The sequence below is a fragment of the Streptomyces marianii genome (assembly GCF_005795905.1).
GTDB classification, from domain to species: domain Bacteria; phylum Actinomycetota; class Actinomycetes; order Streptomycetales; family Streptomycetaceae; genus Streptomyces; species Streptomyces marianii.
Genome location: NZ_VAWE01000001.1, coordinates 971669 through 1029339 on the forward strand (window position 1 = coordinate 971669; position 57671 = coordinate 1029339).

Here is a 57671-nt window from a genome sequence, read left to right on the forward strand (position 1 = left end):
CCTCGTTGAGCCGGATGACCGACTCGACCCCGCCCTGGTAGTCGTCCTGAACGCGGGTGTGGCCGCCAACGACCGTTGCGACCGCTTCGACCTCGTACGTCGTCACCGGTACTGGTTCCTCTCCTCAGGCGATGCTGGTCTGCGGGCTACCGTGGGGCATCGAGCGTCCGCGTCGCGATCAGCCTATGGCCCGGAGCAGGCCGCGTGCCCGGCTGTCCAGCTCGGTGACATGGCGGCCTCCGCGTTGCCGGACGGGCGAGAGGTCGCTCTGGATGCGGACGATGACGTCACGAGTCCGGCCGGACTGGACGCCCGTCATGGCGTCGAGTGCTTCGTTCCAGGTTGCGCACGCCTCGTCGAGATTTCCCCTCAGCACCTGGACGGCGCCAAGATAGCCGAGCGTCACGCTGTGGGTGCGGGCGAACTGCTGACGCCGACGCGTGGCCACACTCCGCTTGAAGTGGATCTCCGCGTCGAGGGGCTGACCTATGTCGCGCAGAGCGCAGGCCGTCTCGTGGGCGAGGGAGGCTTCCTGGAAGAAGCCGACGCGGGCAGGCGCTTCGTTGGCGTCGGCGCGGGCGAGATCCCGCTCCGCACGGCTGATGGCCGCCAGCGTGCCAGCGCGGTCGTTGTCGGCCGCGAGTGCACGGGCGTGGACGATCGCCAGCAGCGCCTTCTCGCGATGGCTGGCCTTGCCGTAGCGGTCTCGGGACATCGAGGCGTCGGCCAGGGCGAGCGCCCTGCGTGGGTGCCCGAGGTCGACGGCCTGGTGGGCGAGGGCGCGCAGGACGTGGCCGCCGAGCGGTCCGTCTCCGGCTTCCGCCGCGATCCGTGCGGCGATGGTGAGGTAGCGCTGGGCGGTTCGGTGTTCGCCGGCATCGAAGGCCATCCAGCCGGCGAGGTACGTCATCTCCGCGACCGCGGAGTACGTGTCGCCGCGGAGCTGATCTGTACGGAATCGGCCGCCGAGCAGCGGCACCGCCTCGTCGAGCAGGTGGCTGGCGAGGGCCTTGCGGCCGGATGCACCACCTCGCTGCTGGTCGCGCGCGGAGTAGTAGACCGTGAGGTCGCGGACGTCGTCGACGTCGGCCTGGGTCACCGAGCGCGAGGAGGCCGGTCGGCGGCTCGCCGCTGCGGCGGGGGCAGCTGCCCACCACGACGTGGTAGGCAGGGCGAGGCCGGCGGCGGAGTACGCGGCGGTGGCCAGCAGCTTGCGTCGGTGCATGTCGAGATCGTCGCTTCCCAGCTCGGCCAGTGCAGTCAGAGGGTCGACGCTCCAGTCGGATCCGGTGTCGGTCGTGCCTGTCGGCTCTTCTTCCAGCCCCAGGTCGGCCAGGGTGAGGCGGCGGCCGAGCTTGCGGGACAGCGTCTCTCGCAGGATATGCGGCGCTCTGCCGCTTGGCTTCGTGCCGAGCACCCACATGGAGATGTGCGAGCGGGAGATCGCCTCCAGCTCCCGCACTCCGCACTCCGCGGCCACGCGGGCAACAGCGGCGGCGGCTTGCGGCTGGGACCAGCCTGCTTCGCGCAGGAGTGCGGCGAGGGCGACGTTGCGTTCACGGGCCATGGACTGCCCCCTCGGTTCCGAAATGATCTTTGGCGCCTTTGGCGGCCTTCCCGTCCGCGCAGGCATACCCCTCGGACGGGATTCACGGTTCGCTCAACGTAGCTGCCAGATCACTCACTTCGCACGCCAGCCGTCGGCTCCGACCGGCGATCTCGGCTCACTTTGGCTTGATACGAACAGGAGTTGTGTCATGCGCCTTTCGCTGGACCCTCGCCGAGGCGCCAGCCAGCTCGTGGGCGGGCGCGGGCGGGGAGCGCCCGTCACCGCGGCACCGACGCCGGAGCGCGATCACGTGGTGGCCGCGTCGGAGACGGTGACGCTCGTGCTGGGCGAGGATTCGCTGCTGCCCGAGAATGCGGCCGATGTGGAAGACCTAGTTCGCCTTCTGCGCGGCCACATCGCCCAGTTGGGCGCACGGACCGCTCCGGGGATTCCCGCCCTGCTGCGCGCGCAGCGGCTCTGCTCCGACAGCATCCCCGAGGACAACGTGCCGAGCCGGGTGTACCTGGTCAGGCTCGCCGAGGCCACCCAGGAGCTGATGGCCTACGTGGAACGCGTCGGGCCCGGGCCGATCAGTGTGAAGGGCGGGCGGCGTTGGCCGAGGCCGACGGTCAACATGGGGCGCGGAGCCGTCTTCGCCCTCGCCCTGGCCTGCTTGGTCTTCGCCACTTCGATGCCGCGGACATGACCGTGACCGGTGCCGTCGTGATTGCTCTGGTCTTCGGGCCGACAGCCTGGCTGGTGCTTCGCGGCGAGCGCACCGCCGGCCCGGCTCGAGCCGGGGAGGACCTGCCGCCGCCCGGTAACGCTCCCGCTCACCCCAGTGACCACCGACCTGCCTTCTGCCCACCGTTCCCTGCCGCTGCAGCGGCCCCGATTCCACCCCGGACCCGCGGGGTTCACGGAGATCCACACGATGAAACGGCTTCCACGCATTGAGCAGTACGGCCTGATCAGCGACATGCAGACCAGCGCCCACGTCTGCGATGACGGTTCGATCGACTGGCTGTGCCTGCCCCGCTTCGACTCGCCGGCCCCGTTCGCGGCCCTGGTCGGTTCGGAGAGGCACAGGGCATGGCGCATAGCCCCCGCCGCCTACCAGGAGGGCGCCGCGGCGAGCGCCGAGTGGCGCCATGTCGGCGAGTCCCTCGTGCTGGAGACGGTGTGGACGACCTCCTCCGGCAGCGTGACGGTCACCGACTTCATGCCGCCGCGCAACGGAGCGCCGCAGTACAGCCACATCGGGGTCATCGGATCCGCGCTCCTGCTGCAGCGGCTCGGCGCGGGTGCGCTTGCGGCCGAGGCGGACGTCCTCGTGGCGGCGAGTGCCTGATGAGCACGCTCGCCATCACGACCCTCGTCCTGCTCGCCCTCGCAGCCGTCGTCGCCGGAGCGGCAGCCTGGCTCACCCGTCGCCGCTGGCTCGCGGCACGACAGCAGGCACATCTCCTGGCCCGAGAACAGCGGGCCGCAGAGCAGGCCCTGGACCGGCTGGTCCACGAGGTGCTGCCGCAGATTCACAGGGCCGGCGGCCGGGTTGCTCCGCCGGTTCTGGCGCTGGAGCTGGCCGGCACCGCGGTCGGCGGGCGGCTTGAGCTCGTGGTCAAGGCCACCGTCGGACTCGCCCAGGCCATGGTGCGCGACATCCAGTACGCCGCGCACCAGGAGATCGAACAGGCCAAGAGGCGCGGAGCGGAGGAGCTGCGCCGTGTGCACACCGACGCGCAAGCGGAGATCGCCCGGGTGCAGGCGAACGCCGTACGGTCGACCGAGGCCGCGGTGCGCAGTGTGTCGTCGGCGCTGGTGGGCATGGCCGCTAGGACCAGCCGCAGGGTCAGCGAGGGGGTCCGGGAGCACCAGGACGACGCCGCCTTCGAGACGCTGGCTGGGATCGACCGCACCGTCCAGCAGACGCTGCTGGTCGCGCAGGGCTGGACGGTCCTGGCCGGCGGCAAGCTGACCCGGCACTGGACCACCACGACTCTGACCGATGTGGTGCGGGCCGCGATGGGGTACGTCGAGGACTACCAGCGGGTGGCACCGCAGGAGCTGCCCCTCGCCGTGAAGACCCGTGTCGTTGGGCCCGTGGTGCACACCCTCACTCTCCTGCTGGACAACGCGCTGCGGTTCTCCCCGCCGCAGTCCCGGGTCCACGTCTCCTTCGAGCAGGGCCACCACGGGGTCACCGTCATCGTGGACGACAGCGGCCTGCAGATGACGCCGGAGCAGCTCGACGAGGCACGGGACGTCCTCACCGGCCAGCGCACCGACGACATCACACAGCTCGGCGCCCTGCCCAAGACCGGCTTCCGGGTCGCCGCCGTCCTCGCTCGCGCCTACGGCTTCCGGGTCGATGTCCAGGCCCCCAACGCCCTGCTGGGCACCCGCGCGCTCCTCACCCTGCCCCAGGACCTCCTCACCACCGCGGCCGAGGCCGCACCCCCGCCCGCGCCGGCGCAGGCGCAGGCGCAGGCGGCTCACAGCGTCCCGCAGGGCGCGCTCGCCCCCGTCCCAGAGAGCCGTCTCGCACTGGCCCCGCCCGCGCCAGGACCGGAGCCCTTCCCGGCGCACCCGCCGGCAGAGGAGCGCCTCGCTGCGTTGGGCGCTACCGGGACGACGGCCAGCGGGCTGACACGGCGCCACCGGCGCGGCACCCCGGCGCCTGCTCCCGCCCGCCGCCCGGTCAACGCGGAGCCGGGACGCGCGAGCGTGATCGCCGCCTGGGCCCGCGGCACCCACGCGGCGCGCGCCGAACGTGACGCCGCCCCCTCCCCTACCCCTGACGAGCAAGGACACGAGGCATGAGCGAGAAGAACATCGGCTGGCTTCTGGAGCGCCTGGAGGAGACCGACGGCGTGGAGTACGCCGTACTCGTGGCGGCCGACGGCATGAGCCCGGACTACACGCCCCGACTCCCGCAGGAGCAGGCGGAGAAGATCGCCGCGATCACCTCGACGCTGTGGGCGGCGTCGCGGGCCTTCGACCGTGAGACCGGCGGCGGGGGCGTGCGCCAGTTCGTCATGGAGTCGGTCGGCCACATCTCCCTGCTCATCCCGGCCGGGGAGAACACGATGCTCGCCGTCCGCACGAGCAGCCCCAACGCCGACATCGGCGTGATCAGCGAGGCCGCCCTGCGGCTGGCGGGCAGCTTCGGCGACCAGCTGGGCGTCAAGACCCGGGTGACCAGCAGCGTGGAAGCACCGCCGGCATGAGCAGGCCGCGGCAGGATCCCGACCTGGTCAGGCCCTACGTCCGCACGGGCGGACGTACCCGCCCCAGCACGGACGTGCGCCTGGAGAGCGTGGTCTTCGCCGCGACCGGCACCCACCCCGGACTTAACGCCGACGGACGCCGCCTGCTGGCCCTGTTCGCCGGCGCCCGCGGCGGCGGTCTGGCCGTCGCCGAGATCGCCTCCGAACTCGCCCTGCCGCCCTCGACCACCCGCATCCTCGTCGCCGACCTCATCGGACTCGGACTGATGACCCTCGCCCAGGCCCAGGACGCCGACCGCCCGCCCGTCTCACTGATCGAAAGGGTCCTTCATGGCCTCCGCGCTCACGCCTGACCGGTTCGTCGCGCCGACGGTGACGGCGACCGCGAAGATCGTGGTCGCCGGAGCCTTCGGCGTGGGCAAGACCACCTTCGTCGGCAGCGTCTCCGAAGTGCCGCCCGTGCACATGGAAGAGACCATCACCCGGGCCAGCGCGCTGGTCGACGACCTGGCCCGCACGCCGCAGAAGTCCACCACCACCGTCGGCGTCGACTTCGGGCGCAAGCACCTCGGCGACGACCTGGTGCTGTACCTGTTCGGCACCCCGGGCCAGGCCCGGTTCCGGTTCTTGTGGGAGGAGCTGCTCGTCGGCGCCCTCGGCGCCCTGGTCCTGGTCGACCCCCGCGACCTGGACGCCTCCCACGAGATCCTCGCCCTCCTCGAAGAGGCCGAAGTGGCGTACGCGGTCGCGGTCAACCAGTTCGACGGCGCACCCCGCTACCCGCTCGCCGAGATCCACGAGGCGCTGGCACTGGAGGGACACACACCGCTGAGCGTGTGCGACGCCCGCGAGCGGGCGTCGTGCATGCAGGCCCTGATCCAGCTCACCGAATACCTCGCACGTTTGGAGCCCCGACCGTGAGCACCACGACCCCGCGCATCTGCCTGTACGAGCCGGACTTCGCCCAGGACCCGCACGCCTTCTACCAGCGTATGCGCGAGCAGTTCGGGCCCTTGGTGCCGGTGGACCTGGCGCCCGGCGTGCCCGCCACGCTGGTCGTCGGCTACGAGGCGGCCCGCCGTATCCTCGGCGACCCGCAGCGCTTTCCCGCCGACCCGCGCCGGTGGCAGACCACCGTCCCGGACACCTGCCCCATCCGGCCGATGATGGAGTACCGGCGCAACGCCCTGCGCTCCGCCGGCGCCGAGCACACCCGCTACCGCGCCGCCAACTCCGCCGCGCTGCAGGCCGTCGACCAGCACGCGCTGCGTGACCACGTCGAGCAGGTCGCCGCCCAGACCATCAGCTCATTCGCTGCCGAGCGGAAGGCCGACCTGCTGGCCCAGTACGCCTGGCCGCTCGCCTTCCAAACGCTCAGCCACCTGCTCGGCTGCCCCGACGAGATCGGGCGGCGGATCGCGGACGGCATGTCCAAGATCTTCGACGGGGTCAACGCCTCCATCGGCAACCAGATCCTCGCCCAGGCCGTCACCGACCTCGTCGCCCTGCGCCGCGCGCATCCCTGCGACGACGTGACCAGCAGGCTCCTCGTCCACGTCGCGCGGCTGAACGACATCGAGATGGGCCAGCAGCTCATCACCCTCTACGGCGCGGGCATCGAACCGCTGACCAACCTGATCACCAACACGCTCCTGGAGATGCTCACCAACCCCGACTTCTCCGGGGACCTGCACGCCGGCGACGCCTCCGTCCGCGAAGCCCTGGACACCGTCCTCTACCGCGACCCGCCGCTCGCGAACTTCTCCATGAGCTACCCGCCCCGGCCCGCCGACGTCGGCGGCTACTTGCTCCCGGCCGACGAGCCGGTGGTCATCAGCTACGCCGCCTGCAACAACGACCCCGACCTCGGCGGGCGCGCCGCTGGGCAACCGCGCCCACCTCGCCTGGGGCGCCGGCCCGCACAGCTGCCCGGCCAGCTCGCACGCCTACCTCATCGCCGAGACCGCGATCCTCCACATCCTCGACGCCCTGCCCGAGATGGACCTCGCCGCCCGCCGCGAGGACCTCACCTGGCGCCCCGGCCCCTTCCACCGCTCCCTGGTCACCCTGCCCGTCACCTTCCCCACCAGCTGAAAGAGACCCCGACGTGCCCGAACAGCAGATACTCGTCCTCGACCCCACCGGCAGCGACCCGGACGCCGAACACCTGGCCCTGCGCGAACGCGGCCCCGCCACCCTCGTGGACATCCTCGGCGTGCGCGCCTGGTCCGTCTCCGACCCGACGCTCCTCAAGCGGCTGCTCACCAGCAAGGACGTCTCCAAGGACGGCCGCGCCCACTGGCCGGCCTTCGCCGAGACCGTTCCCACCTGGCCGCTGGCCCTGTGGGTCGCGGTGGAGAACATGTTCACCGCCTACGGCGCCAACCACAGCCGCCTGCGTCGCATGGTCGCCCCCGCCCTCACCGCCCGCCGCACCGCCGCCCTCCAGACGGACGTCGAGACCCTGGTCACCGGCCTGCTCGACGACCTCGACGGCCTCCCGGCCGGGGAGAGCGCCGACCTGCGCGAGCACCTCGCCTACCCGCTGCCGATCGCCGTCATCGGGCAGCTCATGGGCGTCCCCGCCGGCCAGCGCGCCGAGTTCCGCTCCGTGGTCGACAACGTGTTCGCCACCCACCTCACCGCCGAGGAACAGGCGGCCAACGCCGCCGCCCTCTACGGCCTGCTGGACGCCCTCATCGCCACCAAGCGCACCGTCCCCGGCGAGGACATGACCTCGCTGCTGATCGCCACCCGCGACGAGGAAGGCGACGGTTCCACGCTCAGCGACGCCGAGCTGCGCGACACGCTCCTGCTGATGATCAGCGCCGGGTACGAGACCACCGTCAACGTCATCGACCAGGCCCTCACCACCCTGCTGTCCGACCCGACCCAGCTCACTCACGTGCGGGACGGACGGTGCACCTGGCAGGACATCGTCGAGGAGACCCTGCGGCACGAGCCCGCGGTCAAGCACCTGCCCCTGCGCTACGCCCTCAGCGACATCCCGCTCCCCGACGGGCAGACCATCCGCTCCGGCGACGCCGTCTTGGCCTCGTACGCCGCCGCCAACCGGCACCCCGCCCTGCACCAGTACGCCGACCTGTTCGACGCCACCCGGATCAGCAAGGAGCACCTCGCCTTCGGGCACGGCGTCCACTTCTGCCTCGGCGCCCCGCTGGCCCGCCTCGAAGTCGCCACCGCGCTGCGCCTGTTCTTCGAGCGCTTCCCCCACGCCCGGCTCGCCACCCAGCGCGAGGACCTGCAGCGCCTGCCGAGCCTCATCAGCAACGGGCACACCAGCGTCCCCGTCCTGCTGCGCCCCACGACGACCGACTGACCGGCCCTCAACGAGGAACCCTTGCCATGACCACGCTCGCCACAACACAGCCTCTCACCCCGTCCGAACGGCGCATCGCCCAGCACGTGATCAAGGGCCTGGACGCCCGCGAGATCGCAGCCGTCACCCAGCTCAAGCCGAACACCGTCCGCTCCACGCTGCGCACCGTGCGCTGGAAGCTGGCCTGTCCCGAACGCTGCTCCCTCGCCGTCGTCGCCCACCGCCTCCTCGGCTCCGGCCAGATCCTTGCCCCAACACCGCCGCGGCCTGCTCAGGATCTCAGCCCCGAGCAGCTCAGCCTGCTCACGGCCGCCGCCGAACACAGCCTGCCCCGGGACATCGCCCTCGCCGCCGGCCTCGCCCCAGCCGACCTGCGCGCCGCACTTGAACAGCTCCTCGCCGACACGGGATCACAGGACGCCACCGAACTGGTGGTGCTCGCGCACAGCTGGCACCTGCTGCCCGCCGAGGGAGCCGCTCACACGACGCGAAGCGGGCGACCCAGTGACCCGGCCCGCGACCCCCACGGCGATCGAGGACCGCTCCGCCCCGGTCCCGTTCACCCAGACGCCGCCGGCCGCCGTTTACGAGATGCGCATGTTACGTACCGCGGCCGAGCGCGAGGAAGCCGCTGCCCTCGTCCAGGACCGCCAGAACTGGCTCACCCTGCACGGCCTGCCCGTACCCGCCCGAGCCGACATCCCCGCGCAGTTCCGCGACCCGCAGACCATGTCCGCCGGTCTGTTCGAGGACGGGAGGCTCCTGGCCTGCATGATCCCCGAGCACGACCCCGACCTCGGATGGGGCCAGGGGCCCTGCCTCTTCCTCCACAGCATCCACACCCTGCCCGGCCAGTCCGACGACATCACCCGCCTGATCACCCTGTGGGCGTCCGACTTCGCCGCCCGAATCGACCTCCCCGTCGTACGGGCCGAGGCCCTGGCCCGCCACGCCCTCGAAGCCGAACCCCTCGCTGCCCTCCTGCGTCGTTTCGCCGACTCCAGCTGGGACGTGTGCGGATCGGGCCCGGGACGCGACGGCGATCGAGTCGCCCGCCTCGAACTCCCCGCCGAGCACCGCCCCGGGCTCCGCGCGCTGATCAACTGTCAGGTCCACACGCCTCAGCCGGCCCCGGATGATCGGAGCAGCGCGTGACCGTCGACGAACCGCAGCGGCCCGACCTCGCCCGTGAGCTGATCGCCCGCGCCACGAAATCGGCCGCACACCGGGCCAAGCGCGTGCGCGACCAGCTCGACGCCGTCGAACTCGGCCAGGGCCGGCACACCGACCACGCCAACACCAAGGTGCTGCGCCGCATCCTGGCCGAGCACGACTGGCCCGGCCACCGCCTCGTCGGCCCCGACGCGGCCCGCGCCGCGTGGAGCATCGCCCTGCACAGCGACGACGAACCCGACTTCCAACGCGCCGCCACCACCCTGCTGGGACGTGCGGTCCAGGCCGGCGACGCACTGGTCCAGCACTGGGCGCACCTGCACGACCGCGCCCTCGTCACCAGCGGGCGCGACCAGGAGTACGGCACCCAGCTCCTGCTGCGCGCCGACGGCATCGAGCTGTGCCCGCTGCGCGCGCCGGAGTCCGTCGACACACGCAGGGCCACCGTCGGTCTGCCACCGATCGCCGTCGCGCTGAAGGCGGTGCGCCGCCGGTACACGCCTGACGGCTCTGCCGATGAAGCCCCGACCGTCGTCCTCGCGGGGGCCGCGTGAAGAAGCGGAACCCCGGATTCTCGACCAGTCCAGTCGGCCTCACGGCTGCAACTCCGCTCTTTGAAAGGGCCGTTGACAGATGAAGCTCACCACCGCCATCCTCGCCGCCGGTGCTGCCCTCTCCCTCACCACCGCCGTGATCGGAGCCGCCCGGCTCAGGCAGGACGCCCGGCACCAGGCCGAGCGAAACGAGGCGGTCGTCGCCCGCAACCAGCTCGACTGGCTTGCGCAGATGTCCACCAACCCCGACCTCGCCAAGCTCTGGACGCCCGAGGACATGGGCGTCGAGGAGTACATGGAGCTACTCAGGGCCAATCAGCTCATCTGCACCCTCAGCCTCCGCGACCGCCTCGGCTTCGTCCGCGACGGGCACCTGCCGTTCTTCGCCTCGGTGGTCATGAGCAGCGACGTCTGCCGGCGCTACTGGCACCACTTCGGCGACCTCCGCGCCCGAGAGGCCGAGGGCGACGAGCGGGCCGAGCACTTCACCCGGGTGCTGGACCTGGCCGCGAAGAGCCACCCTCGGGCTCAGCCCGCAGCCGTCTGATGAACCTCACCCCGCCAAGGCAACCTCGTCCTCAACTCGTGAAGGAATCCGATGGACTTCCGTACCATTCCACTTCCGGCCGGTGATTTCACCATCGGGAAGACGTTCAGCTTCGAGGCTGGCCACCGGCTGCCCGCGCTGCCGGAAGGCCACAAGTGCTCTCGCCAGCACGGGCACAGCTACGAGGTCGAAGTCATCCTCACCACCCCCTCGCTGGAAGAGCCTGGCTTCGTCACGGACTTCGGGGCACTCACACCGTTCAAAGAGTTCCTGAACACCGAACTCGACCATCACAACCTGCACGAGATTCTTCCCTTCGAGCCGACCTCGGAGCGCCTGGCTCAATTCCTGGCCTGGTGGTTCATCCAGAATCTTCAGCCCACCATCCCCGGCCGCTTGGTCGCCGTCCTGGTCCGCGAGACCCAGAGCAGCTGGGCCCGCTTCGATGTGGAGGGACGGTGACCGCATCCGAGCCGATCACTGACGAGCCGACGGCTGACGAAGGAGAATCCCGCCTGATCGTCGCGGAGTGTTTCGGTGCTGAGGTGCCGACCTTCCAGGGTGAGGGACCGAGCTGCGGGCACCCTGCTCTGTTCATCCGCCTGTCCCGGTGCAACCTGACCTGCACGAAGTGCGACACGAAGTACACCTGGGACTGGTCCCAGTTCGATCCGCGCAAGGAGTCTACGAAGCGGTCCGTGGCGGACCTGGTGGCCTGGGCCGCGTCCTCGCCGGTCGAACTGGTCGTTATCACCGGCGGCGAGCCGTTGATCCAGCAGGCACGGCTGGTGTCTCTCGTCCGGGGACTGATAGCAGCCGGCAAGCGGATCGAGTTCGAGACGAACGGCACCATCGCGCCCGCTCCCGAGCTGGTGGCCGACGGGGTCCGGTTCAACGTCTCGCCCAAGCTCGCCAGCTTCGGCGTCAAGGAGACCAAGAGCATCGTGCCAGCCGCGCTGGAGGCGTTCGTGGCCTCCGGGCGGGCGGCGTTCAAGTTCGTCGCTTCCACGGCGGACGACCTCGACCGTATCGCCGAGCTGGCCGACGCCCACAGGCTCGCGCCGGTGTGGGTGATGCCGGAGGGCACCACCCACGAGGTGATCACCGCGACCACCCGGGTCCTCGCGGACGCGGTCGCAGCCCGGCACTGGCACTTCACCACCCGCCTTCACGTGTTGGCCTTCGCGGACGCCCGAGGCCGCTGACCGCGCGCCACCACGCCCCATCCGTTCGTTCCCCCAGTCCCCGGAAACGAGAGACGCCCATGACGACCTCTATCGCCAGCCCGGCAGCGGCGCCGACCGCCGCCGTCCCCGGGCCCGCTGCGGTTATCGACACCGGCCGGGTCGCCGGCCTGATCCACCAGCTCTTGGCCGAGCTGGGCGAGGACCCCGCCCGCGAGGGGCTGACCGGCACGCCGGACCGCGTCGCGGCCTGGTGGAACGCCTTCCTGTCCCCGGACGGCGCCGCAACGGCCACCTGCTTCACCGAGTCCCAGCTGGGCGGTCAGCTGGTCATCGTGGGCGGTATGAGCGTGTGGTCGCTCTGCGAGCACCACATGCTGCCCATGAACTTGCAGGTCACGGCCGGATACGTGCCGGACGGCGAGGTGGTGGGCCTGTCGAAGTTCGGGCGGATCGCCCAGCACTTTGCCGGCCGACTGCAGGTCCAGGAACGCTTCACCCGCCAGGTCGCCGAATACCTCAACGGCGTGATCGGACACGAGGACGTCGCCGTCGCCGTGCGCGGCGTGCACCTGTGCATGAGCATGCGGGGCGTACGGATGGAGAAGGCCCGCACCACCACGGTGCACTCGGGCGGGCGCTTCGGTACCGACCCCGTTCTTTCCCAGCAGTTCCTCACCCTCACCACCGGGCTGTGGGGGGGCGCCGTGATCGGCACCACGGGCATCGACTTCTCCGTCATCGCTCCGCCTGCCTACCTGGAGCACTTCGTCGCCCAGGAGCCGGCCCGCGTCCACCACGTGGCCGCCCAACACGTGCTGTCCGACGAGACCTACCGGGGCTTCTTCGCTCGCGAGGCCGAGCGCGGCGCCGAGATCATCGTCGACAACGGGCTCTTCGACCTCGGCCACGCCCTGCCGGCGGAAAGCCTCGTCGAAGCCGCGCTGGCGGTGTCCGCGAGGGAGATCATCCTGCCGGACGTCATGCGGGACGGGGCCGCGACCTTGAAGGCGAGCGAGAAGGCCGCGCGAGAGATCCGGGAGCTGTCCGGCGATGCATTCCGGCTGTGCGCGGTGTTGCACGCCGCGGACGATGACGAGTGGCTGCGCACCTACGACGCCTTCGTGGCCAGCGACTGGGCCGGGTCCATCGCCCTGCCGGCTTCGCGTCGTCCGGATCCCGACGAGCAGCTGTGCCGCACCCGCTGGGTGGCGACCGCCTACCTGCAGGACCACGGCCTGGTCGACGATCTGCTCGTCTACCGGCTGCTCGGTCTGGGCCGGACCGGGCACCTGGAGCTGATCGAGCAGCGCGAGCACGAGTGGATCTCCTCCGTGGACGGCGCGGCCCCGGTCATCCTCGGCGCGATGGGCGTCGCCCTGCTGCCCGAAGGGCCGTACGAGAAGCCCTCCACGCCCCGGATCGAGAAGCTCGGCCCGATCCCCGAGGACCGGTTCGACCTCATCCGGAAGAACATCTCCGTCGTCCGCTCGGCGGCCGGCAGCACCGTGACGATCGCCGAGGAGCACCGATGACCCCCTTACTGGCCGACCCCGCCCCCGGGCTCCTGCGCGCCGCCCCGATCGAGCCGGCCGGGCACACCATGACCCACGCGAGGCTGCTGCGCTACCTGGAGATCAAGGTCCACCACCTCATCCAGGACCAGAACTGGGACAGCATCCGCGTCATCGGCGGCTACGACCGCACGGCGGTGGCCTCCCGGTACGAGAAGACCGGGAAGTTGTTCAACATCGAGCGGCCCACCGCAGAGGTCCACGGCCGTGACCTCGTCGTCAAGGCGTTCCCCGGAGCCGACTATGTCCAGCACTACGCCCTGATCATCGCCACGTACCTGGCCATGACCGGCCGCCCGGCCGACACCGTCACCTATCAGCCGCCCGAGCAGGAGGAGTGCCGAACGGCGCTCAACTCGCTTGGCCTGGAGCTGGACGGCGACCTGGTGATCGTCGGCTGGGGCCTTCAGTACCTCGCTCCCGAGAACGGAGTGTGGACCCGCGGGCCCGGCTACGCCTGGCAGCGCACCGAGGTCGCGGGCCGTCGCGTGGTTTACCTCGGGTTCCTCCACAGCATCTGGGGAGACGTGGCCGGACGGGTCGTCGCGCGCCTTGCCGAACTCGGCGCAGGCGATGTCGTCTACGTCGGCAAGGTCGGCTCACTGACCCCGGGCGTCGAACCGAACGCCTGGCTGGCGACCGGCAACACCAGCCTGGTGCGCGGGGCGATGGTGAGCTGGGACGACTTCTTCGGCGGCTACGCCGCCGCCCACGACGGGGTGCGCAGCGGCCTGCACGTCTCCTCCCCGTCGATCCTGCTGGAGAACCGCGACTGGCTTCTCCAGCACACCGCCTCGTACGCCTTCGTCGACCCGGAGATCGGCCCCATGGGGGCGGCGGCGCGCCAGGCGGGGATCAGATTCGGTTACCTCCACGTCATTTCCAACAACCTCGCCACCCACTATCCCGCCGACCTGTCCAATGAGCGTCACAGCGACGTCCTGCGCCAGCGCGCCGTCCTGGTGGACCGCATCCGCACCATCATCACCGGCCGCCTGACCGCCAGCCCGACCCACACCCTGGGAGAATCCAGATGACGGCGAACGCGCCGACCACCACCGCAGCCGGGAAGTTGATCACCTTCGTCGGCGGTGACGGGGCCGGCAAGTCCACCCTCGCCGCCCGCCTGCACCAGGCCCTCAACGACGCCGGCCACACGGCAGTCCTCATCGGCAAGCACAGCACCGACGTCCCCCAGGACCCGGAGCTGTCCGCCTACCTCGACCGCCTCAACGAGCTGGTCTACCGGCGCGACGCCCGCGTCGCCCAGGCATGCGGCGACCACTACTGGCTGCTGGCCCTGGCCTCCTGGTACACCCTGCAGGACCGGCTCGTCATCCAGCCGGCCCTCGCCGCGGGCACCCACGTGATCCTCGACAACGCGCACCACAAGATCCTCGCCCGGTACGCGGTCAACCCCGAGGTCTCCCCCCGCCTGTGCGAGCAGGTCTTCGCGCATCTGACGAAGCCGGACCTGGTGTTTTTCCTGAACATCGGTGCCCGCGAGGCTCTCGTCCGCAAGGGCTCGTTCACTTCCCTGGAGGCCGGCCACGCCGGCGGCGGTGACGAGGACTTCATCCGCTACCAGGACGCCGTCCTGGACCAGATGCGCGAACAGGCGGAGCGCGGCACCTGGCTGACGATGGACGTCGCCCAGTTGGACCGCGACCAAGTCTTCAAGGCCGCCGCCGCTGCCCTGGCCGACCGTCTGCACCTGACCGTCTGACCCGGCCCTCCCTCCCCGATCGACAAGGAACGCACCATGGACCAGGCCCTGCCCGCCAGCGGGACATACGTCTGCCACGGCATCACCTGGGCGAGCGGAGACCCCCGTCTTCTGCTCGCCCCCGTGACCGGCGGACCGCTTGTCTACGCCCCGGTCACGGGCAGGCGCCTGGGTTACCAGGTGAGCGGTACTGGCCGGTGGTGCACCGGCCGGTACCGGTTCGCCGACCGCGTCCGCGTCGAGGCAGTCGCCTGCCCTGACCGGGCCCCGGCCGAGTCCGGCGGCCAGTGCGCGGGCTGCGTTGGCCAGGACGACTTCCGCTTCGCCCACCGGTTCCACTCCGGCGGGCACGTTCCCGACGCCCTGGCGGCGTACATGGCCCAGCCGCACTGGCTGTACCTGGCGACGTTCGCCGACGGCACCACCAAGATCGGCACCGCGGCCGAACCCCGTAAGCGCTCCCGCCTCGAAGAACAGGGGGCCCTGATCGCCACCTACCTCGCCCGGAGTCCTGACGGCCGCGCCGTGCGGTTTCTGGAGGATGCCCTCACTCGCCGCCTCGGCCTGACGCAGACCGTGCGAGCCGCGGCCAAGCTGACGGCCCTGGCCGAGCTGCGCGACCTTGCCCCGGCCCGCGCCGCCCACCAGCAGCACCTCGACCGCGCCACCGAGGCCCTGAGCGGCCTGAACGTCCCGGCTACGCCGGAGCCGTGGACGCCGCCCGGCGAAGGCGACCTGCTGCGGACGCCGGAGACCGGGCGCGCCTTGTACCCGCACGACCCACGCGCGGGTGAACACGGACTGACAGTGCTCTCCTGCCTCGGCTCACAGGTCCTCGCCACCCTCGACGGCGACGGTGAACAACTGCCCTACCTGCTCGACCTCGGCACTCTCAAGGGCCGACGCATCGTCCTCGGCGCACAGTTCTCCTCACCGCCTGCCGCCGTACAGTCCGCGCTCTTCTGACCCTGCCCGAACGTCCAGCCTGCACTGCCGGGCCGCCCTGAGAAGCGAGGCCACACAAACATGGCACCCCACGACGCCATCCTCGGCTGGGACGAGGACAGCAACGCCGAGGCGTACGGCGCTTTCACCCGCGCCCACCCCATGTACAACGCGACCAGCCGCGACCTCGCCCGCCGAGGCCATCTGGCCAACGCCAGCCTGGTAGTCGACCTGTGCGGCGGCGCCGGCGCGACCGCCCGCGCGATCCTCGACCTGATCCCGGCCCGCGCCCGGATCGTCTCCGTCGACAACGCCGCCGCGATGCAGCGAGTCGGCCGCCGTACCCTGGCCGACGCCCGTCTGACCTGGATCACCTCCCCGGCCGAACGGCTCGCAGACCACCTCCACGCCAGCAGCGCCGATGCCGTGGTGTGCAACTCCGCGATATGGAAGACCGATACCGCCGCAGTGTTCGCGGCCGTCGCCCACATCCTGCGCCCAGGCGGGCACTTCGTGTTCAACATCGGCGGTGGCTTCGCCGGCGTCCGGCACCCCGACGAGCTGTCCGCCCGCACCGGGCCTTCCCTGAACGCCCTCATCCGCCAAGTCGCCGCTAAGGCCCACGGCTACACCCCACCGCCTCGTGATGCGGACAGGCCGCCGAAGCTGCCGCTGGAGACAGTCACCGAGCACCTGACCGCGGCGGGACTGACGGTCGTCGGCACAGAGGTCACCGCCCAGCACAGCACCATGGCCGAGAAGAAGGCGTGGCTGTCCATCCCGGTCTTCGCGCGGCCCGAGGGCGACTTCACCCACGCCCAGCGGATGCAGATCCTCGACACCGCCTACGCCATGACGACCCCCGATGCCCCGGCCGTAACGAGCTGGCTCGTCGTCGTCGCCCAACGGCCGGAGGCCGCTGCCTAATGCTGTTGTCAAGCCACGAGACGGAGAGGTGGCCGGGCCTCGTAGGGGCGTCGGTCGCGCAGGATGGCGTAGAGAACGTTGATCTTGCGCCGGGCCAGGGCGATCAGGGCCTGATGGTGTCGTTTGCCTTCGGATCGTTTGCGGTCGTAGAAGGCACGCGAGGTGGGGTCGCGCTGGATGGAGCAGAACGCGGCCTGGTAGAAGACCCGTTTGAGGGCCTTGTCGCCTCCGGTCGCGCTGCGCGAGTAGCGGATTTTGCCGGACTGGGAGAGGACCGGGGACAGTCCGGAGGCGGCGGCCAGCGCGTCGCCGCTGGTGAAGCGGCGGATGTCGCCGACGGCCGCGAGGAATTCCGCGGTGAGGCCGGCCCCCATCCCCGGCAGGCTGCGGATGAGGGCCCCGTCAGGGTGGCTGGTCACCAGTTTTTCGATCTCGGCTTCCAGGGCCTTGACGCGGTGTTTGCCGGCCAGCAGCTCGTCGGCGAGTTCGCGGATGAGCTGGGCGGTGCGGCGTTCGCCGGGCAGGGCGGCATGCTGGGCGAGCGCGGCGGTGTGCGCCGCGTCGGCCAGTGGCTGTGCGGTGGTGGTCTTGACCCCGTGCCGGTGCAGGTAGCCGGCGATCCGTGCGGTGCCCGCGCGGCGGATCTCGGCCGGTGTGACGTAGTGGCCCAGCAGGATGAGCCCGGACTGGTTGGTCGGGTCGACGGCCCGTTCCAGGCCGGGGTGGATACCGGTGAGCAGGTCGCGCAGCCGTGCGGTGCGGGCGGTGGCCTCCTTGACCAGCGTGGTGCGGTGGCCGACCAGCAGCCGCAGTTCCACGGCGCTGTCGTCGGGCAGCTCGACGGTGCGCAGGTCGTCGCGGAGCATGACCTGTTCGGCGATGACTTTGGCGTCACGGGGGTCGGACTTGTTCTCGCCGCCCCTCGTCGCGCGGCGGGCGCGGTTGACGGCCAGGCCGGGGACGTGGACGACGTGGAAGCCCGCGGCCAGGAGCATGGCGGTCAGCAGGGCGGCGATGCCGCCGAGGATGTCCAGGCCGACGGTGACGGGGCCGTGTTCGGCCTCGATGGTGTGCAGTTCGCCGATGGACTTGTCGATGGCGTCGGGTGTGTTGTCGACCCGGTGGCTGAGGAGTTGGTGTCCGCGGTCGTCGGTGACCGCGAGCCAGTGGAATTCCTTGGCGATGTCGAAGCCTGCGTTGGCGGTCATGGTCCCCTCCCGGTGCAGCGTGCGGCGCGACTCCTTCCGCCTGTCCTCGCCCTACTCAGCGATCGTTCGCAGTGCCTAATCAGCAGTCCGGAAGAAGTGGCGGGGCAGGGGGACCAGCGGCCTGAGCCATCGAGGGCGGCCAGCATGAAAGCCATCCCTGCCCCACCCGCGCAGTCCCAGAGTCGCGAACTCTCGGGACGCACTCAAGAAGGTAGGGCCGCATGACCCCGGCAGTCCCGGCTCCCGGCGGCAGGGTCCGCCTCTGTGACCACGCAAGCGTCGGGGTACTGATCTCCTCCCCGAGCGGCCTCCTGATGTTCGAGCGGGCGACCCCTCCGGCCGGAATCGCCCCGGTCGCCGGCCACATCGATGAGCATGGCGGCCCCGAACAGACCGCCCGCAACGAGGTCACCGAAGAGGTCGGTCTCACCATCACCCACCTGCACCTGCTGCTGGACCAGTGGCGGCCCAACCGCTGCCGCCGCACGCCCAGCGGTCCGGTCGGCCACCACTGGTGGATCTTCCAGGCCGAGGTCTCCGGGCCGCTGTGCCCCTCCCCCCGGGAGGTCCGCGCCCCTCGGTGGATCCACCCCGACCAGCTGCAGCAGCACGCGCTGCGGACCGCCGCGTACGCCAATGGGTGCCTGGACCGTAAGGAGTTCGAGCGCGAACCCGGCCTGGAGCCGGTGTGGTGCCGCTTCTTGCACGACCTTGAGCTCGTCACCCTGCCCGCGGCCGACCTCGATCGGATCGAGGCCGTCCTGTGAACGGCGACCAAGGGTCTACCTCAGCGGGAGCCGACCGCCCGGTCGGCCGCGAGGCGGCGAGCGTGCGCACGGATCCGCTCACGGTCCTCGGGGAAGACGCTGTCCCAGTCGGCGTCCAGACGGAACCATGCCGCCGGCTGGTTCTGCTCCCCGGCGAGCGGTACGTCACGTCCGACGACCGCGGCATAGGACAGGCCCAACGTCGGAGACCAGTCGGCCCGGTAGGAACGCACCGCCACGGCTGCGGGCTCGGGCAGCAGGTCGCTGCGCAGGCCGGTCTCCTCCAGCAGCTCTCGTACCGCCGCCGCACGCGGCGCCTCGCCCGGCTCCACCTTGCCGCCGGGCGGCACCCATCCGCGCACGCGGTGCTTGACCAGCAGGACGTGCTCGAAAGCAGGGTCGGTGACCCACACCTCGGCCGCCAGCGGCTCCATCGGATGCCGACGGGCTTCCTCCAGCCAGGCCCGTGCACCGTCGAACTCCCATGCGGCGAGGCGGGCATCCGCAACAGCCTCGTCCAAGATCACCTGACCGACTTCACCATGACTCACTCGTCCCACCCTAGGCCGACGAACCGGCCGGACGTCGCAGCGACGAGCAGGCAGCCATCCGGGGGTGTCCGGCCGACCCGGTGGCCCCTTCGGGCTGCAGAGCGATCACCCGTGGCGCCCGCTTCACACGAAGGAGTCCAGCGTGCACGATGAGCAGCCCTCGGAACGGGGAGCCTGGGTCGTCCTCGGCGGCGTCCACCTCCTCAACCGCACCGCGCCACGACGACCAGACGAGCCGATCGTGCTCGTACGGGTGCCGCCGCAGGAGGTGTGCCGGCCGGCCACCACCGTGATCGTCCGCTGGAACGCGCTGGGGCCCTGTCCGGCCGAAGCGCTGCACCTCGGCGGCACCCGGCTCGGGGCGGTCAGGATCGACGGCGGCGAACTGTTCCCCGACGCCATCGCCGGCCCCGCCCTGCGCGGCCTGGTCGGCACCGAGGCCGCCCCTGGCCTGGTGCCGCTGTGCTACCTGGCTGAACACCCCGGCGGCGGCTACCACGCGTACGCGCAGATTCGCTTCCACCCCGAGGACGCCTGTTTCGTCCGCACCACCCGAGAACCAGTCGGCCATGGCCCGGTCGAGGAACTGCGCTGGCTCGGGCCCGTGCTGGCGGCGCACGCCGAGTCGAGCACGGCGCTCAACAACCACCTGCGGTACTTCCGCAAGCACTTTTCCGGGACCGAGCTGGAGTTCAAGTACACCCTCGACCCGGCACCGGACATCTGGTCCGCGTCCATGGAACTGCTCAAGGCACTGCGCGACGGCAAGCTGGAAGACTGCCGTCCGGAGTACCGGGAAGAGTTCCAGATCCACCACACCGAGAACTATCTGTTCGACGTCACCGGCCCTGAGCCTGAGATCGGCTACGCCTCCTTCATCCCCACCGTCACCGCCGGGCACGTGCTCAAGCGCAAGTGGTTCACCGAGGACGCCTTCGCCCGCCGCGAGGAACTCACCCTTGGCCTCGACATCACCCCCGACTGCTTCGAGACGTTCCTGCGTGAAGACCTGAGCCTCCAGGTCCGGGCCATGCCGCCCTTCCAGCGCGTCCGCTACGACATCCAGTGCGAGTCGATGCGCACCGGACACGTCTACGGCATCTTCCTCGACCGCTGCGCCCTCCTGGCGGCACCCGAAGTCGTGCTCTCCCAGTGCGAGCTGGAGTACCTCCGCTCGCGCAGCATCCTCGACCACGACCAGGACGAGGTCCTCCTCGAGATGAAGCGGATCGATCACTGGCTCTGCGAATACCTCGCCAGTCACGGCTGGGCGACCGAGCACACCTTCTACTCCAAGCGCAGCTTCCTTCGCGACGCCATCGCCCTCCGCCCGGACCTCGCCACGCCATGACCGACCAGGCGGCCCTCGGCAATCCCCCGCAGGAGGTATCGCAACCCATATGAGTGATCGAACACAGCATCACAGCCCGCCCCACCCGACCACAGAAGGAGAGGGCTCGGTATTCGAAATCAGGTTCTAGATTTCGCCCGCCTCCACCCGTTACGGCGACAGCAGACCCGCCGTTACCCGATCACCTGTCCGCATCCCGCCCCGAGGAGCCCCCATGCATCCCGTACGCCGCCCTGCCCTCGTTCATCCTGCGTTCGAAAACACCACTGCCTCCTCGGACACCAGCCTTCACCTCGCCTCCGACCGCGCCGCCCTGCTCTCCGACGGAGCACGACCGGATACCAGGTACCTCGCATGACGGACTCCACTCGTCTTCCCTCCCCCCTCCACGCCTGGGCGGAGAGCGTGCTGGGCCCCCTGGACGATGTGCGGGTCTCCTCGCACGACCGCGACAACTCTCAGGTATGGAGGGTGACTGGACCCACCGGCTACCACTACGTGAAAGTGGCGCCCAAACCGATCCTGTATACGCGGGAGACCCGTGCCTACCGGGTGGCCGTTCCTCACCTCGGTCACGGCAATGCCCCGGTGCTGCGAGACAGTTCCGCGGAGCTGCTCGCCCTGATCCTGACCGCCGTGGACGGCGAGCCGTTGAAGGAAGAGGAGTCACCCGCGCGCCGCCGCACGGCCCACCGGCAAGCCGGCCAACTCCTGCGCCGCTTCCACGACGCGATGACCGGCCCCCTGGTCCAGCCGGAAGCCGGCGCAGTCGTCGAGAACACGGTGGCCGGCCTGGACAAGCACCTCGCCGAGGCCGGCGACCACCTGTCCACTACGGAAGCCGACCTGCTGCGGCGCCTGGTGAGCGCGCCGCCCGGCTGCGGACCGCTACCGGCCGGGTGGCGGCACGGGGACTTCTGGGAGCGCAACCTGCTCTGGAACGGCCAGCGCTGCGCATTGATCGACTTCGAACGCAGCGAACCGGGCCCCCGTGTCACCGACTTCGTCAAACTCGCCACCTCGCTGTGGCCGGACCATCCCGAACTGCGGACCGCCCTGTTCGAGGGGTACGGCCGGCCTCCGTCCGAGACAGAGGAATACGCGCTGACCGCGTTCGCAGCAGCTGACGCCGCCAACGCCCTCGCCTACGGCCCCCGGCACGGCGATCCGCTCGTGACCGCGCGCGGCCGGCGCACCGTCGAACGCCTGCTACAGGAGGGCCGCCTGTGAGTGACGCGCCTCACCTGCTGATCGCTGACGTGGCCCAAGTCCTGCTCCGCTCGAACGGCGCAGCCCTGTGCGTACGTCGCAAACCGGAGGCGGCCCTCGCACCGGGACAACTCACCGTCGTTGGTGGCCATCTGGAAGCCGGTGAACCGCTCGACCACGCCGCGCGGCGCGAAGCGGAAGAAGAGACGGGGGTCCGCATCAGCGCCGAGCAACAGGAGTTCTGCGGCCTCATTCACCACCACGACTCCGGCGACGGCCCGGACCGGATCACCGCCGTCTTCGTCGCCCAGTCCTGGGCGGGCGAGCTGCACAACGCCGAGCCGGATAAGCACGAGGGCTTGTTCTGGGTGTCGATGGAGAAGCCCCCGCCGGACTGCCACCCGTACACCACCGCCATCTTCCACATGATCACCCACGGCCCGTCCTACCGGGCTCTGAACTGGCCGACGCAGGGAGGAAGCGAGTGAAGCGATTCTTCGGCAAGGTCCACATGGCGGAGCCCCAGGTATCCGAGGCAGAACGCGAGCTCTTCGGCGGGCCGTTGCGCTACGACATGGGCTGGTCCCAACACGAGCACGCGGGCCTGGACTTGACCATGCGATCAGCGCTGCGCCAGATGCCCAGACTCGTCGGCGCTGCCCTGCGGATGGCCTGGAGCGCGGATCGCCGCGCGCTCGTGGCAGTGGCGATCAGCGAACTCGGCCAGGGCATCGCCGCCGCGGTCGGCCTGCTTGCCATCAACGCGGTCATGCACGCGCTGTTAGGGGGCGGAGACGCTGTCGAGCGGCTACACGCCTTGCTGCCGGGACTGCTCGCCGCCGCGGGCGTCGCCGTCGTCAACTCCGCTCTGGCCGGCTGGTCGACCTCTCGGGCCGGCCGTTTGGAGCCAAAGGTCGAGCGGATCGCCACCACGCAGTACCTGGCCGCGGCCACCGCCGTCGAACTCGAAGCCATCGACGACCCGGACTTTCGGCGTCTGATCGACATCGCCCAGTACGGGCCCGCCTCCGCGCGCCGCATGATCGGCGCCTGTGTCTCCGCGCTGAACAGCAGTATCTCGCTGATCGCCACGGCCGGTGTGCTCACCGTCCTGCATCCGGCGCTGCTGCCCATGCTGCTGGTCATCGCCGCGCCCCGGGGTTGGGGCGCCATGCGGGTGGCACAGGAACGCTACGTGTCGATGATGAGCTGGATCGAGCACCTGCGGGCCAGCCGCCTCATCGGCAACCTCCTCACCGAACGCACCGCCTCACAAGAAGTGCGCATCCACGCCGTCGGTCCCTTCCTCCTCGACCGGTACCGGCGCATGGCCGCCAGCGCAGAGGCGGAGCAGGAGCGTCTGGCCTCCAGCAAGGCCGTCACCGAATGGGTCGCCTCCGCGCTGTCCGGACTGGCAATGGCCGCCACCTACGGAACGATGATCTGGCTGATCATGGCCGGGCACATGAGCCTCGCCGTCGCCGGCACCGCCGTGATCGCGGTGCGGACCGGGTCGGCGAGCCTGGGCGCCCTGGTGATGAACATCAACCAGCTGCACGAAGAGTCCCTCTACGTCAAGGACCACGAACAGTTCCTGGTCGAAGCCGCCCAACGCGCCATCCCCCAGACCGGCAACCCCGTTCCAGACCAGGTCAAGCAGGTCTCCCTAGAGCACGTCACCTACCGGTATCCCGACCGCGACGCACCGGCCTTGGACGACGTCACGCTCACCTTCCCCATGGGGTCGGTCACCGCCGTCGTGGGCGAGAACGGCTCCGGCAAAAGCACCTTGATGAAGATCCTGTCCGGTCTCCTGCTGCCTCACGACGGCACCGTGAAGTGGGGCGAGGCCGACATCTCCGGGCTCGAACGCGCCGAGGTCTTCCACCGCGTCTCCCTGCTCACCCAAGACTTCCAGCGCTGGCCTGTCACGGCCGCGATGAACATCCGCATCGGCCGTCCCGACCACGACGCCTCGGCCCACGACCTGCAGCAGTCCGTCGACTACGCCGGAGCCGGGCCCGTCACCGCCAAACTCCCCAACGGTCTGGACAGCATGCTCGGCCGCATGTTCCGCGGAGCCATCGAACTCTCCGGCGGGGAATGGCAGAAAGTGGGTCTGGCCCGCACCCACTGGCGCAGCTCAACATCGCAAGCGGACAGCGTTCTCATCGTCGACGAGCCGACCTCCGCCCTCGACCCCGAAGCCGAGATCGCCGCCTTCGACCGCATCCGCCGCCTCGCCGCCCCGCACCGAGCCGTCGTCCTGGTCACCCACCGCATGTCCGGCGTTCGCCACGCCGACCACATCTACGTCCTCAACCAAGGGCGCCTCACCGAACACGGCACGCACAACGAACTCATCGCCGCAGGTGGCCGATATGCCGCCATGTTCGACACACAGGCCGCCCAGTACGCCCCGCCCCCGAACGTCCCGAAGCCTGCTTCGCCCAGCGTCGTAGACAAGGCATGACCGCCTCACCGAAAGGCATAGCCATGTCCTCCTCCCTCCGCCCGCCAGCACGAGTTGCCTCGCAGTCCGTCCTGTCATCAGGGCAGTACGCCGCAACCCGGCACGCGGTGTGGCTCGGCACCGCCGCGATCATCACCGACCAGGTCGGCCGCGTCCTGCTGGTCCACCCGACCTACCGCGAGGACGACCAGTGGCTGCTGCCCGGAGGAGTCGTCGAACCCGGCGAACACCCACACCTCGCCTGCCGGCGCGAGATCACCGAGGAACTGGGCCTGCCGGATCTGGCCCTCTCGAGCGTGCTCGCCATCCACTCCCTCTCACAGCACCACCCAGACATCGGGCCCGGCACACCCTGCCCCGGAGAGATCCGGTACGTCTTCGACGGCGGAACCCTCACCCCCGACCAGGCGAAGGCGATCCGCCTGCCCCGAGAGGAGCTGTCCGAGTACGCCTTCCTCGAAACCCGGGACGCGGTGCAGCGGCTGCGCCCCGTGGACGGGCAGATCATGCTCGCCGCCTACCGTGCCCGGCTGGGGAACACCGCCACCGCGCACCTCGCTGACGGCCGGCACATTCTCGATGTCCCGGCGCTGGACCACCATGACGTCCACATCCGCTACCGCCCCCTGTGGGACAGTCCCCTCAACCGCGGCCCCGTGCCCGAGCAGCTCCCCGTGCAGCAAGCCTGGGCGTGGTGCTTCGTTCCCGACGGCCGGGTCGTCCTCGTTGCCGACCCTGGCCCTCGGGGTGCCCTGGCCATGCTGCCCGGCGGCACCGTGGAGAAGACCGACGCGACGCCCGAGGCCGCCCTCCACCGGGAAGCCGCCGAAGAAGCCCAGCTCACTCTGACCGATCCGGTGCGACTGGGCTGGGTGCTGGACGAGACCGGCGAGGTCTACGGCGGAGTGGGGCCCAACGCCCGGCTCCGCCTGGCCGCCCGTGTCACCGACATCGGGCCGGCGGCCGTCGACCCCGCCACAGGCCACCCCTTCGCACGCCTGCTTGCCACCCCAGCCCAGGCAGCCGCCCTGCTGGGATGGGGCCCTCCCGGAGCACGGCAAGCCGAACTCGCTGCGGAGACCGCTCGGAAGCGCTGGGGCCTTCCTGTCGCTTCCACCGCCGCGATGGAGGAAGTCCCCGCGGAGGGGATGCGGCTGAGCTGACACGAACGACCACCCCGCCTCAATTCGTCCCGCGCTGCGGCCCCCGAGGTGCCAACATGCCGCGCCGGGCGCAGTCCCTGGGGCCAGGCAGACGTCACCGCAGTTCGACGAGACGTACTGCGGCTTCGCCCGGCGTGCCTGAATTCGCGAACTCCACCTTGGTCGACCAAAAGGACAACCGTGACGACCCCACCGGCTACCGAACTCAGCGACGTGAGCGAGCTTCGCCACCAGCTCGTCGAGCGACTCCGCGCCGACAGCCACATCCGCACCGCTGCTGTCGAGCGCGCCTTCCGCGCCGTTCCCCGGCACGCCTTCGCTCCCGACGTCGCTGTGGAAGCGGCGTACGCCAACGACATCATCCCCACCCGCCACGCGCCCGACGGCCGGGTGATCAGCTCCGTCTCCGCGCCATGGCTCCAAGTCGACGTGCTCGAAGCAGCCCGCATTCGGCCTGGCCACCGCGTCCTTGAGATTAGCTCCGGCGGCTACAACGCCGCCCTCATGGCCAGCGGCGGCGACTACGCCGCCATGTTCACCCTTCAAGCCAGCGGCTACCAGCCCAGCACCGCCACAGCCGAGGAGGCGGGCTGGTGAACCCCTCCGCCACCAGTCGACCGCTCACCGGGCCCCGTGAAGGACACGCGTCCACGTCGTTGTGGCGGCACCGCGACTTCCGTCGCTACCTGACCGGCCAGACCGCCAGCGTGGCGGGAAGCTCGATCAGCTCGATGGCGATCCCGGTGCTCGCCGTACTCCACCTGGACGCCACCCCCGGCCAGGTGGCCTGGCTGGCGTTCTGCGGGCAGCTGCCGCCCGCCCTGCTCGCTCTGCACGCCGGTGCGCTCGCCGACCGGCACTCCAAGCGACGGCAGATGATCACCGGTGACCTCGTCAGCGCCACGGCACTGGCAACAGTGCCAGTGGCTGCGGCCCTGGAGGAGCTGACCCTGGCGCAGCTCATGGTTGTCGCCGTGGTTCACGGGGCCGCGGGCGTGCTGCACGACGCGGCGGCGATCAGCCTGCTGCCGACGCTGGTCGATCGGTCCCTGATCCAGCGGGGCAACAGCCGCATCGGGGGCCTGTTCGCGATCGCGGCGACCGGTGGCAGCAGCCTCGGCGCCGCGCTCACAGCGCTGCTCGGCCCGGCCCGCGCCCTCCTCGGAGACGTCGGCTCCTACCTCCTCAGTGCCTGGTGCACCGCCCGCATCCAGGCCCGCGAGACGACCCCGGCGCGGACCAAGCAGCGCCGGCTGCGGACGGAGATCACCGAGGGCCTGCGATACGTGCGCGACGACCACCGGCTGAGCGTGCTCACCTGGGTCAACGCCACCACGTCGCTGGCCCTAGCCGCGCTCAACACGCTGTGGGCGCTGTACCTCCTGCGAGTCCTGGAGATGAGCGCGACCGCCTTCGGCGTGGTCCTGGGGATCGGCGCCCTGGGCGCGGCGGCCGGGGCTCTGTCCGCCCCGGCCATCGCGCACCGGTTCGGACCCGGTCCGATGATGCTCGGCGCGCTCGCGCTCACGCCGCTCACCCAGGTCCCGCTGCTGCTGGCCTCGCCAGGGCTCGGCTGGGAGATCGTAATCGGCGCAGCGTTGTTCCTTCAGCTGGCCTGCGCGGGTGCGGCGGGCACCACCCAGCGGTCGATCCGGCAGATCATCACCGAGGACTGCATGCAGGCCCGGATGCAGGCTGTGAGCACCTGGCTGACCTCGGGCGCCCGGCCGTTGGGAGCGCTGCTAGCCGGCGGACTCGGCACCTGGGCCGGAGTACGCCCCGCGCTGATCGCCGGTGGGTGCCTGCTCGTCGTACCGCTTGTGGTCCTGGCCCGCTCGCCGCTGCGCGCCCTGCGACAGATGCCCTCCACTCCGCGCACACCGGAGGGCACGGGCCACACTGCGGGGCAGCCGCCTGCCGCTGCCAGGCCGACCGTGCCTGCGCCGGGGCCTGCGCCCGCCGAGGAGGGCGCAGGGCGCGATGGACGGAGGCATGCCGTGACTTACCTGAACACCGGAGGTGCGGAGGTCCGGCCGACCGCCCCCGCGCTCCCCGAACCGCGCCCCGCCCCGCCCTCCCCCGCCGCGACGGATGCGCAGGTCGTGGCCGCACGGACAGAGATGGTCGCCCGCCTGGAGGAGGCCGGTGACCTTCAGACCGGTGCCGTGCGCGATGCGCTGCTCGCCCTGCCGCGCGAGACGTTGATGCCCCAGGCGTACGTGCGGCGCAGCGCCCCCGACGAACCGCCGCGCTGGGAGCTGCTGGACTGGTCCCGCCCCGACGACCGGGAGGAGCTGCTGGGTCTTCTCCACAGCGGGGACAGCGTGTCCATCCAGCACGAGGGCGAGCCAATCCTCAACCGGGCCCCCGGCGTCCGGTCCGGGGGCGCCATGACGGCGATGTCGAGCACGATGGGCATGACCGCCGACCTGTTGCAGCGCCTGGACCTGCGCCGCGGCCAGCGTGTGCTGGACGTCGGCACCGGGGCCGGCGTGACCGCGGCCGTGGCCAGTTTCATCTGCGGCCACAACGGCGTCGTCACGCTCGACATCGACCAGCACGTCAGCGAGGCCGCCCGCGCACGTCTGATGGCCTTGGGGTACCAACCTGCCGTGGTCACCGGGGACGGCCTGAGTGGCTGGCCCGAGTTGGGCCCGTACGACCGGATCTTCGTGTCCTTCGCCGTACCCCGGATTCCGCCGGCCCTGGTTGCCCAACTCGCGCCGGGCGGACGTGCGCTGATGACACTGGGCACCTCCTCGCCGTCCTGGCCGGGCCTGGCAGTGATCACCAGAACCCCGACCGGCGCTGTGGAGGCGAAACTGGTCGCGGTGGAGTTCGGGCATCGCCGCGGCGCGGGCTTCGAGCGGCTGTTCCTGTCCGCCGCCTTCCGCAAACAGATCGCCGCATCCGAAGGCGGCCGGACCCGGCCCAGCCGGCTGGAGCCTCCGGCGGACACCGACCGAGGCATGTGGCTGGCCCTCGACCACCTCCACCCCGGGCTCGTCCGCGACCGCAGCGCGGAAGACCTGACGATCGGCGCACCCCGGTGCGGCTCCTGGATGCGAGCACGCCCCGTCGGCCACCGACGCTGGGAGGTCACCACCTTCGGGCCGCGCGACATCTGGGCAGAGATCCATTACGTCGCCGACCGCTGGCTCGCGGCCGGCTCACCGCACACCTACCGGCTAGAGATCGACGCCGACGGCGCCCAGCGGGTGACCAGCCGCTGCCGCGCCCTGTGCTGGACGCTGACCGACGCCTCTCACACCGATACGGGGGCGACAGGCGAGCCTGACCCGCACTCCGAGAAGGGCGACAGCCATGCACACTGATTCCACAACAGCCACCAGCACCGCCGTCATCCTCACCAACAGCCGCGGGCAGTACCTGCTGCACCTGCGCGATGCGAACAAGCCGATCTGCGATCCGGGCACGTGGTCGCTGATCGGAGGAGGCCCCGAAGGACAGGAGACGCCCGACGAGGCGATCGTCCGCGAGCTCCGCGAGGAGGCCGACCTCGTCATCCCCCACCTGACGTTCTTCACCACGGTGGAAGCTTCGGGCCCCCACGTCACCGAGGGCCGGATCCAGGTCTACGAGGGCCGGTGGGACGGGGACGCCGACCGGCTGCCGGTCACCGAAGGCATCATGTTCCGCTGGTTCGACGTGGACACCATGGTCCACCTCTCTATGTGTCCCTGGGCGTACGAGGCGATCCTCGCCCACCGTGCGAAGAACCCCCTCAGCGAGATCGCGCCGGTACCCGAGCAGCGGCCCGGGGCATCACAGGGCGGTGCGGGGGCCGTGAGGAACGTGATCGGTGCCCACCTCTACCTGGAGCGCGACGGGCACACCCTGCTCGGACTACGCCATCCCGACATCGCGTACGCCGCCGAACAGTGGCACGCGCTCGCCGGACACGTCGAGCGGGAATCGGTGCGGTCCTGCCTGGTCAGGGAGGCGGTCGAGGAGGCCGGTCTCGTCATCAGGCCGGAGGACCTGGACCTGGTGCACACGGTCCACCTTCTCGACCACGCCGATGCGGAGCCGCGCATCCAGCTCTTCTTCAGGGCGTCGGCGTGGTGCGGAGAGCCGGAGGTGCGGGAACCGGACCGGTGCGTCCGCTGGGAATGGTGGCCGCTCGACCACCTGCCAGAGCCGATGGTGCCCTACACCCGTACCGCCATCGACGGCATCCGCTCCGGCCGCTCCTACTCAGAGATGGGATGGGCGTGAACGTCGAAGCACGAGTGCCCAACCGCCTCGACGCACCGCCCGTGTTCACCGTGCTGCTGGCCCGCCGGCCCGGGACGGTGTCGTGAGCGGCGAGCTGCGGCACCGGGAGCCGGTCGACGTCCACCTGATCCTGCGCCGTGACAGCGCCGCCGGCCCCGAGGTCCTGCTGTCCCGCCGCGCCGGGGACGTCTACGCCTCGGGCATGTGGCACCTGCCCTCCGGTCACCTCGACGGACCTCACGAGGATGTCGTCGGCGCCCTGATCCGTGAGGCGTACGAGGAGACCGGCGTCGTCATCGACCCAGCGGAGGTCCGCTTCGCGGTGACCGTGCACCACCGCAGTCCTGGTGGTGGTGCACGGTCCGGGGTGTTCTTCGAGGTCCGCACCTGGCAGGGCACTCCCGCAGTCCGGGAGCCGGCCGTCTGCGACGCGATGGACTGGTTCGCTCTCGACGCACTGCCGGAGCCGATGGTCGCATACTGCCGTGCCGGGCTGGACACCTACCGGACGGGCCAGGCGATGGCCGTGCACTTCCAGCAGCCCGGCGACCCGATCGCCTACGACCCGGCCCTCAACCGGTGCCGCCCCGTCCCCACGGCCGGAGTGGTCGGGCCGGATGCCCGACTGCGGGAGTTCACCGAGCGAGCTGTCGGTCGCGTCACCGGCTGGACGGACGTCTCCTGGGCGCGGGAGGGCAGCCAAGTGTGGCGAGCTGTCGGTGCCGAGGACGGGGAGTGGTTCGTCAAGCTGCACCAGAACGATCGCTTCCACCAGCGGGAGGTGTCCGCGTACCGCACCTGGGTCCCGGACCTGGGCGTTGCCGCACCACGCCTGGTCGCCGTCGCTGAGGAGCTGCGGGCTGCCGTCATCACCGCGGTACCGGGCCGCTCCCTGCACGGCGCCGTCCACCCACCCGCAGAACAGCGGCGGATCTTCCACCGCATCGGTGAGCTCGCGGCAGCCATCCACCGCAGCGCCCCGGCCCGGCCGGTGACTGGCGCCACCGCGCCCCTGGGGAAGTGGGAGCGGCACCTCGACGCCGCGCGGCGGCACCTCGGCCCCGGAGACGAGGAGTTCGTCCGGTGGTGGTGAAAGCCGCAGCATTGCCTCCCCTGGAGACGGGGCCCACGCATGGCGACTTCCAGCTGCGCAATCTGCGCTGGGACGAGGCCAGCGGGAGCCTGTACGTGATCGACTTCGAGCGGAGCGAAGACGGCCCGGCCGTACGGGACTTCGTGCGCCTGGCCGACGCCTGGGCAGGCCGGCCGGACCTGTACGAGGCCGTGATGGACGGCTACGGCCGCCCGCTCACCCCGGCTGAGGAGGAGCACCTGGCCGTCCTGGCTGCCCTGGACGCCGTCTCCGGCATCCAGTACGGCGCCGCCCACGGCGATCCGGAGCTCGTCGAACGGGGCCGCCGCACCCTGGCCCGCCTGCGCTCAACGGGCCGCCCTTGAACACCGCATCGTCCACCGCACCACACCAGTTGAGGAGCAGCACCGTGGGATACACCCACCGCGAGGAGTGGCAGCAGCACTACGCCGACGGGAAGAACTTCCGGCAGGTCGGTGACGCCGAGCGGGCTGTGTTCGCCGAGCACACGCCCGTCCCCGAAGGCGGCGGTCGGACGCTCGACGTGGGATGTGGCACCGGCGAACTGGCCGCCTACCTCGCGTCCCTCGGTTACGCCGTGGACGCCGTCGACTTCGCCGGCAGCGCGATCGCCCGGGCCCGCGAGGAACACCCGGAAGCGGAGGGAGTGCGCTGGCTACAGCTGGACATCGAGAACGACGACCCGGCAGAGCTGCACCAGGAGGGATACGACCTGATCAGCCTGCGCCTGATGTATCCCTTCCTGCGCGACCGCAGCCGCGTCCTGCACGCCCTCGGCGAGCGGCTGCGGCCCGGCGGCGCACTCGTGGTCATCACCCCGGTGGTCGAGCACACCCCCGCGGAGCGGCGGGACATCGCCCTCGACGAGGACGAGATCGGCCTGCTCACCGCCGACTGGAAGCAGGTCGTACGGTTGGAAGCGGACGAGCTCACCGTCCTCGTTCTGCGCGGCTCCTGCCACAGGGACACCACGGCGGTCGAGAGGCGGCAACCACCCACTGGTCACGCCGTGACCGGAGCCCTCGCGGTCGTCACCGACGAGGCTGGGCGGGTCCTACTCGGCCGCTCGCGTCGGGGCATGTGGGAGCTGCCCGGCGGCAAGACCTCCGGACCGGAGGACTTCGCCGCGGCGGCGGTCCGCGAACTCGGTGAGGAGACTGGCCTAACCGCTTCGGCCTCGGACGCGTATGTGGTGACGATGCTCGCCGACGACAGCCACGGCGTGCCCCGGCTCACGGCCGTTGTCCGGATCACCGCCTGGTCGGGGACCCTCACCAACCACGAGCCGAAGTTGTTCGACCGGTGGGAGTGGCATGACCTGCCCGCCCTGTCTTGCGTCGGCGACATCTTCACCCCTGCCGTACAGGCAGTGGCCGCCATCTGGCCCGGGATCATCCGCGACCTGCCGCCCGTCCACGCCTACCCCCTCGCCGTCGACCAGCCGCCCGTGCCCGGGGAGCCAGCCGAAGCCGCCCGGCTCCGCCACGAGATGGCCCAGACGGTCATCAACGGCGGCTGGGCCCCCTCCGAACAGGTCCAAGAGGCGCTGCGGACCGTGCCCCGCCACCGCTTCGCCCCGGAAGCGAACCTCGCGACCGCGTACGACGGCGGCGACCGGGCCGTGATCACCCGGCGGGACGAGACCGGAGCGGCGATCAGCTCGGTGTCCGCAGCCTGGCTCCAGGCCGACATGATCGAAAGCCTGCACCTTCAGCCGGGCGCGATCGTCTTCGAGGCCGGGTCCGGCGGTTACAACGCCGAACTGATCGCCCACGTAGCCGGAACCGAGGGGCGCGTGGTCACCGTCGACATCGACCCGTGGGTCGTGCGCCGCACCCGCCGGTTCACCACGGAGGCCGGCAGCGGACGCGTCACCGTCGTCGAGGCCGACGCGGCCCTCGGGGCACCCGCACACCTCGTGCCGCGCGGCGGCTTCGACGGCAGCCTGATCACCTACAACTGCTGGGACATCGCCCCGGCCTGGTGGGAGCAACTGGCGGAGGGCGGACGCCTGGTTCTGCCGCTGGAGATCGGCGGCTACACCCGGGCGATCACGCTCGAGCGGCGCGGCCACGTGCTGCACGCCCGCCACTTCACGTACTGCGGCTTCGTCCGTGACCAAGGGCAGCACGCCCGCACCGTCCCGGTCGCCGACCTCCTCGACGGTGAGCTGACGCTCCGCTTCGAGAACGGCATCGCCGCCCCGACAGCCGGTTTGGAGGAGGCGTTGCTCGGGCCTCGGCACGAGCTCGGCACCGGCGTGACCATGGGGGCGGGCGCCTATTTCGGCTCCCTGCAGCTGTATGCGGCCACCACCCTGCCCACGTTCTGCCGACTGGCCGCGCACCAGGACACGGAAACAGGCGTCACCGGCATCGCGAAGGACCGTGACACGCCGGCGATCGTCGGCGACGCCTCGCTTGCCTACCTGATCAACGTCCCGACCCGGTATGGCGAGCGCCCCGAGGACAAGGAGTGGGAGTGGTTCGTCCATGCCTTCGGGGAGCAGGGCCCGCAGCTCGCCGAGCAGTTGGCGGCCACAGTGCGGGCATGGGACCGCCACGTGCGCGCCGACGACAACAGCAAGCACGCTGATCCGATCCTGACGGTCCACCCCGCCGGCACGCCCGACGACCTGCTGCCCGCCGGGGACGTCCTGGACAAGGAGCACAGCCGCCTGGTGTTCCGGTGGCCGGGCCGCAACGGGCACCTTCCGGGCCCCGCCCGGCACACCGACGCGATCGCCGCGGCCACGGGAGAAGCATGGCCATCTGGCTGAACGGACCGTCCGGCTGAACGGCCCCCATCAGGACACCCGCCCATCCTCTGCTCCCTGCCGACCAGACAGGACCACCGTCCCGGGAGATGCCCGTGTTGCCCAGTCTGCTCGCCGTCTTCGCTCACCCGGATGACGAGTCCCTCCTCGCCGGCGGCGTGCTCGCCCAGCACGCCGCTGTCGGGCATCGCTCAGTGCTTCAGTATCTCGATCAAGATTTCAGCGAGTTGTTCAGTATCTTGCATATTGCTTCAGCGGCTCCCGGATGGGCCGCCAGGGGAGGCGATGGGAGTTGTCGGCGAGCCGAACGACTCTCCAGGGGATGGACGGGGGAGCGAAGGTCATCCGGCGAGGACGCTGAGGGGGCTGTGCGGGGGTGGGCGTGGCGGGCATCGCTCTGTGCAGTGCCGTACGCCGGGGTTGGGCAGCGCGAGGCTGCTACTCGTCGACCGGTCGGCCGAGGTTGTCGGGAAGCAGTTCGTGTACGGAGACACCGAGGGCGTCCGCGATGGCGTAGAGGCGGTCCACGGAGACGCTGTGCCGGGCGCTTTCCACTTCTGCGTAGAAGGAGCGGTCCAGTCCGGCCGCCTTGGCGGCGGCCGTCTGCGTCAGCCCCGCACGCTCCCGTACCTCGCGCAAGCGGCGGCCGAAGGCGACGCGGCGCTCGGCGGTGAGGTCGCTGGTGGTCGGCACACGAAGAAGGTACTGCATCGCTGTGTAGGGTATATCCTACACAGCGGCCCGAAAAGGCCGTTGAGCTGCGTGTTTGATGGGGGTAGAGCGTGTCCGCGGCCGAGTCTGAGTCGCTTTCGATTCCGGTGGATAGGTCCGTAGTGGTCGACGGTGGGGTTTCGTCTGTAGACAGCGGCGGGGGCGCGAGCCTGCCTGGCGCGGGGCCGCGGAGGATGGCCTTGGTGCTGCTGCCGGAAGAGGGCGAGTCGCTGGCTTCGTGGGTGGACCGGATGGCCGCTGACCACATGGTTCCGCCAGGTGTGATCGGCCGGCAGCTTGGCCTGCAGGCTCGGCCCTATCTGAGGTCCAAGTTCCACCCGGTCTTCTACGGCATCGTTCCCACCCCGATGACGCTGGCCCACATCGGGCAGGCGACCGGTGTCGGAGCCGGCCGGATCGAGGCCATGCATTTGTCCCGGTACTCCGGGACGGCCCTGGACCTGAGCGGCATTGACATAACGAACGAGCGGTCAGTGAGTGTCATCGCTCGTCACGGGTGGGCCATGCTCTCCGCCTCCCGTGCCTGCCCGCCGTGCCTGGCGGAAAGCGGCGGGGTGTGGCAACTGGCCTGGCGGCTGGGCGCGGTCGCTGTCTGCCCGGTCCACCGGGTGCGTCTGGTGGAAGTCTGCCCGCGGTGCGGCATTCGGCTGCGCCAGGGGCTGAGGCGCGGGCCCCGTTACCTGTCCACACGTGACCGGACCGACCCCGTCCTGTGCGGCAACTCCCACGCGGGCACCCGCTGTCCGCAGGACATTCGCGATCTTCGGGCGGAGCCCGTCACGGCGGAGCTTGCCGCCTGGCAGAGCCGCATCCTTCACGTCGCGGAAGGAGGCGCCGCTCATATCGGCGGTGAGGCGGTCGGGGGATGGGAGTGGTTCACCGCCCTGTCCTCGCTGGCCGCGGTGATCCGTTTCGCCGCGCCGGTGTGTCCGGCCGTGGAGGCGTTGCCCGTGCCGGAGTCCGCTCGCCGGGAGCTGGCGACCGCCACGGTCAATCGTTCGGCGGGCGGCTTCGCTTCGAGGATTCGGACCATGCCCCCGACCGTCGATCTGACCCTGGCAGTACTGGCGGCCGTGGCGCCGGTCTTGTCCGCGGCCGACACCGATGCGCTGAGGTCGGCCCTGGACCCCTGGGTGAAGGCCGCCGTGGCCCGTCGCCGCGAGGACGGCCACAACCCCCTGCGGGGTGTGCCGTTGCCGGGACCGCTGGCCGGGGCGTATGAACAGGCGAGCGGGCCGATGTCCAGGGTCGCGGGAGTGACCCGTACGACCGCGCCTCGCATCGCACTGCCGTTCCACCGGATTCCGCAGCTGCTGGACGCGGAGGACTACGCCAGCCTCATCGCTCCACATCTGACCGGTGCCGCACGGGCAAGCGGCCGCCGTCTGGCCTCCATGGCAGTGGCCCGCCTGGCCGGGGCCGACACCTGGGCGGCCGCGGCCCGCGCACTGGAGATGCCCGCGGGCCGGGCGGCCCGCGTCTCGAACGTGATGGTGAGCTATATCGGCGACGCTGACGCCTTCTGGCAGGCGGTTGCCGAGGCCGCACGGCGGCTGGAGAGCCGTGAGCCGGTCGACTACGCTCGCCGCCGCCGCATCCTGGCGGGGCTGGACGAGATCCCGCACGAGGTGCTGTTCGCCGTCTGCCGACCACACAACCTCCTGGTCACCACCCGGCTCCGTCGCATCACGGCGATCTGGCTGTGGACCCACCTCACTGGCGGCCACGCCCGTGAAGCCCCCGCGTACAGGGCTGATGAGCGTGCCAGCAGGGCCTCCGTGGCCGAAAGCTGGCGCGTCTTCCGTGTCAACGCTCCCTCGTTCCTCACCGACGCCCTGATCGCGTACGGCAACGACCTCCTCGCCCAGCACTCCCATCCAGGAGACGACCTGTGAGCCCCGCGCCCGGACGCACGCGCACCCTGCGTCGTCTCCCGACGCAGACCGCGCGGCCACGGCTGACCGTCACCAGCCTCGACCCCGAGACCGAGCTGCCGGTCACCCGCACCCTGGACCAGGCGGCAGAGGTCGCGTTCGAGAGCTGCCCGCCGATCCGGCGCATCCCTCACTACATCGGGCAGAAGCACACCCCGGGCTGGTTCTGGTCCGCTACCACCGGCACCCTGCTGGGCTACGAGAGCTACCTGGAGTCGCAGTGGCTCACGCTGTACGACTTCGACCCCGTCATCACCGGGATCTCCACCCAGTCCCTCATTCTCGACGGCGTCGGAGTGGGGGAGGTGTGGGAGCACACCCCGGACATCTTCTGCCGCCGCAGCGACGGCACCGCGCTGCTGGTCGACGTCAAGAACCCGCGCCTCCTCGACCACCCCGACGTCCTCCTGCAAGCCGAGCGCACTCTCGCGGCGTGCGAGGAACTCGGCTGGGACTACCGCCTGGTCGGCGCCGTCGAGGCTCAGCGCTTCGCCAACATCTCCTGGCTCGCGGGCTACCGCCGCCCCCCGCACTCCGGAGCCGAGCTCGCCGACCGGCTGATCGCCCTCGCCCGCCGTCCGGTCGCCATCGACCTCCTGCTCAGCTTCATGGACGAGCCCGAGCTGGCCTTCCCTGTGCTGTGCCATCTGCTCTGGCATCACCGCCTGATCTGCGACCTCGACGCGCCCCTGCGGGCCTCCACCACCGTGACCGCCGCGAAGGATCCTTCATGACCACCGTCCCTCGGCCCGCTGCCGCCACCCGCCTGAAACTGGGCGACTGGATCGAGTGGGAGGAGGAACGCCACCAGGTGATCGGCTTCCTCGACGCCGCCGTACGCCTGCGCTCCCAGGGCGGCTCTTTCCAGGTCATCGTCACCTCCGAGCTCCTGGCCGACCCCACCTTCCGCACGGCGGACGCCGCCGCTGGCCCTGACGTTCCCGCGCGGGACAACGAGCTGACCCTCAGCCCGGGCGCCCTACTGGACGGCCTGCCGGACGCGGAGATCGAGCGCGTCACCGAACTGGAAGCCCATCTGCTGGAAGCCACCACCGGCTACCGGTCCCTGGCCGCGCAAGCAGAAGGCACCGCCGCCCCGCGCCCCGAGTACGACCCCGACCTCCCGCTCCGGCAGCGCATCGCGGCCAAGGCCAAGGAACTCGGCATGACCGACCGGCGACTGTGGGACGTCCTCGGCGCCTGGCGCGCCGAAGGACTGTGGGCCCTCGTCGACAAACGCAAGCACAAGCCGTCCAACCCGCTCGCCGGCGTCGACGCCAGGATCATCGAGGCAATCCTCGACCAGCACACCGCCGAGATCGACGACTCCACCGGAAGCCTCGACCGCTTCCACCGCCGCGTCCAGAACCGCCTGGACACCAAGCACGGTGCAGGCGCAGTGCAACTGCCCTCCCGGGCCACGTTCCACCGCTACACCCAGCTGCTGCTCAAGGGCCGGCACACCTTCGGCGCCTCCACCACCCGCCGCACCACCGCCCAGCAACCCGACCGGCTCTTCGGCCACCTGATCGCGCACCGTCCCGGCGAGATCGTCCTGATGGACTCCACACCGCTCGACATCCGCGCCTGGGACCCGGCCACCGACACCACCCACGGCGTCGAACTCACCGTCGCCCTCGACCTGGCCACCCGCTCGCTGCTGTCCTGGCGCATCACGCCCGAGTCCACCAACGCCCTCGACGTCGGCCTGCTGCTGATCGACGCCATGACCCCCGAGCCGATGCGGCCCGGCTGGGCCGACCGGCTCCGCTACGACATGGCCCGCATCCCGCTGCCCCGCAAACTCGACTACCACCAGCGGCTCGCCGACGGAGCCGCCCGCCCCGTGGTCTTCCCCGAAACCCTGATCATCGACCACGGCAAGCAGTTCGACTCCGACGTCGTACACCGCGCCTGCACCCGCCTCGGCATCAACCTGCAGCTGGGCCGCAAGGGCAAACCCACCGACAAACCCCACGTCGAGGCAGTCTTCGCCACGATCAACGAGCAGTTCAGCAAGCACGTCGCCGGCTACAAGGGCAACAACGTCGTCCGCCGCGGCAAGAACGTCGAACAGACCGCCCGCTGGTCGATCCCCGACCTGGAAGACTTCTTCGCCGAATACGTCGTCTCCGTCTACCAGCGCCGCCACCACGACGGCCTGGTCATGCCCGGCTTCCCCGACCTGCGGCTGTCTCCGAACGAAGCGTACGCCCTCTGCGTCGCGCGCAGCGGCTACATCGCCTGCCCCACCGACCCCACGCTCTACTACGAGCTGCTGCCCATCCACTGGCGCACGATCCAGCCCTACGGCATCGAATACCAGTACCTCACCTACGACGCGGACATCCTCTACCGCTACCGCAAGGCCACCTCCCCCTACCCCGGCGGCAAGTGGCCCATCCGCGTCGACCCCCGCAACGTCCTCCACGCCTACTTCCAGGACCCCGCCGACGGCGCCTGGCACGTACTGCGCTGGACCCACGCCGCCGATGACCAGGTGCCGTTCACCGACATCACCCTGCGCGAGGCCGTCCGCATGGTCACCGTCCGCGGCGGCGACCCGGACAACCAGGACGAGGTCGCGGCCACCCTGCGCGAACTGCAGAACCGCACCGACGCCCCCGAGTCCTGGACAACCACCGACCGCCGCAGGCGAGCCCGGAGAACGGCCAGGAGACCTCCCGCCCTGCGGCCATCCCACCGCTCAAGGCGGTCCCCGACCCCGATGAGGACGGCGACAGCGAGCCCAGCAGCCGCCGGTTCGACCTCGGCGACCTCACACCCCTTCCGGTCTGGTCACCCGGCAACGACACGCAGGAAGGCTGACCGTGATCCACCCCGGATTCTCCGAACCGCGCACCAAAGAGGAGTGGCGGGCCTACCTGGCCGCCCTCGCGCACATGCCCGGCCGCCCCGAACTACCCGCCTGGACCGCGTACCAGGCGATGAACGACGCCGAGCGCGCCGCCTTCAACGAGGCCAGAGACGACTACCACTCGGCCTTCGTCATCCTGCGCACCCCGCCTATGGACCGCATCCACCAGCAGATCACCAAGAAACTCAAGCTCAACAAGGACGCCCCGGCCGGAGCCCGCCCCGGCATCGTCATCGACGGCCCGCCCACCGTCGGAAAATCCACCCTCGTCAAGACCTTCGCAGCCGACTTCGAGACCGGGCTGCGCCGAAAGCACCCTGAACGCTTCGTCCGGGCCGGCGACGACTACGTCCCCGTCGTCTACATCAGCGTCCCGGCCGGAGCCACCCCCAAAATGCTCTCCGCTGCCATCGCCCAGTACATGAACCTCGAACTGCCCCGCGGCGCAACCAGCACCGACATCACCGGACTGGTCCTCGAGGCACTGCGCAGGTGCGGCACGCAGCTCGTCATCATCGACGACATCCACTTCCTCGACGTCTCCGTCAAGGACGGCCGCCTGGCCAACGACCACCTGAAGCACCTCGCCAACTTCTGCGCAGCCACTTTCGTCTACACCGGCGTCGAAGTCCTCAGCTCCGGCCTCTTCCTCGAAGGTGGACACAAGGAACGCGCCACGCAGACCGCCGGCCGCTTCACCCACTTCGAACTGCGCCGATTCGGCATCGACAGCCTCGCTGCCGCCCGCGAATGGGCCACCGTCGTCACGTCCATGGAGGAGGCGCTCGCCCTGTTCAAACACAAGCCCGGCACACTCGACTGGGAATACCTCCACGACCGCACGGGCGGCAGCATCAACAGCCTCTCGATCCTCATCAGGGAGGCCGCCCTCGACGCGGTGGCCACCGGCAGCGAACGCATCACCAAGAAGATCATGAACGAGATCGTGCTGCCCCGCGCGAGCGAAGAGTCCTACCGCAACAAGCGAAGACGCCGCCGCAACCCGCTCACCGACCAGGCGAGACAGAAGCCAGTTGACGCCGGAGCCGCTTCAGAACCGCGACGAGCGCGAAGCCCCTGGCCGGTTCCAGGCCCTGGCGAAACAAGCGCCATAGCAAGGAGGGCGAGTCCTCGCGTGGGGCGGGCATAATAGATGCCGGACGCGGTGGGAGGCCCGGGGCAGGGGTTCCCTCCCGTGCTGCGAGGAACCTCAATCCTGGGGCTCCGAGCATGCTTGGTTAATAGCGCACGAGCGGCTCTGACTCAAGACCACAGCGGTGTGCACGTTCCGGTCAGCGCGGCTGTCACCCGCCAGCAGGCTCCTCAGGCATCCTGGGGTGAGGTTGCTGCAGCCGTTTCTGGCGTCAGCTTCCTCCGCCACGTCGCGACGCTGCCCAGGAAGATTACGAGCTGGCCCACTGCGGCGCCCCAGAACAGGAAGCGTGGGCCCTGGGAGGCGATCAGGGCACCGCCGATGGCCAGTCCCAGAGGTTCCACGCCGAACGACAGGGTGCGGAAGGCGCTGTTGACGCGGCCCTGAAGCTGGTCCGGCGTAGCCGACAGCCGGTAGGTCACCAGGGAAACCGCGAAGATCGGCCACAGTAGGTTCGTGATCAGGACGCCAGCAGCGAGGAAGATGATCGACGGCGCGGCGGCCATCATGGCCGCCGCGACGGCCCACAGTGCGACGGAGCCGAGCGCCAGGGTGCGCAGGCTGATGCGCTCACGCAGCCATGACGCGGCGAAGGCGCTGCCCACCGTGCCGAGACCGACCACGGCAAGGATGAGGCCGATCAGCCCGGCGTTGATGTCGAGATCCTCGGTGGCTAGGACGATGGTGGCCAGATTGAGCGGCGCCTGAAGAAAGTTGATTAGGGTGACCATCACCATGAGCAGGCGCAGCAGGCGCTGCCGCCAGAGAAACGACATCCCTTCCTTGAGATCGGCCATCACTGAGCGCTGTTCGTCGACCGGCCGGTCCTCCTGGAACGACTTGCGTACGAACAGAAGCGACGCCCCCGAGAGCAGGTAGGTGACGGCGTCGACGGCGTAGCTGTAGACGGCGCCGAGCGTGGAGTTCCTCGCCAGGCCGATGAAAGCACCGGAGAGGGCGGATCCGCCGACGCCGGCTGCGGAGTCGGCCACCTCGTTGAGGGCGTTGGCAGAGGCCAACTGCTCCTCGGGGACCAGCTTCGACAGGGCGGACAGGTGGGAGACGGCTGAGAAGACGTGTCCGACGCCCTCCAGAAATGCGACCGCGGCCAGGTGCGCAATTGTCAGGCTGTCGAAGGCGTAGGCAACGGGGATCGTCGCCAGCGCGGCGAAACGGCCCAGGTCGGCGACGATCATGACGCGGCGGCGGTCCCAGCGGTCGATGAACACGCCGGCCAGGAGGTTCAGCAGCAGGTAGGGGGCGAGCCGGGCGGCTCCTACGAGGCCAGCCATGGTAGGGGAGCCGGAGAGGCCAAGCGCGAGGATCGGCACAGCCAGGTTGGACAGCGCCGTGCCTACCGATGAGACAGTGAACCCGCCCCAGACGATCATGAAGTCGCGGTTCGTCAGCAGCCCGCGCCAACGGCGCTTGGGCGTCGCGGTTGACGCCGGCTCCGTTACCGACGTGGTGTCCTCTGTTGCCATGGTTACGTCCGTCCGTTCCTCGTTCTTCTGTCGCAGCGCGCCCCGGCACGCCCCCACGCGTCAGGCATGATTCGTCAGGAAGCTGCGCAATGCCTCGATCTGAGCCTCGAAAACTGGTCGGTCGCTGGCACAGGTGATCCGCAGCCAGTGGGCACTAGCGGGACTCCTGGCTGCGGCCAGCTCCGTGTCAGCGGTGAAGCAGGCCAAGGGGAAACAGGAGACACGACTCTCGTCGTAGAGGCCCTGTCCGAAGGTGAGGGGGTCGGCGTCCGGGCCAGGTATGCAGGCGAGGTAGTTGAAGCCGGCGTGGAGCGGTGTCGCGGCGAGCTGCCACGGTGAGAGCGTCTCCTGGGCGAGCCGCCTGTTGTCGGCGATGGTCTGGTACATGTCTCGCAGCTCCAACCGGTACTCCTCGACCTCTGAGGCGTCGCTTACGGCCAGTAGCTCGCGGGAGGCGTCATTGAGGCCCTTGAAACGCTGCCATAGGGTTTCCGAGACGCCTCCTGCCCCGAGCTGCTCTCGCCGCAGGTGCGCGGAGTAGGCGAGGTCGCGGGCGATACCCGAAACGGCGACGAGGGGCGGACATCCGCCGAAGCGCTGGTTCTCGATGAAGTCGACGAACTCCATGGAGCCCATGGCGTAGCCGAAGCGTAGGCCGCTGACCGCCCGTCGTTTCGCCAGCCCGTCGACCACCAGAGTCCGGTCCCAGTAGTCGTGCCGGTCCAGTGCCGCACCGTAGTTGAGCACCTGGATGTCCGGGTGGGCCGCGAAATCGGCACTGACCTTGTCGAGTACGAGGTGTGCACTTCGCTGCTTGAGGATGCCGACGATTTCTTCGAATTCCGCATCCGAATGCTGCTCACCGGAGGGGTTGTTGGGCTCGGTGAGGAACAGCACGGTGGCGCCGGAGGCGTCGAGTGCCGCGTCAATCTCCGCCGGATTCGGCAAGAAGACTCCTTCCCGGTCCGTGAACACCTCGCGGAACGTCAGACCTGCCGAGAGTATGGTCTGGTGGACGATGGAGTACTGGGGTCCTGCAACCAGCACCTTTTCCGCTCCGCGGGCCCGGTGGAGAAAGTCGAAGGCGAGCCGTACGCCTTCGGCCGCGCCGACGGTCAGCGCGGTGTCGACGGGCGCGTCTAGGGGGCTTCCTTTGAGGCTCTCCTCGTAGGCCAGGGCGCCGCTGCGGAGGATGGACTCGCCAAGGGGACCGCAGTAGCAGTTGATGTACTTCCAGTCGCGCGCGTCCTCGGCGATGCTGCGAAGGATCACCGATGGCGGGCGCAGAAAGTTCACACCGGACGAGATCATGTGGACGGTGCCGCCCTGATAGCTGGAGTAGTCCACCGTGTTGTGGTGGATCTCGAGCTGGTGGATCAGCGAATCGTTCCACGAGATCTCGGCGACCTCCTGTCCGACCCGGGCAGATACGGACGGCGGGTGGTTCGTGACCATGCTTGTCGAAGCCTCTATCCCGTGTGTGTACCGGTCAAGAACGAGGGGGCCGGGCCTGCTCCAGCATCAGCACGAGGGCAGGGGCCCGACCTTGTCGCGTCAGCGTGCGACTAGGTCAGCGACGGCAGCGGCCATCGCGGGGGCGAAGCGGTAGCCCGAGCCACTAGAGGCGCCGGCGAAGACGAGCCGTTCCGCCGAGTCAAGGGCCTGAACCAGCGGCGCGCCGTCCGGGCTGTATGCGTCACAGAAGACCCGGCCAGCCGTCGCGGCTGCCTGTAGGCGCGGTGCGTACCGGTGGAGCAGCTCGCGGGCCTCGGCCACGTTTCGGCTCGACAGACTGGCGGAAACCGTGTCGGGGCTGACGTCCCACTCCTGGCAGGTGTAGCTGAACAGCCAGAACCCGCGCTGCACCATGGGAAGGAGGAAGGCGTCCTCATCGTCGAAGACGAGTACAGGGTCTTCTTCGGTGGGCCGCTGGTCGATGTGGAGCGCGACGATCTTCTTCACCCGCGCGCCGAGCGGGGCCACCAGCTCCCTCCACGGGCCCATGTGCAACCAGGGGCCTGGTGCGAGGACCACACGGTCGGCACGGACCGTCCCGCCTGTACTGAGCCGTAGCGTGTAGCTGTCGCCGTTGGATGACAGGCCAACGACCGCTACGCCCTCCCGGAGTTCGACGCGGTCGCGCAGCTGTCCTGCGAGGAGGCGGGTGAGCGCCGGGACGTCGGCGTAGTGGCAGCCGGTGCCGTGCCATACGGCGGAGTCCGCCGGAACGTTCACGAGAGGATGGGTGCCGTCGCTTCTGACGAGACAGGCGTGATCCAGGTACTTCTCCGACAACGCCGTGGCGCGGGCTTCGCGGGCGACGACCGACACATCGACAGGGAAGATGGGCAAGGACGGGTGATCCATGAGCAGCCGCGCGTAGTACTCATGGCTGTATGCGGCGAAGGCACGGGCGCGCGGTGTGGCGCCGCGGGGAAAATGGAGCCCCGCGGAGCGTCGGCTGGCACCGCCGGCCAGATCGCCAGCCTCGACCACCATGATCGACTGGGTGGGAGTGCGAGCGGCCAATTCACGGGCCGTCAGGATTCCGGTAATTCCGGCCCCGACAACAGCCACGTCCACGTGCTTCATGAGCGGGTAGCGGTGCCGATCCCCGTTCTAGGGTCTCTTCTTCTCGTCGTACTTGAAGTGTGCGTAACGGAGCCGCGCCTACCATTTTTTGGATGGGTTGCGAACTTCACTGATACCCCCGTGGTTTTCGGGCCTGCGAGACTGATCCGATTCGGACCTGATCCAGGCCTCTCCTTGCTCTTGCGGGATCGCCGTGAATGACTCTTGATGTTGATCCAAATGATTCAACTACATGAAATCTGACGTGTCAACGGAGATCGTCTAGGGACGCCGGTTGGCCAGATTGACGCCCTCATGGACGGGTAAACCTGCATGAAACCGGTCATACAGTGTGGCGCAAAGCGGGGGTTGACAGTGACTGGCCGTGACGTAGGGTTTAGTCGTCCGGACCTTCGCGATGCGGTAAATCCCGCTCCGGATATCGATGACTACCCGAGCAGTGTGACCATGTCGGGCCTCATTCGCTGCGACTCTCACTCTCGGGTCCGCATATTTGCCGGCATCGGTTGACAGGGTGCTTCTGGCACCCGTGCCTGGATGCGTTCAAGATTTTCGATCGGCAATCGTCTATGTATCCGCCACCCTATGAGATCCAGACCTGACCGCTCTGGATGGGCATGCGGTACGGCGCTTGCGAGGGAGGAAGGTGCAGTGCGCGGAACGCTGATCAATCCGACCATCAGTGACCGAAGCGTCGACTGGATGGTGTGCGACTGGGACCTGGCGGAACTCGACCAGAAACTCGTCTGGCAGGCCGGCCTGGCGGCCGCCCGGGTACGGGCCTCGGGCGAATCCACCGATGCTCTCAAGCTGCTCGTCAACGGCTCGTTCGTCGCGGACCCGGCCGCTTGGCCGGGCGGGACCGGTGCCACGGAGACCCCCTGGGAGTGGCTCGACCGTGCCGTACGGTCTGTGGAGGGCAAGGCGGACGCCGTCCTCTACTACGCGCGCGGTCTGCAGGAGTACCACCGCGGGCTCTTCGAGGTACTCGTCGGCGGGCTCGCGCCCCTGCTCACCGCTGTGGGCCTGCCACGCGGATACATCGAGTCGGAACTGTTCCTCGGTCGCTACTCGGCCACGCCCGGCGGAATCCACCGCGAAGGGTGCACCAACCTGCACATGGTGCTTCAGGGCAAGAAGGTGATGCACCTCTGGAACACCAGCGACTTCATCCCCGAGGGCACCAGCGTGCGAGCCGACACCGACCCGCTGGGCAACGTCGAGGAGGAGTATCTGCCCGATCTCGACGTGGCCGATGTCGAGCACCTGACCACGACCACCCTCCGCCCGGGCGCCGGGCAGGCCATGTTCTGGCGCAGCGGCATCTGGCACGTCGGCGACACCCCAGAGCCCTCGCTCTCCTTCAACGTCGCCATGTACACCGGCAGTTTCAACAACCCCAGGCCGTGGACCGCTGTCCCCGTCGGAACGGACGGACAGCTGCGCCGCGAGTGGTTGGCCGAGTACCGCGAGTTCGCAGGCCTCGCCGAGACCGACGCCGAGGCGCTGGCCCTCGCATCGGCGATCGGCATGCGCGGCATCGCCCCGCAGGACCCGGAGCCGCAGGAGACCCCGGCGGCGATCCGTCGCCTGACGCCCGCCCCGCTGCTGTGGACACACGACGATGGCGCCCTGCTGATCGCCACCCACGGAGCGGTGCGCCGGTTTCCCGCCGAAACCCTCGACTGGCTCGTCGGCTTGGTCGGCTGCTCCGTGGACGAGGTCAGGGAGGTACCCACCGAAGCCGGGGACCTGGCCCGCTGGCTCACTTGGCAGTCGTTCGCCGACGCGGTCTGACATCGCGACGCTCGATGCCCCGGCTGGGCCTGCCGGCACCTGGCCGACCCGAGCCCACCATTCAGGACGGAAAGGACTTGGCGTGACGACCTCGGAAGAGGATTGGAACGAGCAGGACTCACAGGACTTCATCAGCTACGGGGAGTACTTCGTACCCGAGCGCGCGGCGCAGGCGGACGTCATTGCCTCGGTGATCCCCGCTCCTCCGGCTGGCGCCCGGATCCTGGACCTGTGCTGCGGCCAGGGCCGACTCAGCGCCGCGCTGCTGGAAGCATTCCCCGAGGCGCAGGTGGTCGGCCTCGACATCAGCACCACCATGCTGGACACCGCGGGCCGCGAGCTCGCCCGGTACGGCGGCCGCTTCCACACCGAGCGGTTCGACCTGGCCGCCGACGACTGGCGCAAGCGGGACGAAGCCCCCTGGGCCGTGGTGTCCTCCCTCGCCGTCCACCACCTGGACGGCGCAGGCAAGCAGCAGCTGTTCGCCGACGTGTACGCCATGCTCCGTCCCGGCGGCGCCTTCGTCCTCGCCGACCTTGTGGAGGCGACCGGCCCGCTCGGGCACGAGCTGGCCCGCCGGATGTGGGACGACGCGGTGCGTGAGCAGAGCGCAGCGGCTGGCGTCGACGATGCGTACGAGAAGTTCCACGAGCTGGAGTGGAGCCACTATCAGTACCCGGACCCCCTCGACCGGCCGTCGCCGCTGGGCGACCAGCTGAACTGGCTGCGGGAGGCCGGATTTACCCAGGTCGACGCCTACTGGATGAAGGCCGGCCACGCCGTCTTCGGCGGCATCAAGCAGGAAGGACCCACCGCATGACCACGCGCGAACACCCGCGGCTGATCTTCGGCAACTTCGTCAACGAGCTGATGGTCGCCACTCCCACGGCGCGGCACGCCAAGGCCCTGGTAGCGGTCTCCCCGCGCAAGATCTGGCTTACGCAGCCGGGCGACGTGGTGGTGCTTCCAACTGCCGCCTCCGAGCCCCTCTGGGAGTACGCCTGCGGATTGCTCGGGTTCGCCCGCGCGGAGGTCACATGCGTGGCCGCCCCGTCCGAGGACCTGATCACCCTCACCGACGCCGTCCGCAAGGCCGGCCTCACCGAGCGCCTGCGCACCCTGGCCGAGGCCATCCCCGGCCTGCGGTTCCAGCCCTTCGCCCTGGACCGCCCCGCGCTCGACATGGCGGCCGAACTCGGCCTTCCCGTCGACGGATACGACGACGGCAAGCCCTCCGAGACGGCCCTCGAAGCCGTGTACCGGATCAACACCAAGCCCGGGTTCCGCGACGTCGCGGCCCAGCTCGGCATCCAGGTCGCGGCGGGTCGTGTGGCCGCCGACCGGGACGAACTCGTCACGGCCGCCCGCGAGACCGTCACCTCCTACGGCGGAGCCGTGGTCAAGCCGGTCCGTGGGTCCAACGGCTACGGCGTACGGTTCCTGTCCACCGAGGACCTGCCGGGCCTGGAGGCCCTGGTCGACTCGTACCTCTCCGAGGTGTCCGACCAGCCCCGCGGCTGGGTCGTCGAACAGCGCCTGGACCTCGCCCGTGTGGTGACCGTGGAGATGGAGGTCACCGAGGCAGGCCCGCAGGTCCTGCATGTGGGGGAGATGCGTACCCCCAACGGCAGCTTCAGCGGGCAGGTCACCCCACTGGAGGAGAATTCGCCCGCTGTAGACCAGCTGACCGCCGATGGACTCGCACTTGGACGCCACCTGGACCAGCTCGGCTACCGGGGTCCCTTCGACATCGACGGCGGCATCACCGGCGACGGTCAGCTGTACGCCACCGAAAGCAACCTGCGCCGCACCGGTGCGACCTACCTCGACCTGCTGGTGCGGCGGTTCCTCGGAACCGAGGACGCCGCCCGCGCAGTCTGGCTCGCGGACTCCCGCCCCGGCGATGTCACGCCCGACTTCGCCACCGGCCTCGCCCTGGTCCGTGAAGCCGGCCTGGCGTTCGAGCCGGGAGCGACGGAGGGCGTGGTGCTCACCGCCGACACGCTCGCCTTCGACGGCAAGTGGCGCTACCTCGTCATGGGCACCAGCCACCGGCGGGTCGAGGAGATCGAGAAGCGCCTGGCCGACGTTCTTCGGCTCGCGTGACCCGGTGTTGACCTCCGGAATCGACATCCGGCCCAGTACGACGGACAACGTGGGCCTGTTCGCCACCGAGCTGATCCCGGCCGGCACCGTCGTCTGGCTGCCCTGCGCCAAGTGCCCCACCTGGTCCGCCGACGAGCTGGGCGCCGTACCGGCAGAACGCTTTGGCCTCCTCGACAAGTACGGCCACCTCCTGGAGAACGGAAGTCTCCTGCTCCCCTGCATGGGCGCGTTCCTGATGAACCACTCCTGCGCGGCCAACGTTCTGGACACCAGCCTCGACTTCGGCGTGGCGGTCCGCGACATCGCTCCCGGCGAAGAGGTCACCTGCGACTACGCCACGTTCACCGCGGACATCGGCTGGTCCATGGAATGCAACTGCCGCACCCCGGAGTGCCGCGGCACCATCACCACCGAGCAGGGTCACGACCCGGCGCTGCGCGCACGGCTGACGGACCAGATCGACCGGATCCTGCCGCGCGTCGCCGCGGTGGAGCAGCCGCTGCACGACGTGCTCTCCGCTGTCAGCCCCGCCTACGCACGCCTGCGCCAGGGCGCCGGCAGCGTGGCGGCGGCCGGCACCGGAACCACGGTCTGCGCACCGTCCTTCATGCCCCGCTGAAGACCCCCTCGAAGACCGGCGGAGCTGCCCTCCAGGCAGCGCCGTGGGACACGCCACCACCCCACGCGACGAAACGCGTCCGACATCCGGCCGCCGCACCCACCCGATGGACCGAAAGGACCGCCCGTGACGGGGAACATGCTGGTCACCGCCACTCCACCGACCCCCAACGGGGAGCTCCACCTGGGACACTTGTCTGGCCCCTACCTCGCCGCGGACGTCTTCGCCCGTCATCAGCGTCGGTCGGGCACGACCGTGGCCCACCTCTCCGGCATCGACGATCACCAGAGCTATACCGAGGCACGCGCCGTCCGCGAAGGCGCCACCGCCGCGCACGTGGCCGATTACTACGGCGAGCGCATCGTACGGGCGTGGGCCGACAGCGGAATCCGGCTCGACGTCGTGGGTCGCCCGCGCGCCCTTCCGCTGCACAGCGAGCTGACGCGGCGGATCTTCGCCGAGCTGTACGAGCGCGGCGACATCGTCGCGCGCACCCGCCCGCTGCCGTACTGCGTGCCCTGCGACCGATGGGCGTACGAGGCGTACGTGTCGGGCGGCTGCCCGCACTGCGGCAGCCAGTCCGGCGGAAATTCCTGCGAGTCGTGCGGCCGGTCGAACGACTGCGCCGACCTGGTCGAACCCCGCTGCACGATCTGCGGGACGGAGTGCGAGACCCGCTCCTGCGAGCGCCTGTACATGCCCCTCGAACGGCACCGGAAGGCCCTGGAGGAGTTCTGGGGTGACACCGCCATGAACGGCCACCTCACCGCCCTGTGCCGGTCCCTCTTGGACGACGGACTGCCCGAGATAGCCGTCACCCACCCTGCGGACTGGGGCATCGAGGCCCCGGTCGAAGACTTCACCGACCAGCGGATCTACGTCTGGTTCGAGATGGCGGCCGGTTACCTGGCCAGCGCCGCCGAACTTGGGGGCTGGCAGGCGTGGTGGACGGGCGACACGCAGGTGGTGCAGTTCTTCGGCTATGACAACGGCTTCTTCCACGCCGTGCTGTTTCCCGCGATCTTCTCGGCGTGGGACGCGGCGATCACCCTGCCCAAGGCGCTGGTTTCCAACGAGTTCTACCGCCTCGACGGTTCGAAGTTCTCGACCAGCCGGCAGCACGCGATCTGGCTCCTGGACGCCCTGGACCAGACACCCGCCGACCACCTGCGGCTTTTCCTGTGCTGGGACCGGCCCGCCGCCGCCCAGAGCAGCTTCACCCAGGAGACGTTCGACTCCTTCCTTCACGGCGACCTTCTGCCGCGCTGGCACGGCTGGCTGAAAGACCTGGCCCACCGGGCCCGGACCACAGGCACCGCCGCGGCGGACCTCGAGCCGGAGCCGGCCGCGGCGGAACGTCTGCGTGCCCGCACCCGGCGACTGCTGGAACTGGTCGGCGAGGCGTACTCGCTGCCGGATTTCGCGCCGCGCTCCGCGATCGCGCTGCTCGACCTGCTGATCCGCGAGGCCGCGGAGGCAGGCCAGGACAGTGACCACCTCGCCGACGTGCCCGGGCTCGCCGATACCCATACCCGGTGTGTTGCGGCTCAGCTCTCGGCAGCCGCGGCCCTGGCCATGGGGCTCTACCCGATTGCGCCGGCCATGGCACAGCAGCTGTGGGCCGCCCTGCAACTGCCGGGCGACGTCGCCGACGTGCCGTGGGACCGGGCCCTCGAGGGTATCGAGGTGGCCGCCGGGACCGGTGACCTGAGCACCGCTTGTGCTCTCTTCGCACCGCGCTGACGGTGCTCACGACGTACGAACGACAGGGGGCCGCATGGAAGACGTGGAACAGTACGACCTCGTGGGGATCGGGACCGGTCCCACGAACCTGAGCCTGGCCGCGCTGGCCGAGCCGGTACCGAACTTCTCCGCCCGGTTCCTCGACGCCCGACCGGAGTTCCGCTGGCATCCGGGGATGATGGTGCCGGACGCCGGACTTCAGGTGTCCTACCTCAAGGACCTGGTGACGACCGTCGATCCGACCAGTCGGTTCTCCTTCCTCAACTACCTCGCCGAGAACGGGCGCCTCTTCCGATCGCTGATCGCCAACCGCGACCGCTGCACACGGCAAGAGTTCGAGCAGTATTACCGCTGGGTCGCCCGCCAGCTACCCAGCCTGCGGTGGAACCGGCCGGTAGACGAGGTCCGCCTGCGCCGGAACCGGCTCGAAGCGGTGTCCGGCCGCACCCGGTACTCCACCGGCTCGCTGGTCCTGGGCACCGGGCGCACCCCTGCACTGCCCGGCTTCGCCGAACCGTTGCAGGGACCCACCGTGCTCCACAGCGCCGACCTCCTCCACTTGGCTCCGAAGGTGCGGGGCAAGGATGTCCTTGTCGTCGGAGGTGGCCAGAGCGGCGCGGAGGTCGTGAACTACTTCCTCGGGCCGGACAGGGCACTGCCCGGACGGCTCACTTGGATCTCCAGCCGGGTCGGGTTCCAGCCCCTGGACGACTCGCCGTTCACCAACGAGTGGTTTGCACCGGACTACGTGGACCACTTCCACCGGCTGCCCGCCGAGCGCCGGGCGGAGCTGCTGCGCCATCAGCGGCTTGCCAGTGACGGCATCACCGAGTCCCTCCTCGAAGGCATTTACCAGCGCCTCTACCAGCTGGATTTCCTGGCCGGCGCTCCCTTGCAGCACCAGCTGCTGACCGGCCGACGGGTTGTCGGGTTGGAGCGCGACGGAGACCGGCTCGTGGCGGCCGTGCACAACCAGGACCTGGACCGCGAGGAGGTCCACGCCGCCGATGTGGTCGTCTTCTGCACGGGCTACCGCAGCGCCCTGCCCGCCTGCATGGACCCCCTCGCGGACCGCCTGCTCAACGCGCGCGGCGAGCTGGAGGTCAACCGGGACTACTCGCTGGAGTGGGACGGCCCGACCGGCGTGCGCATCTACGTTCAGAACATGTCCGAGCCCACCCACGGTGTGGCCGACCCGAACCTCAGTCTCGCCGCATGGCGTAGCGCCCAGATCCTCAACGCGATCACGGGTCGCAAGGTGTACCGCACCGACCACGAGACGTCCGCCACCGCCTGGTCCAGCGGCTTCCCGCCACCCGGTGCCCCACCGTCCGAACCGTTGCCGACCGTGAGGAGCATCTGATGTCCGGCCCCGTGAAGGTAGCCTTCGGCCCCGCCGAGAGCACGCCCGGGATGCTCGTGGAGTACATGGCGCTCGGCCCGGGCGGGTCGGAGGCGCTCCCGCCGTTCCAGGGCTCCCGGTTCCGTGTTCCGCCGGGTGAGACAAGCGAGCCGGACGAGCACGCCGTCGCCGAAATCTGGCTGGTCCGGTCTGGTAGGGGGACGGTCCTGTCCGCGGGCAGCCGCACCGACATCCGCCCCGGGGACGCCCTCTACTACCCGCCCTGGGTTCCGCACCAAGTCACCAGCACCGGCGATGAACCGCTTGAGGTCTTCAGCCTGTGGTGGACCCCGCAGCCACAGTGACGGCCGGCCCGTGTCGCCGTCCGAGAAAGGAGCGTGCCGCGTGAGTCCCACAGCGGCTCAGCCGTACACCTATCGCAGGAAGGAACTGACGGAACCCGACTGGCGGCGATTCCCGGGCTGGAGCGACACCACCCGTGCCGACTGGGAGTCACCGCAGTGGCAGCGACTGAACTGCGTGCGCAACGCGAAGCAGTTACGGACCGTGTTGGGCGACCTCGTCGACGAATCCTTCTACGCCGATCTGGAGCGCGACCGGGCTGAGCGGGCCACCATGTCCGTCCTGCTGCCGCCCCAGATGCTGAACACGATGGCGAGCGGGGTGACGGTCGCGGGGGCCGGCAGCCTGACCGACGCCTTCTACGCGGACCCGGTACGCCGCTACATGCTGCCCGTCTTCTCCGACCGGCGCGCCGACTGGCCGTCGCACCCGCGGGCCTCACGAGACGCCCTGCACGAGCAGGAGATGTGGGTGGTGGAGGGCTTGACCCACCGCTACCCCACGAAGGTTCTCGCCGAGATCGTCGCGACCTGCCCGCAGTACTGCGGCCACTGCACCCGCATGGACCTGGTCGGCCAGTCCACCCCGGTGGTGAGCAAGACCCGGTTCGCCGCGAAACCGCAGGACCGCTTGGCCGCCATGGTCGACTACCTGCGGAGGCATCCCCAGGTGCGGGACGTCGTTGTCTCCGGCGGGGACGTGGCTAATGTCCCGTGGCCCCGGCTAGAGGCCTTCGTGTCGGAGCTGTTGGACATCGACAGCATCCGGGACATCCGTTTGGCCTCCAAGGCGCTCGTCACCCTGCCTCAGCACTGGTTGTCTGGAGAAGTCCTCACCGGCATGGAACGCCTGGCGAAGGTAGCCCGCGACCGGGACGTTCAGATCGCCGTGCACACCCACGCCAACTCCGCCGCCTCCGTCACCCCGCTGGCTGCCCGTGCCGCCCGCGCGGTTCTGGAAACCGGCATCCGTGACGTACGCAACCAGGGCGTCCTGATGCACGGCGTCAACGACACCACTGAACAACTGCTCGACCTCTGCTTCACACTGCTCGACGGCGCCGGCATCATGCCGTACTACTTCTACCTCTGCGACATGATCCCTTTCAGCGAGCACTGGCGGATACCGCTGTCCCGGGCCCAGGTACTGCAGGACGACATCATGGGCTATCTTCCCGGCTTCGCCACGCCCAGGATCGTGTGCGACGTGCCCTACGTCGGCAAGCGGTGGGTGCACCAGGTTGCCGAATACGACCGGACGCTCGGCATCTCGTACTGGACGAAGAACTACCGCCTCCCCGGCGAGGCCCAGGACACACAGGCACTCACCCGTCGGCACGAGTACCTCGACCCGATCCACACCCTGCCGCAGGAAGGCCGCGACTGGTGGCGCGCCTCCGTCGACGAAGGCCGAACATGGAACTGACGACACACCACGATCTACGTATCGCGGTACTCGACGCCGCCGACGTGGCCAGCGGCGCGGCGCTCAAGCGCATCAGCGACGCCGATCTCCTGCGCATCGTCGACCCCACCCCGGAGCATTATGCGGAGTTGACTCCCCACGGGTTCATCTTCAAGCCACAGTGGCTGTTCTGGACCCGCCCTGTGTACCCCACCCTCGACGCGTACGTGGACGCCCTCCAGCCGCGGATGCGCAAGTCCACCAGGCACGCGATACGTCAGACCGAGTCCGGCCACCGGCTGGAGGTGGAGGAGGCGATCGACCCCGCCCGGCTGGACACCTGGTTTGCGCTGTACAAGCGCCACATCGGTACTCTGCCGCGGGGAACCCTGTACGCCGCCGAGGATCTGGAGTGGTTCCGGACCCACCCCGAGCAGGTCGTTGGCATCTACCTGTACAGCGGTGACCGCATGGTCGCCGGACTTCTCTGCATGAAGGTGCCCCGGCACAACATGCTGCGCATGACCTACTACGCCTGCGACCCGAGCCACCCCGACCACGGCACCACCCGCTTCATGTATGTCCAGGTCGGAGTGGTCGCGGCCGAGCTTGGCTACGAGATCCTGTCGGCCGGAGCCGACCCGAACTTCTACGGCCACGACGTTGCCACCGGGCTGTACTTGCTCAAGCGGCGCCTGGGGTTCCGGGCAGACCCGCTGTGGCGCTACGAGACAGACGATCCGCCTGTGCTGGAAAAGGTCCTGTCCCTGGACCGGTGCGAGGACCCGTCCTTCTGCGTGGGCTATGGGGACTACGACGTCAGGCAGGCCCCGCTCACCGGGTACATCATGTCCCGCGACCCGGGCCCCGCGACGGAGCCCTTCCACGCGCCCATGCTCGCTTCCGTAGTGCCCTACCACCTTTCCGACCGATGAGGGGACAACCGACTGTGCCCGGACTGCTGATCCTGGACTGGGACCCGCACTACCGCACCTACGTCCTGGAGTCGTGCCTCGCCCTCGGCATCGAGGCGCACCTCGTCATGCGCGAAGCGCCGCCCGCACTGCCCGCCGGCGCCGAGCGGGTCCACGTACTGCCGGGCTTGTACGACGACCCGCTGCAGTGGGTCGGTGAACTCGCGGAGTACGTGAACCTGCACGGGCTCTCGGGCGTCTTCACGCACGAGGACGAACTCGTCGAGCTGAGCGCCGCCCTGAGCGACGAGCTCAGCTTCCCTGGCGCTTCCCTGCCGGCGGTACGTCTGTGCATGGACAAGTCCGCCACCCGCGACCGGTTCGCAGCCGCGGGGGTCCCGGGACCCCGATACCGCGTGGCCTCGTCGCTCGACGAGGCGAGGCGGGCGCTCGACGAGCTGACCCTCCCGGTGGTGCTGAAACCCGTCGCCGCCTCAGGCGGCCAGGGGGTGACCCGGCTGACGGACGTGAGCGCCCTGCCCCAGGCCTGGGAGTGGGCCGTCGAACCGTACGCGTACCTGCCGGCCGTCTACCACCGGGTCATCATCGAGGAGTTCCTCGAAGGACCCCTGGTGAGCGTCGAAGCCGCGGTCGTCGACGGCGACGTGCACGTCGTCACCGCTACGGACGGGCTCCAGACCATCGAGCCGGTCAGCCCGACCCAATCGCGGTTCGTCTACGACGCCCTGCTCGTCCCGACCCGGCTGCCCGCCGAGGACTACGAGGCGATGGCCCACTGGACCCGCGAGGCTGTTCGGGCCCTGGGCATCCGCACCGGCATCGTCCACACCGAGTTCAAGCGGACCCCGCACGGGGTGCGCATCGTGGAGGTCAATCCTCGGCTGCCCGGCGTCTACATTCCCGAACTGGTCCACCGTGCCCTCGGCATCGATCTCGCTGGCGCGGCCCTGCAACTGGCCCTGGGCCGAAGCCCCGACCTGACGCAGAAGCACCACAGAGCCGCATGCGCACGGCTCCTGCTGGCCCGTTCGTCCGGACAGGTGCGCGCGGTGAAGGGCACCGACGAGGCGGCCGCCGCACCGCACGTAGTCAGGGCGTGCCCTTTCGTGGCACCCGGCGACGTGGTCGCTCCGCCCCACGAGGGGAACATCGAAGTACGGCTCGGCTACGTGCTCACCGAGCACAGCGATCCGCACGGCGCGCTACGGGCGGCCGACGAGGCACTCGCCCGGATGACCGTGCGGATAGAGGGCCCCGAGACCGTACAGGCGGCCCCGTAGATGCCCGCCTACGAGGGCGGGGAAGCGGTCCCGCGTAGGGAAACCGATGCCCTGCTCCGGCACGTGGAGGCCGAGCGCAGCCGGCACGGGATACCGGGCCTCGCCCTGGCCATCGTGGACGGGACGGGCGTGCTGCACGCGCAGGGCTTCGGCCGCACCGGCGCGCAGGACGAAGCGGAGGACGTGTCGGCCGCGACCCTGTTCCGGCTCGGCTCCGTCACCAAGCCGCTGACGGCGACCACAGTGCTCCGGCTACACGACCGCGGGGTGATGGACCTCGACCGGCCCGTCGTCGACGTCCTTCCCGCACTCGCCGACTGCGGCTACCCAGCGGTCGACCGGATCACTGCGCGCATGCTCCTAGGCCACACAGCCGGGCTCCCGCACGACTTCTTCCCCACCGGCCGGGGCGACCCGGCCGACCTGCCCGAGATGGTGCTGCGGCTACTGCGGACGTATGAGCCGGTTGCCCCGCCGGGCACCGCGTACTCGTACAGCAACCCGGGTTACGACCTGGCCGGGGCCATGGCGGAAACCGCAGCGGGGACGCCCTTTCCGCAGCTTGTCGATGAGCTGGTGCTGCGCCCGCTGGGCATGGCGTCGACGACGTTCGATCCGGTCGTGGCGATAACGCACCCCTTTGCCTTCGGCCACCGGTACGGAGCCGACGGGACCCTCGTCACTGAGGGGCAGGTCGCTGACAACGTCGCGCACTATCCCTCCGGGTTCGCCCTCTCCAACGTCCTCGACATGGGCCGCTTCGTGGCGGCACACCTAGGCGCCGTGACTGTAAACACGGACCGACTGCTCACCGAGGAGTCACAGCGGCTGATGCGCACCGCGCACGCCCGCCTCTTTCTCCCGGACGACACCGAGAGCACCCTCGGCTTCCACCGGTGGCGGTGGCAGGGGCACCCGGTACTCGGTCATGTAGGCGACATCTGCGGGTACGGCGCGTGGCTGGCCATGCTTCCCGACCGCCGTATCGGAGCCGTGCTGCTGGCGAACGCGATACCGCCCGGCTTCGACGGGAAGTCCCTGGTACACCGGATCCTGGTAGCGTGCGCACCCGGTCCCGCCCGCCCTGATCCCGGCACCGCGACCCGCCCGGGCAGCGAAGAACAACCGGCCGACGCGTACCCCCGCGGCAATGCCGGCGTGTTCGTCGGCCAGGCCACGGGCCTCGTACGCCTCGCCGAAGAGGCGGACGGCCTGACCGCGGAGATCAACGGGCGGCACCTCAGGCTCCGCCCCGCGGGGAACGGCCGTTTCGAAGGCGGCGGGCCCGGCGACGAACCCCTCGTATCGCTGGGCTTCCCCGGAACAGGTCCAGGCTGCGCCAACTACGTGATGGTCGACGGAGAACTCTGCAAGCGGTTCGACGAGAGCCTTCTCGCCACACCGGACCCCGCCGACCTCGCACGCTACACCGGCACGTACGCCCGCCTCGACGAGGTCACTGTCTTCGTCCGGGACGGGCAGCTTCACCTGTACTCCCAGGAGGACCTACGCGAGTTCAGGTGCCTGCCGCTGACACGCACGATGTTCGCCTTCGAAGGAGGGGTGATCGATTTCATGGTCGACGAAACCGGGAAGGCCCGTGCCATCCGGGCCCGTAACGCCGTCACCCTCCACAGGACCGGCCCCCAACCGTGCGCCGACTCGACCGAGGGAGTCAGGCGGTGACCGCCCCGCTCACGGCCCCGGGC

The 57671-nt window shown here is 69.9% G+C and carries 50 protein-coding genes and 3 pseudogenes (2 of these 53 running past the window's edge); 44 read left to right on the forward strand and 9 right to left on the reverse strand.

Annotated features, from left to right (window positions below; translation table 11 throughout):
* Together FEF34_RS04460 and FEF34_RS04465 are read right to left on the reverse strand one after the other, a co-directional pair.
* On the reverse strand, window positions 1–106 hold the 5' end (the start) of the coding sequence (locus FEF34_RS04460) for an SAM-dependent methyltransferase (RefSeq protein ID WP_138051958.1). Its footprint begins 392 nt before the window's first position; the window shows 106 of its 498 coding nt (coding positions 1–106); it begins with the start codon at window positions 104–106; its stop codon lies beyond the left edge, outside the window.
* A 72-nt stretch (window positions 107–178) separates the two neighbouring features.
* Complete coding sequence (locus tag FEF34_RS04465) at window positions 179–1567, reverse strand: Tat pathway signal protein (protein WP_171052815.1); 1389 nt, start codon at window positions 1565–1567, stop codon at window positions 179–181.
* Window positions 1568–1757: 190 nt separating this feature from the next.
* Between FEF34_RS04465 and FEF34_RS04470 the strand changes: the two genes are divergently transcribed.
* The 6 genes and pseudogenes from FEF34_RS04470 to FEF34_RS04495 all read left to right on the forward strand — a co-directional run bounded on the left by FEF34_RS04470 (window position 1758) and on the right by FEF34_RS04495 (window position 5700).
* Entirely contained in the window at window positions 1758–2255 is a 498-nt protein-coding gene (locus FEF34_RS04470; RefSeq protein ID WP_234042268.1) for a DUF6415 family natural product biosynthesis protein, read from the forward strand.
* Between the two features lie 228 nt (window positions 2256–2483).
* Window positions 2484–2810: pseudogene (locus FEF34_RS04475) on the forward strand (trehalase-like domain-containing protein); the annotation flags it as partial.
* An 89-nt stretch (window positions 2811–2899) separates the two neighbouring features.
* Entirely contained in the window at window positions 2900–4372 is a 1473-nt protein-coding gene (locus FEF34_RS04480; protein WP_138051959.1) for a sensor histidine kinase, read from the forward strand.
* A complete protein-coding gene (locus FEF34_RS04485) occupies window positions 4369–4779 on the forward strand; it encodes a roadblock/LC7 domain-containing protein (protein ID WP_138051960.1) in 411 nt (136 codons plus the stop codon). Before FEF34_RS04480 ends, FEF34_RS04485 begins: the two co-directional genes overlap by 4 nt.
* On the forward strand, window positions 4776–5132 hold the full coding sequence (locus tag FEF34_RS04490) for a DUF742 domain-containing protein (RefSeq protein WP_138051961.1): 357 nt from the start codon (window positions 4776–4778) through the stop codon (window positions 5130–5132). Before FEF34_RS04485 ends, FEF34_RS04490 begins: the two co-directional genes overlap by 4 nt.
* Window positions 5110–5700, forward strand: coding sequence for a GTP-binding protein (locus FEF34_RS04495; protein WP_138051962.1), 591 nt, complete (start codon window positions 5110–5112; stop codon window positions 5698–5700). The genes FEF34_RS04490 and FEF34_RS04495 overlap by 23 nt, the downstream gene beginning before the upstream one ends.
* Before the next feature lie 386 nt (window positions 5701–6086).
* On the opposite strand, the gene FEF34_RS44475 is transcribed toward FEF34_RS04495, so the two are convergent.
* Entirely contained in the window at window positions 6087–6473 is a 387-nt protein-coding gene (locus FEF34_RS44475) for a hypothetical protein (RefSeq protein WP_456113533.1), read from the reverse strand.
* A 413-nt stretch (window positions 6474–6886) separates the two neighbouring features.
* Between FEF34_RS44475 and FEF34_RS04505 the strand changes: the two genes are divergently transcribed.
* The 12 genes and pseudogenes from FEF34_RS04505 (at window position 6887) to FEF34_RS04565 (ending at window position 16749) form a co-directional block, all read left to right on the forward strand.
* Complete coding sequence (locus tag FEF34_RS04505; protein WP_138051963.1) at window positions 6887–8119, forward strand: cytochrome P450 family protein; 1233 nt, start codon at window positions 6887–6889, stop codon at window positions 8117–8119.
* A gap of 26 nt (window positions 8120–8145) precedes the next feature.
* Window positions 8146–8325: pseudogene (locus tag FEF34_RS42570) on the forward strand (helix-turn-helix transcriptional regulator); the annotation flags it as partial.
* A 385-nt stretch (window positions 8326–8710) separates the two neighbouring features.
* Window positions 8711–9274: a hypothetical protein gene (locus FEF34_RS04515; RefSeq protein ID WP_138057279.1), complete on the forward strand. Its 564-nt coding sequence runs from the start codon at window positions 8711–8713 to the stop codon at window positions 9272–9274.
* Window positions 9271–9846, forward strand: a complete 576-nt coding sequence (locus tag FEF34_RS04520; protein ID WP_138051964.1) for a DUF6624 domain-containing protein — start codon at window positions 9271–9273, stop codon at window positions 9844–9846. Before FEF34_RS04515 ends, FEF34_RS04520 begins: the two co-directional genes overlap by 4 nt.
* Window positions 9847–9925: 79 nt before the next feature.
* Window positions 9926–10393 carry a DUF6082 family protein gene (locus FEF34_RS04525; RefSeq protein ID WP_138051965.1) on the forward strand — a complete coding sequence of 156 codons (468 nt, stop codon included), beginning with the start codon at window positions 9926–9928 and terminating at the stop codon, window positions 10391–10393.
* Between the two features lie 51 nt (window positions 10394–10444).
* Window positions 10445–10855: a 6-pyruvoyl trahydropterin synthase family protein gene (locus tag FEF34_RS04530; protein ID WP_138051966.1), complete on the forward strand. Its 411-nt coding sequence runs from the start codon at window positions 10445–10447 to the stop codon at window positions 10853–10855.
* The gene (locus FEF34_RS04535; protein ID WP_138051967.1) at window positions 10852–11598 is read left to right on the forward strand and encodes a 7-carboxy-7-deazaguanine synthase QueE; all 747 of its coding nucleotides are present in this window, start codon (window positions 10852–10854) and stop codon (window positions 11596–11598) included. The genes FEF34_RS04530 and FEF34_RS04535 overlap by 4 nt, the downstream gene beginning before the upstream one ends.
* 59 nt (window positions 11599–11657) lie before the next feature.
* The gene (folE, locus tag FEF34_RS42575; RefSeq protein WP_234042269.1) at window positions 11658–13112 is read left to right on the forward strand and encodes a GTP cyclohydrolase I; all 1455 of its coding nucleotides are present in this window, start codon (window positions 11658–11660) and stop codon (window positions 13110–13112) included.
* A complete protein-coding gene (locus tag FEF34_RS04550) occupies window positions 13109–14188 on the forward strand; it encodes a hypothetical protein (RefSeq protein WP_138051968.1) in 1080 nt (359 codons plus the stop codon). Before folE ends, FEF34_RS04550 begins: the two co-directional genes overlap by 4 nt.
* Complete coding sequence (locus FEF34_RS04555) at window positions 14185–14877, forward strand: dTMP kinase (protein ID WP_138051969.1); 693 nt, start codon at window positions 14185–14187, stop codon at window positions 14875–14877. Before FEF34_RS04550 ends, FEF34_RS04555 begins: the two co-directional genes overlap by 4 nt.
* A 36-nt stretch (window positions 14878–14913) precedes the next feature.
* Entirely contained in the window at window positions 14914–15843 is a 930-nt protein-coding gene (locus tag FEF34_RS04560) for a DUF2797 domain-containing protein (RefSeq protein WP_138051970.1), read from the forward strand.
* A gap of 60 nt (window positions 15844–15903) precedes the next feature.
* On the forward strand, window positions 15904–16749 hold the full coding sequence (locus FEF34_RS04565) for a class I SAM-dependent methyltransferase (protein WP_138051971.1): 846 nt from the start codon (window positions 15904–15906) through the stop codon (window positions 16747–16749).
* 8 nt (window positions 16750–16757) lie between these two features.
* On the opposite strand, the gene FEF34_RS04570 is transcribed toward FEF34_RS04565, so the two are convergent.
* Window positions 16758–17957: an IS110 family RNA-guided transposase gene (locus tag FEF34_RS04570; protein WP_138051972.1), complete on the reverse strand. Its 1200-nt coding sequence runs from the start codon at window positions 17955–17957 to the stop codon at window positions 16758–16760.
* Window positions 17958–18178: 221 nt separating this feature from the next.
* On the opposite strand from FEF34_RS04570, the gene FEF34_RS04575 reads away from it, so the two are divergent.
* On the forward strand, window positions 18179–18724 hold the full coding sequence (locus FEF34_RS04575) for an NUDIX hydrolase (protein ID WP_138051973.1): 546 nt from the start codon (window positions 18179–18181) through the stop codon (window positions 18722–18724).
* 20 nt (window positions 18725–18744) lie between these two features.
* Here the strand turns inward: FEF34_RS04575 and FEF34_RS04580 are convergent, their stop codons facing one another.
* Complete coding sequence (locus tag FEF34_RS04580; RefSeq protein WP_234042270.1) at window positions 18745–19275, reverse strand: NUDIX domain-containing protein; 531 nt, start codon at window positions 19273–19275, stop codon at window positions 18745–18747.
* Between the two features lie 142 nt (window positions 19276–19417).
* Between FEF34_RS04580 and FEF34_RS04585 the strand changes: the two genes are divergently transcribed.
* The 10 genes and pseudogenes from FEF34_RS04585 (at window position 19418) to fxlM (ending at window position 33603) form a co-directional block, all read left to right on the forward strand.
* Complete coding sequence (locus tag FEF34_RS04585) at window positions 19418–20626, forward strand: hypothetical protein (protein ID WP_138051974.1); 1209 nt, start codon at window positions 19418–19420, stop codon at window positions 20624–20626.
* A gap of 354 nt (window positions 20627–20980) precedes the next feature.
* Window positions 20981–21856 carry an aminoglycoside phosphotransferase family protein gene (locus FEF34_RS04595; RefSeq protein WP_138051975.1) on the forward strand — a complete coding sequence of 292 codons (876 nt, stop codon included), beginning with the start codon at window positions 20981–20983 and terminating at the stop codon, window positions 21854–21856.
* On the forward strand, window positions 21853–22323 hold the full coding sequence (locus FEF34_RS04600) for an NUDIX domain-containing protein (RefSeq protein WP_138051976.1): 471 nt from the start codon (window positions 21853–21855) through the stop codon (window positions 22321–22323). Before FEF34_RS04595 ends, FEF34_RS04600 begins: the two co-directional genes overlap by 4 nt.
* Window positions 22320–24308 (forward strand): ABC transporter ATP-binding protein, encoded by a 1989-nt coding sequence (locus FEF34_RS04605; protein WP_407698253.1) that lies wholly within the window; start codon window positions 22320–22322, stop codon window positions 24306–24308. Before FEF34_RS04600 ends, FEF34_RS04605 begins: the two co-directional genes overlap by 4 nt.
* A gap of 23 nt (window positions 24309–24331) precedes the next feature.
* Complete coding sequence (locus FEF34_RS04610; protein ID WP_138051977.1) at window positions 24332–25471, forward strand: NUDIX hydrolase; 1140 nt, start codon at window positions 24332–24334, stop codon at window positions 25469–25471.
* A gap of 180 nt (window positions 25472–25651) precedes the next feature.
* Window positions 25652–26068 carry a class I SAM-dependent methyltransferase gene (locus FEF34_RS04615; protein ID WP_138051978.1) on the forward strand — a complete coding sequence of 139 codons (417 nt, stop codon included), beginning with the start codon at window positions 25652–25654 and terminating at the stop codon, window positions 26066–26068.
* Window positions 26065–28806: an MFS transporter gene (locus FEF34_RS42580; RefSeq protein WP_234042271.1), complete on the forward strand. Its 2742-nt coding sequence runs from the start codon at window positions 26065–26067 to the stop codon at window positions 28804–28806. Before FEF34_RS04615 ends, FEF34_RS42580 begins: the two co-directional genes overlap by 4 nt.
* Entirely contained in the window at window positions 28796–29710 is a 915-nt protein-coding gene (locus FEF34_RS04630) for an NUDIX hydrolase (RefSeq protein ID WP_138051979.1), read from the forward strand. The genes FEF34_RS42580 and FEF34_RS04630 overlap by 11 nt, the downstream gene beginning before the upstream one ends.
* 82 nt (window positions 29711–29792) lie before the next feature.
* Window positions 29793–31168 (forward strand): annotated as a pseudogene (locus tag FEF34_RS04635) (phosphotransferase).
* Between the two features lie 44 nt (window positions 31169–31212).
* Entirely contained in the window at window positions 31213–33603 is a 2391-nt protein-coding gene (gene fxlM, locus FEF34_RS04640) for a methyltransferase, FxLD system (protein ID WP_138051980.1), read from the forward strand.
* A 435-nt stretch (window positions 33604–34038) separates the two neighbouring features.
* Here fxlM and FEF34_RS04650 read toward each other — a convergent pair whose 3' ends face one another.
* Window positions 34039–34293, reverse strand: a complete 255-nt coding sequence (locus FEF34_RS04650; RefSeq protein ID WP_171052816.1) for a helix-turn-helix domain-containing protein — start codon at window positions 34291–34293, stop codon at window positions 34039–34041.
* Window positions 34294–34514: 221 nt separating this feature from the next.
* Here FEF34_RS04650 and FEF34_RS04655 point away from each other — a divergent pair, with 221 nt between their 5' ends.
* From FEF34_RS04655 to FEF34_RS04670, 3 genes are all read left to right on the forward strand, one after another.
* On the forward strand, window positions 34515–36227 hold the full coding sequence (locus FEF34_RS04655; protein ID WP_171052817.1) for a TniQ family protein: 1713 nt from the start codon (window positions 34515–34517) through the stop codon (window positions 36225–36227).
* Complete coding sequence (locus tag FEF34_RS04660) at window positions 36224–37000, forward strand: TnsA-like heteromeric transposase endonuclease subunit (protein WP_234042274.1); 777 nt, start codon at window positions 36224–36226, stop codon at window positions 36998–37000. The genes FEF34_RS04655 and FEF34_RS04660 overlap by 4 nt, the downstream gene beginning before the upstream one ends.
* A 2295-nt stretch (window positions 37001–39295) precedes the next feature.
* Window positions 39296–40294: a TniB family NTP-binding protein gene (locus tag FEF34_RS04670; RefSeq protein WP_234042275.1), complete on the forward strand. Its 999-nt coding sequence runs from the start codon at window positions 39296–39298 to the stop codon at window positions 40292–40294.
* Window positions 40295–40467: 173 nt separating this feature from the next.
* On the opposite strand, the gene FEF34_RS04675 is transcribed toward FEF34_RS04670, so the two are convergent.
* From FEF34_RS04675 to FEF34_RS04685, 3 genes are all read right to left on the reverse strand, one after another.
* The gene (locus tag FEF34_RS04675) at window positions 40468–41781 is read right to left on the reverse strand and encodes an MFS transporter (RefSeq protein ID WP_138051985.1); all 1314 of its coding nucleotides are present in this window, start codon (window positions 41779–41781) and stop codon (window positions 40468–40470) included.
* Window positions 41782–41841: 60 nt separating this feature from the next.
* Window positions 41842–43236, reverse strand: a complete 1395-nt coding sequence (locus FEF34_RS04680; RefSeq protein WP_138051986.1) for a pyridoxal phosphate-dependent aminotransferase — start codon at window positions 43234–43236, stop codon at window positions 41842–41844.
* A 99-nt stretch (window positions 43237–43335) separates the two neighbouring features.
* Window positions 43336–44358: an NAD(P)/FAD-dependent oxidoreductase gene (locus tag FEF34_RS04685; protein WP_234042276.1), complete on the reverse strand. Its 1023-nt coding sequence runs from the start codon at window positions 44356–44358 to the stop codon at window positions 43336–43338.
* 666 nt (window positions 44359–45024) lie between these two features.
* Here FEF34_RS04685 and FEF34_RS04690 point away from each other — a divergent pair.
* The 12 genes from FEF34_RS04690 to FEF34_RS04740 all read left to right on the forward strand — a co-directional run.
* The gene (locus FEF34_RS04690) at window positions 45025–46170 is read left to right on the forward strand and encodes a hypothetical protein (protein WP_138051988.1); all 1146 of its coding nucleotides are present in this window, start codon (window positions 45025–45027) and stop codon (window positions 46168–46170) included.
* Window positions 46171–46252: 82 nt separating this feature from the next.
* Window positions 46253–46990 (forward strand): class I SAM-dependent methyltransferase, encoded by a 738-nt coding sequence (locus FEF34_RS04695; protein WP_171052818.1) that lies wholly within the window; start codon window positions 46253–46255, stop codon window positions 46988–46990.
* Complete coding sequence (locus FEF34_RS41020) at window positions 46987–48276, forward strand: preATP grasp domain-containing protein (RefSeq protein WP_171052819.1); 1290 nt, start codon at window positions 46987–46989, stop codon at window positions 48274–48276. Before FEF34_RS04695 ends, FEF34_RS41020 begins: the two co-directional genes overlap by 4 nt.
* A gap of 4 nt (window positions 48277–48280) precedes the next feature.
* Entirely contained in the window at window positions 48281–48895 is a 615-nt protein-coding gene (locus FEF34_RS41025) for an SET domain-containing protein (RefSeq protein WP_171052820.1), read from the forward strand.
* Between the two features lie 126 nt (window positions 48896–49021).
* On the forward strand, window positions 49022–50638 hold the full coding sequence (locus FEF34_RS04705; RefSeq protein WP_138051991.1) for a class I tRNA ligase family protein: 1617 nt from the start codon (window positions 49022–49024) through the stop codon (window positions 50636–50638).
* A 34-nt stretch (window positions 50639–50672) separates the two neighbouring features.
* The gene (locus FEF34_RS04710; protein WP_138051992.1) at window positions 50673–52001 is read left to right on the forward strand and encodes a lysine N(6)-hydroxylase/L-ornithine N(5)-oxygenase family protein; all 1329 of its coding nucleotides are present in this window, start codon (window positions 50673–50675) and stop codon (window positions 51999–52001) included.
* A complete protein-coding gene (locus FEF34_RS04715; protein WP_138051993.1) occupies window positions 52001–52345 on the forward strand; it encodes a cupin domain-containing protein in 345 nt (114 codons plus the stop codon). The genes FEF34_RS04710 and FEF34_RS04715 overlap by 1 nt, the downstream gene beginning before the upstream one ends.
* Before the next feature lie 40 nt (window positions 52346–52385).
* On the forward strand, window positions 52386–53768 hold the full coding sequence (locus FEF34_RS04720; protein WP_199800640.1) for a KamA family radical SAM protein: 1383 nt from the start codon (window positions 52386–52388) through the stop codon (window positions 53766–53768).
* On the forward strand, window positions 53759–54682 hold the full coding sequence (locus tag FEF34_RS04725; RefSeq protein WP_138051995.1) for a GNAT family N-acetyltransferase: 924 nt from the start codon (window positions 53759–53761) through the stop codon (window positions 54680–54682). Before FEF34_RS04720 ends, FEF34_RS04725 begins: the two co-directional genes overlap by 10 nt.
* Before the next feature lie 14 nt (window positions 54683–54696).
* A complete protein-coding gene (locus tag FEF34_RS04730; protein WP_171052821.1) occupies window positions 54697–55962 on the forward strand; it encodes an ATP-grasp domain-containing protein in 1266 nt (421 codons plus the stop codon).
* Window positions 55963–57648 (forward strand): serine hydrolase domain-containing protein, encoded by a 1686-nt coding sequence (locus FEF34_RS04735; RefSeq protein WP_138051997.1) that lies wholly within the window; start codon window positions 55963–55965, stop codon window positions 57646–57648. It begins immediately after the preceding gene.
* On the forward strand, window positions 57645–57671 hold the 5' portion of the coding sequence (locus tag FEF34_RS04740; protein ID WP_325063618.1) for an aminotransferase-like domain-containing protein. Its footprint extends 1353 nt past the window's final position; the window shows 27 of its 1380 coding nt (coding positions 1–27); the start codon lies at window positions 57645–57647; its stop codon lies beyond the right edge, outside the window. The genes FEF34_RS04735 and FEF34_RS04740 overlap by 4 nt, the downstream gene beginning before the upstream one ends.

Excerpts from the sequence above, each read along its gene's own strand:
- FEF34_RS04465 (WP_171052815.1), bottom strand. The coding sequence starts at position 1,567 with ATGGCCCGTGAACGCAACGTCGCCCTCGCCGCACTCCTGCGCGAAGCA.
- FEF34_RS04470 (WP_234042268.1), top strand. The coding sequence starts at position 1,758 with ATGCGCCTTTCGCTGGACCCTCGCCGAGGCGCCAGCCAGCTCGTGGGC.
- FEF34_RS04480 (WP_138051959.1), top strand. The coding sequence starts at position 2,900 with ATGAGCACGCTCGCCATCACGACCCTCGTCCTGCTCGCCCTCGCAGCC.
- FEF34_RS04485 (WP_138051960.1), top strand. The coding sequence starts at position 4,369 with ATGAGCGAGAAGAACATCGGCTGGCTTCTGGAGCGCCTGGAGGAGACC.
- FEF34_RS04490 (WP_138051961.1), top strand. The coding sequence starts at position 4,776 with ATGAGCAGGCCGCGGCAGGATCCCGACCTGGTCAGGCCCTACGTCCGC.
- FEF34_RS04495 (WP_138051962.1), top strand. The coding sequence starts at position 5,110 with ATGGCCTCCGCGCTCACGCCTGACCGGTTCGTCGCGCCGACGGTGACG.
- FEF34_RS04515 (WP_138057279.1), top strand. The coding sequence starts at position 8,711 with ATGCGCATGTTACGTACCGCGGCCGAGCGCGAGGAAGCCGCTGCCCTC.
- FEF34_RS04525 (WP_138051965.1), top strand. The coding sequence starts at position 9,926 with ATGAAGCTCACCACCGCCATCCTCGCCGCCGGTGCTGCCCTCTCCCTC.
- FEF34_RS04530 (WP_138051966.1), top strand. The coding sequence starts at position 10,445 with ATGGACTTCCGTACCATTCCACTTCCGGCCGGTGATTTCACCATCGGG.
- folE (WP_234042269.1), top strand. The coding sequence starts at position 11,658 with ATGACGACCTCTATCGCCAGCCCGGCAGCGGCGCCGACCGCCGCCGTC.
- FEF34_RS04550 (WP_138051968.1), top strand. The coding sequence starts at position 13,109 with ATGACCCCCTTACTGGCCGACCCCGCCCCCGGGCTCCTGCGCGCCGCC.
- FEF34_RS04555 (WP_138051969.1), top strand. The coding sequence starts at position 14,185 with ATGACGGCGAACGCGCCGACCACCACCGCAGCCGGGAAGTTGATCACC.
- FEF34_RS04560 (WP_138051970.1), top strand. The coding sequence starts at position 14,914 with ATGGACCAGGCCCTGCCCGCCAGCGGGACATACGTCTGCCACGGCATC.
- FEF34_RS04565 (WP_138051971.1), top strand. The coding sequence starts at position 15,904 with ATGGCACCCCACGACGCCATCCTCGGCTGGGACGAGGACAGCAACGCC.
- FEF34_RS04570 (WP_138051972.1), bottom strand. The coding sequence starts at position 17,957 with ATGACCGCCAACGCAGGCTTCGACATCGCCAAGGAATTCCACTGGCTC.
- FEF34_RS04575 (WP_138051973.1), top strand. The coding sequence starts at position 18,179 with ATGACCCCGGCAGTCCCGGCTCCCGGCGGCAGGGTCCGCCTCTGTGAC.
- FEF34_RS04595 (WP_138051975.1), top strand. The coding sequence starts at position 20,981 with ATGACGGACTCCACTCGTCTTCCCTCCCCCCTCCACGCCTGGGCGGAG.
- FEF34_RS04610 (WP_138051977.1), top strand. The coding sequence starts at position 24,332 with ATGTCCTCCTCCCTCCGCCCGCCAGCACGAGTTGCCTCGCAGTCCGTC.
- FEF34_RS04630 (WP_138051979.1), top strand. The coding sequence starts at position 28,796 with ATGCACACTGATTCCACAACAGCCACCAGCACCGCCGTCATCCTCACC.
- FEF34_RS04670 (WP_234042275.1), top strand. The coding sequence starts at position 39,296 with ATGGACCGCATCCACCAGCAGATCACCAAGAAACTCAAGCTCAACAAG.
- FEF34_RS04675 (WP_138051985.1), bottom strand. The coding sequence starts at position 41,781 with ATGGCAACAGAGGACACCACGTCGGTAACGGAGCCGGCGTCAACCGCG.
- FEF34_RS04680 (WP_138051986.1), bottom strand. The coding sequence starts at position 43,236 with ATGGTCACGAACCACCCGCCGTCCGTATCTGCCCGGGTCGGACAGGAG.
- FEF34_RS41020 (WP_171052819.1), top strand. The coding sequence starts at position 46,987 with ATGACCACGCGCGAACACCCGCGGCTGATCTTCGGCAACTTCGTCAAC.
- FEF34_RS04710 (WP_138051992.1), top strand. The coding sequence starts at position 50,673 with ATGGAAGACGTGGAACAGTACGACCTCGTGGGGATCGGGACCGGTCCC.
- FEF34_RS04715 (WP_138051993.1), top strand. The coding sequence starts at position 52,001 with ATGTCCGGCCCCGTGAAGGTAGCCTTCGGCCCCGCCGAGAGCACGCCC.
- FEF34_RS04725 (WP_138051995.1), top strand. The coding sequence starts at position 53,759 with ATGGAACTGACGACACACCACGATCTACGTATCGCGGTACTCGACGCC.
- FEF34_RS04735 (WP_138051997.1), top strand. The coding sequence starts at position 55,963 with ATGCCCGCCTACGAGGGCGGGGAAGCGGTCCCGCGTAGGGAAACCGAT.